General features: G+C 72.7%; 48 protein-coding genes (1 of these 48 only partly in view). 17 read left to right on the top strand and 31 right to left on the bottom strand.

Annotated elements, in window-relative coordinates; all coding sequences use genetic code 11:
- Positions 1-625: the 3' portion of a family 2 encapsulin nanocompartment cargo protein polyprenyl transferase gene (locus AB0D67_RS16600; RefSeq protein WP_362935390.1), read on the top strand. 413 nt of this gene lie to the left of the window's left edge; only the last 625 of its 1,038 coding nucleotides appear in the window; the start codon falls outside the window, past its left edge; the stop codon is at positions 623-625.
- A gap of 82 nt (positions 626-707) precedes the next feature.
- Here AB0D67_RS16600 and AB0D67_RS16595 read toward each other — a convergent pair whose 3' ends face one another.
- Positions 708-1,604: a TIGR03619 family F420-dependent LLM class oxidoreductase gene (locus AB0D67_RS16595; RefSeq protein ID WP_362935387.1), complete on the bottom strand. Its 897-nt coding sequence runs from the start codon at positions 1,602-1,604 to the stop codon at positions 708-710.
- On the bottom strand, positions 1,604-2,410 hold the full coding sequence (locus AB0D67_RS16590; protein WP_362935384.1) for an SAM-dependent methyltransferase: 807 nt from the start codon (positions 2,408-2,410) through the stop codon (positions 1,604-1,606). Before AB0D67_RS16590 ends, AB0D67_RS16595 begins: the two co-directional genes overlap by 1 nt.
- Before the next feature lie 229 nt (positions 2,411-2,639).
- On the opposite strand from AB0D67_RS16590, the gene AB0D67_RS16585 reads away from it, so the two are divergent.
- Complete coding sequence (locus AB0D67_RS16585; protein WP_362935381.1) at positions 2,640-4,304, top strand: ABC-F family ATP-binding cassette domain-containing protein; 1,665 nt, start codon at positions 2,640-2,642, stop codon at positions 4,302-4,304.
- On the opposite strand, the gene AB0D67_RS16580 is transcribed toward AB0D67_RS16585, so the two are convergent.
- A complete protein-coding gene (locus AB0D67_RS16580) occupies positions 4,289-4,807 on the bottom strand; it encodes a hypothetical protein (protein ID WP_362935378.1) in 519 nt (172 codons plus the stop codon). The genes AB0D67_RS16585 and AB0D67_RS16580 overlap by 16 nt on opposite strands.
- A 293-nt stretch (positions 4,808-5,100) precedes the next feature.
- Here AB0D67_RS16580 and ppgK point away from each other — a divergent pair, with 293 nt between their 5' ends.
- The 3 genes from ppgK (at position 5,101) to hrpA (ending at position 12,352) form a co-directional block, all read left to right on the top strand.
- Positions 5,101-5,835, top strand: a complete 735-nt coding sequence (ppgK, locus tag AB0D67_RS16575; RefSeq protein WP_362935375.1) for a polyphosphate--glucose phosphotransferase — start codon at positions 5,101-5,103, stop codon at positions 5,833-5,835.
- Between the two features lie 156 nt (positions 5,836-5,991).
- Positions 5,992-8,298: a glycoside hydrolase family 6 protein gene (locus tag AB0D67_RS16570; protein WP_362935372.1), complete on the top strand. Its 2,307-nt coding sequence runs from the start codon at positions 5,992-5,994 to the stop codon at positions 8,296-8,298.
- A gap of 184 nt (positions 8,299-8,482) precedes the next feature.
- Positions 8,483-12,352 carry an ATP-dependent RNA helicase HrpA gene (gene hrpA / locus AB0D67_RS16565; protein ID WP_362935369.1) on the top strand — a complete coding sequence of 1,290 codons (3,870 nt, stop codon included), beginning with the start codon at positions 8,483-8,485 and terminating at the stop codon, positions 12,350-12,352.
- A gap of 16 nt (positions 12,353-12,368) precedes the next feature.
- Here hrpA and AB0D67_RS16560 read toward each other — a convergent pair whose 3' ends face one another.
- From AB0D67_RS16560 to AB0D67_RS16550, 3 genes are all read right to left on the bottom strand, one after another.
- A complete protein-coding gene (locus AB0D67_RS16560) occupies positions 12,369-13,001 on the bottom strand; it encodes a Uma2 family endonuclease (protein WP_362935366.1) in 633 nt (210 codons plus the stop codon).
- Positions 13,002-13,295: 294 nt separating this feature from the next.
- On the bottom strand, positions 13,296-13,787 hold the full coding sequence (locus tag AB0D67_RS16555; protein WP_362935363.1) for an NUDIX hydrolase: 492 nt from the start codon (positions 13,785-13,787) through the stop codon (positions 13,296-13,298).
- A gap of 58 nt (positions 13,788-13,845) precedes the next feature.
- The gene (locus AB0D67_RS16550; RefSeq protein ID WP_362935360.1) at positions 13,846-14,418 is read right to left on the bottom strand and encodes a dihydrofolate reductase family protein; all 573 of its coding nucleotides are present in this window, start codon (positions 14,416-14,418) and stop codon (positions 13,846-13,848) included.
- 393 nt (positions 14,419-14,811) lie between these two features.
- On the opposite strand from AB0D67_RS16550, the gene AB0D67_RS16545 reads away from it, so the two are divergent.
- Positions 14,812-15,459, top strand: coding sequence for an HAD family hydrolase (locus AB0D67_RS16545; RefSeq protein ID WP_362935357.1), 648 nt, complete (start codon positions 14,812-14,814; stop codon positions 15,457-15,459).
- Between the two features lie 163 nt (positions 15,460-15,622).
- Here the strand turns inward: AB0D67_RS16545 and AB0D67_RS16540 are convergent, their stop codons facing one another.
- The 4 genes from AB0D67_RS16540 to AB0D67_RS16525 form a co-directional block, all read right to left on the bottom strand.
- Entirely contained in the window at positions 15,623-16,624 is a 1,002-nt protein-coding gene (locus AB0D67_RS16540; RefSeq protein WP_362935354.1) for a pectate lyase, read from the bottom strand.
- A gap of 152 nt (positions 16,625-16,776) precedes the next feature.
- Positions 16,777-17,826, bottom strand: a complete 1,050-nt coding sequence (locus tag AB0D67_RS16535) for a pectate lyase (protein ID WP_362935351.1) — start codon at positions 17,824-17,826, stop codon at positions 16,777-16,779.
- A gap of 10 nt (positions 17,827-17,836) precedes the next feature.
- Positions 17,837-18,928, bottom strand: coding sequence for a pectate lyase (locus tag AB0D67_RS16530; protein WP_362935348.1), 1,092 nt, complete (start codon positions 18,926-18,928; stop codon positions 17,837-17,839).
- Positions 18,929-19,388: 460 nt separating this feature from the next.
- Entirely contained in the window at positions 19,389-20,927 is a 1,539-nt protein-coding gene (locus tag AB0D67_RS16525; protein ID WP_362935345.1) for a gamma-glutamyltransferase, read from the bottom strand.
- Between the two features lie 345 nt (positions 20,928-21,272).
- On the opposite strand from AB0D67_RS16525, the gene AB0D67_RS16520 reads away from it, so the two are divergent.
- Complete coding sequence (locus tag AB0D67_RS16520) at positions 21,273-24,686, top strand: M28 family peptidase (protein WP_362935342.1); 3,414 nt, start codon at positions 21,273-21,275, stop codon at positions 24,684-24,686.
- A gap of 148 nt (positions 24,687-24,834) precedes the next feature.
- On the opposite strand, the gene AB0D67_RS16515 is transcribed toward AB0D67_RS16520, so the two are convergent.
- Positions 24,835-27,648, bottom strand: a complete 2,814-nt coding sequence (locus AB0D67_RS16515) for a LuxR family transcriptional regulator (RefSeq protein ID WP_179826794.1) — start codon at positions 27,646-27,648, stop codon at positions 24,835-24,837.
- 355 nt (positions 27,649-28,003) lie between these two features.
- Here AB0D67_RS16515 and AB0D67_RS16510 point away from each other — a divergent pair, with 355 nt between their 5' ends.
- Positions 28,004-29,791 (top strand): SpoIIE family protein phosphatase, encoded by a 1,788-nt coding sequence (locus AB0D67_RS16510; RefSeq protein WP_362935339.1) that lies wholly within the window; start codon positions 28,004-28,006, stop codon positions 29,789-29,791.
- Between the two features lie 91 nt (positions 29,792-29,882).
- On the opposite strand, the gene AB0D67_RS16505 is transcribed toward AB0D67_RS16510, so the two are convergent.
- Positions 29,883-30,347 (bottom strand): DUF4282 domain-containing protein, encoded by a 465-nt coding sequence (locus AB0D67_RS16505; RefSeq protein ID WP_362935336.1) that lies wholly within the window; start codon positions 30,345-30,347, stop codon positions 29,883-29,885.
- 176 nt (positions 30,348-30,523) lie between these two features.
- Between AB0D67_RS16505 and AB0D67_RS16500 the strand changes: the two genes are divergently transcribed.
- The 3 genes from AB0D67_RS16500 (at position 30,524) to AB0D67_RS16490 (ending at position 35,836) form a co-directional block, all read left to right on the top strand.
- A complete protein-coding gene (locus AB0D67_RS16500; protein WP_362935333.1) occupies positions 30,524-30,778 on the top strand; it encodes a hypothetical protein in 255 nt (84 codons plus the stop codon).
- A gap of 208 nt (positions 30,779-30,986) precedes the next feature.
- The gene (locus AB0D67_RS16495) at positions 30,987-33,128 is read left to right on the top strand and encodes a M6 family metalloprotease domain-containing protein (protein ID WP_362935330.1); all 2,142 of its coding nucleotides are present in this window, start codon (positions 30,987-30,989) and stop codon (positions 33,126-33,128) included.
- 65 nt (positions 33,129-33,193) lie between these two features.
- Positions 33,194-35,836, top strand: a complete 2,643-nt coding sequence (locus tag AB0D67_RS16490; protein WP_362935327.1) for a tetratricopeptide repeat protein — start codon at positions 33,194-33,196, stop codon at positions 35,834-35,836.
- A 179-nt stretch (positions 35,837-36,015) separates the two neighbouring features.
- On the opposite strand, the gene AB0D67_RS16485 is transcribed toward AB0D67_RS16490, so the two are convergent.
- A complete protein-coding gene (locus tag AB0D67_RS16485) occupies positions 36,016-36,411 on the bottom strand; it encodes a hypothetical protein (protein ID WP_362935324.1) in 396 nt (131 codons plus the stop codon).
- Positions 36,412-36,530: 119 nt separating this feature from the next.
- Here AB0D67_RS16485 and AB0D67_RS16480 point away from each other — a divergent pair, with 119 nt between their 5' ends.
- Positions 36,531-37,331 (top strand): tyrosine-protein phosphatase, encoded by an 801-nt coding sequence (locus AB0D67_RS16480; RefSeq protein WP_362935321.1) that lies wholly within the window; start codon positions 36,531-36,533, stop codon positions 37,329-37,331.
- Positions 37,332-37,345: 14 nt separating this feature from the next.
- Here the strand turns inward: AB0D67_RS16480 and AB0D67_RS16475 are convergent, their stop codons facing one another.
- Genes AB0D67_RS16475 through AB0D67_RS16465 form a run of 3 tightly spaced genes read right to left on the bottom strand, consistent with a single transcriptional unit; the run spans position 37,346 to position 39,415 of the window.
- Entirely contained in the window at positions 37,346-38,395 is a 1,050-nt protein-coding gene (locus AB0D67_RS16475) for a Gfo/Idh/MocA family oxidoreductase (protein WP_362935318.1), read from the bottom strand.
- A complete protein-coding gene (locus AB0D67_RS16470; RefSeq protein ID WP_362935315.1) occupies positions 38,392-38,514 on the bottom strand; it encodes a hypothetical protein in 123 nt (40 codons plus the stop codon). The genes AB0D67_RS16475 and AB0D67_RS16470 overlap by 4 nt, the downstream gene beginning before the upstream one ends.
- Complete coding sequence (locus AB0D67_RS16465) at positions 38,507-39,415, bottom strand: PAC2 family protein (RefSeq protein WP_362935312.1); 909 nt, start codon at positions 39,413-39,415, stop codon at positions 38,507-38,509. The genes AB0D67_RS16470 and AB0D67_RS16465 overlap by 8 nt, the downstream gene beginning before the upstream one ends.
- 101 nt (positions 39,416-39,516) lie before the next feature.
- Between AB0D67_RS16465 and AB0D67_RS16460 the strand changes: the two genes are divergently transcribed.
- Both AB0D67_RS16460 and AB0D67_RS16455 read left to right on the top strand, forming a co-directional pair.
- The gene (locus AB0D67_RS16460; protein WP_362935309.1) at positions 39,517-39,921 is read left to right on the top strand and encodes an ankyrin repeat domain-containing protein; all 405 of its coding nucleotides are present in this window, start codon (positions 39,517-39,519) and stop codon (positions 39,919-39,921) included.
- A 151-nt stretch (positions 39,922-40,072) separates the two neighbouring features.
- Positions 40,073-40,966, top strand: coding sequence for a 4-epi-cubebol synthase (locus tag AB0D67_RS16455; RefSeq protein ID WP_362935306.1), 894 nt, complete (start codon positions 40,073-40,075; stop codon positions 40,964-40,966).
- A 102-nt stretch (positions 40,967-41,068) separates the two neighbouring features.
- On the opposite strand, the gene AB0D67_RS16450 is transcribed toward AB0D67_RS16455, so the two are convergent.
- Positions 41,069-43,183 (bottom strand): AAA family ATPase, encoded by a 2,115-nt coding sequence (locus AB0D67_RS16450; protein WP_362935303.1) that lies wholly within the window; start codon positions 43,181-43,183, stop codon positions 41,069-41,071.
- 189 nt (positions 43,184-43,372) lie between these two features.
- On the opposite strand from AB0D67_RS16450, the gene AB0D67_RS16445 reads away from it, so the two are divergent.
- The gene (locus AB0D67_RS16445) at positions 43,373-43,540 is read left to right on the top strand and encodes a hypothetical protein (RefSeq protein WP_362935300.1); all 168 of its coding nucleotides are present in this window, start codon (positions 43,373-43,375) and stop codon (positions 43,538-43,540) included.
- 109 nt (positions 43,541-43,649) lie between these two features.
- Here the strand turns inward: AB0D67_RS16445 and AB0D67_RS16440 are convergent, their stop codons facing one another.
- The 13 genes from AB0D67_RS16440 to AB0D67_RS16380 all read right to left on the bottom strand — a co-directional run bounded on the left by AB0D67_RS16440 (position 43,650) and on the right by AB0D67_RS16380 (position 54,716).
- Positions 43,650-43,958: a gas vesicle protein K gene (locus tag AB0D67_RS16440; RefSeq protein ID WP_362935297.1), complete on the bottom strand. Its 309-nt coding sequence runs from the start codon at positions 43,956-43,958 to the stop codon at positions 43,650-43,652.
- Positions 43,945-44,199, bottom strand: coding sequence for a gas vesicle protein (locus tag AB0D67_RS16435; protein ID WP_362935294.1), 255 nt, complete (start codon positions 44,197-44,199; stop codon positions 43,945-43,947). The genes AB0D67_RS16440 and AB0D67_RS16435 overlap by 14 nt, the downstream gene beginning before the upstream one ends.
- Entirely contained in the window at positions 44,196-45,026 is an 831-nt protein-coding gene (locus tag AB0D67_RS16430) for a GvpL/GvpF family gas vesicle protein (RefSeq protein ID WP_362935291.1), read from the bottom strand. Before AB0D67_RS16430 ends, AB0D67_RS16435 begins: the two co-directional genes overlap by 4 nt.
- 92 nt (positions 45,027-45,118) lie before the next feature.
- Positions 45,119-45,520, bottom strand: a complete 402-nt coding sequence (locus tag AB0D67_RS16425) for a gas vesicle protein (protein WP_362935610.1) — start codon at positions 45,518-45,520, stop codon at positions 45,119-45,121.
- A 103-nt stretch (positions 45,521-45,623) separates the two neighbouring features.
- A complete protein-coding gene (locus AB0D67_RS16420) occupies positions 45,624-46,106 on the bottom strand; it encodes a gas vesicle protein (RefSeq protein ID WP_362935289.1) in 483 nt (160 codons plus the stop codon).
- Positions 46,107-46,111: 5 nt separating this feature from the next.
- On the bottom strand, positions 46,112-46,384 hold the full coding sequence (locus AB0D67_RS16415) for a gas vesicle protein GvpG (protein ID WP_362935286.1): 273 nt from the start codon (positions 46,382-46,384) through the stop codon (positions 46,112-46,114).
- 4 nt (positions 46,385-46,388) lie between these two features.
- Complete coding sequence (locus AB0D67_RS16410) at positions 46,389-47,339, bottom strand: GvpL/GvpF family gas vesicle protein (RefSeq protein ID WP_362935283.1); 951 nt, start codon at positions 47,337-47,339, stop codon at positions 46,389-46,391.
- Between the two features lies 1 nt (position 47,340).
- Positions 47,341-47,751: a gas vesicle protein GvpJ gene (gene gvpJ / locus AB0D67_RS16405; RefSeq protein ID WP_362935280.1), complete on the bottom strand. Its 411-nt coding sequence runs from the start codon at positions 47,749-47,751 to the stop codon at positions 47,341-47,343.
- A gap of 134 nt (positions 47,752-47,885) precedes the next feature.
- Positions 47,886-49,055, bottom strand: coding sequence for an SRPBCC family protein (locus AB0D67_RS16400; protein ID WP_362935277.1), 1,170 nt, complete (start codon positions 49,053-49,055; stop codon positions 47,886-47,888).
- A gap of 6 nt (positions 49,056-49,061) precedes the next feature.
- Entirely contained in the window at positions 49,062-49,769 is a 708-nt protein-coding gene (locus tag AB0D67_RS16395; RefSeq protein ID WP_362935274.1) for a hypothetical protein, read from the bottom strand.
- Between the two features lie 345 nt (positions 49,770-50,114).
- Complete coding sequence (locus AB0D67_RS16390) at positions 50,115-51,086, bottom strand: ABC transporter permease subunit (RefSeq protein ID WP_362935271.1); 972 nt, start codon at positions 51,084-51,086, stop codon at positions 50,115-50,117.
- Positions 51,083-53,845 carry a CocE/NonD family hydrolase gene (locus AB0D67_RS16385; protein ID WP_362935268.1) on the bottom strand — a complete coding sequence of 921 codons (2,763 nt, stop codon included), beginning with the start codon at positions 53,843-53,845 and terminating at the stop codon, positions 51,083-51,085. Before AB0D67_RS16385 ends, AB0D67_RS16390 begins: the two co-directional genes overlap by 4 nt.
- 127 nt (positions 53,846-53,972) lie before the next feature.
- Positions 53,973-54,716 (bottom strand): NAD(P)H-binding protein, encoded by a 744-nt coding sequence (locus AB0D67_RS16380; RefSeq protein ID WP_362935608.1) that lies wholly within the window; start codon positions 54,714-54,716, stop codon positions 53,973-53,975.
- A 102-nt stretch (positions 54,717-54,818) separates the two neighbouring features.
- Between AB0D67_RS16380 and AB0D67_RS16375 the strand changes: the two genes are divergently transcribed.
- Complete coding sequence (locus AB0D67_RS16375; RefSeq protein WP_362935265.1) at positions 54,819-55,292, top strand: Rrf2 family transcriptional regulator; 474 nt, start codon at positions 54,819-54,821, stop codon at positions 55,290-55,292.
- 114 nt (positions 55,293-55,406) lie between these two features.
- The gene (locus tag AB0D67_RS16370) at positions 55,407-56,528 is read left to right on the top strand and encodes a hypothetical protein (protein WP_362935262.1); all 1,122 of its coding nucleotides are present in this window, start codon (positions 55,407-55,409) and stop codon (positions 56,526-56,528) included.
- A 45-nt stretch (positions 56,529-56,573) separates the two neighbouring features.
- On the opposite strand, the gene AB0D67_RS16365 is transcribed toward AB0D67_RS16370, so the two are convergent.
- Positions 56,574-57,557, bottom strand: coding sequence for a CopD family protein (locus AB0D67_RS16365; RefSeq protein WP_362935606.1), 984 nt, complete (start codon positions 57,555-57,557; stop codon positions 56,574-56,576).
- Positions 57,558-57,671 lie beyond the last annotated feature (114 nt).

The following is a 57,671-nucleotide window of genomic DNA, read 5'->3' as shown; positions in this document are numbered from 1 at the left end:
CGGCGTGCTCGCGGCAGGGGGCCCGGCGGCTCCGGAGGCGGCCCGGATCTTCGGCGCCGCGGTCCAGGAGCTGCTGGAGGGCCAGCACTCCGACGTCGCCTTCGAAAGGCGCGGGCACGTCGAGCTGGACGAGTGCCTGGACATGGTGGCGGGCAAGACCGGCGCGCTGCTGGCCGCCGCGTGCGCGCTCGGCGCGCTGTTCGGCGGCGCGGACCCCGAGCGTGTCGAGGGCCTGCGGGCCTTCGGCGCGGATCTGGGGCTGGCGTTCCAGTTCGTGGACGATCTGCTGGGCATCTGGGGCGATCCCGCGGTGACCGGCAAGCCCGTCCATTCCGACCTGCGGAGCCGTAAGAAGTCGCTGCCGGTGGTGGCGGCGCTCACCTCCGGCACCGCGGCGGGGCGGGAGCTGGCCGGCCTCTACACCAGGGAGGAGCCCCTGACCGAGGCCGACCTGGGTCGCGCCGCGGGCCTCGTCGAGGCCACGGGCGCCCGCGCCTGGAGCCGGGAGCGGGCCGGCGAGCTGCTGGGCCGGGCCCTGGGCCATCTGGAGGGGGCGGGCTCGGTGCGGCGGCCCGTCGCCGAGCTGGCCACGCTCGCCCGCCTGGTCACCCGGCGCGACCGCTGACCGCCGTACGGCCGGGAGGGCGCCGCCGGGTGACCCGCCCCGGTGCGGGGAGCCCCGCCGGGCAGGCCGTCCCGGCGAAGGACTAGCGGAGGACGGTCTCGCGCAGGGTCTCGGCGAGGTCGAGCAGGTGGGCGGGGTCGCGCGCGGTGAGCTGGAGATCGACGAAGATCTCGTGCACGCCGGTCTCGGCGATGGCCCGCAGCCGCCCGCCGACCTCCTCCACGGTCGCGCCGGCCGTCCCCGTGACGACCGGGTTGGCCCGTACGACGACGCGTATCCCGTCCGGGTCACGTCCGGCCCGTTCGGCGGACCGCCGTATCGCGTCCCGCATGCCCGTAAGGAGCGGCACCGGCATGGCGGCCGCGAGCCAGCCGTCGGCACGGCGGCCGACGCGCTCCAGGGCGGCGGGGGAGAAACCCGCCAGCAGGAGGGGCGGGCGGGGGCGCTGGACGGGCTTCGGGTCGATGTGGCTCGGCGGGATGCTCCAGCCGGGCGCGGTGACGGCCACCGGGTCGTCGCGCCAGACCGCCTCCAGCGTGTCGATCGTGGCGTCGAGCCACGCGGCGCGTCCCTTCCAGGGCACTCCGGCCGCGGCGTACTCGTCCCTCGACCAGCCGAGGCCCAGCCCGGCGTCGAGGCGGCCGCCGCTGAGCACGTCGAGCGTGGTGAGCGAGCGGGCCAGCAGCACCGGGGGATACCAGTTGGCGTTCAGCGTGCTGGTCCCCAGACGGATCCGGGAGGTGACGGCCGCGGCGGTGGTGAGGACCGCGAGCGGGTCCAGGAACGTGCGGTGCTCCGGCGGGATGGTGCCGTCGCCGCCCGGGTAGCGGTCCCGGGGGGAGAGCGGGGTCAGCAGCCGGTCGCCCGCCCACAGGCCGTCGAAGCCCCGGGCCTCGGCCTCCCGGGCGACGGCGACCACCGCCTCGGGGCGGGCGAATCGGCCGTACTGCGGCACCGCCAGCCCGAAGCCGACCGCCATCAGGGCTTTCTCCCCACCCCGCAGAGGATCAGTGACCGTGAGGGGTCCTCGTGGAGCGCGGGGTCCTCCGGCCGCCACTCCGGCAGCCAGGCCACCCCCGGCTCCAGCAGGTCGAATCCGTCGAACAGCTCGGTGATCTCCTGGCGGGACCGCAGGACGAGGGGGGAGTTGGCCCGCTTGTAGACGCTGGTGCCCTTGTCCACGGCCTCGATCCGGGAGTCGCGGGTGCCGTGGGACAGCACCAGGTGGCTGCCGGAGGGCAGGGCGTCGCGCAGTGTGGCCACGATGCGGCGGGGATCGTCGGCCTCGGTGATGAAGTGCATGACCGCCACGAGTAGCACGGCCATGGGCTGGGAGAAGTCGAGATGGTCCTGGATCTCCGGAGATTTGAGGATGCTCTCGGGGGTCCGCAGGTCGCCGGGGGTGACGATGACCCGGCGCTGGTCCTCCTGCAGCAACGCCCTGGCGTGGGTGAGGACGATCGGGTCGTTGTCGATGTAGGCGACGCGGGAGTCCGGTGCGATCTGCCGGGCCACCTCGTGGACGTTGCCCTGCGTGGGCAGGCCGGTGCCGATGTCCAGGAACTGCCGGATTCCCTGGCCGGCGAGGAACCTGACCGCCCGGCCGAGGAAGGCGCGGTTCTCCCGCGCGGCCGTGCGCACCTCGGGGGCGACCGTGAGGATCTCCTCGGCCGCGGCGCGGTCGGAGGCGAAGTTGTCCTTGCCGCCCAGGTAGTAGTCGTACAGGCGGGCGACGCTGGGAGTGTTGACGTCGATTCCGCGGCGTGCCCACTCTTCATCTGCCATGCCCCGCCTCCGCCCGAAAGCCCCGAAAGATCCCGTGTGAAGATCTTTAGGCAGAGCGTAGTGCGCCATCTCCCGAAATCAGCGGAATTTACGAAATCTTCTAGGGAGTGTTCGGAGGGGCGGAAGGTCCCAAGCGGCGGGTTCTGCCGGGCGCGGAAGGGGTCCGGCGGCGCCGTACGGTCGGAAAACGTGGAGAGGTCCGGACGGCGTGGCCGATAGCGTTGCCGTCATGAGCGCCACCCTCGTCGCGAAGGACCTCGCCGCCGGCCACGGTGACCGCGCCCTGTTCTCCGGCCTGGACCTCGTCGTCGCCCCGGGCGACGTGGTCGGCCTGGTCGGGGTGAACGGGGCCGGCAAGTCCACCCTGATGCGGATCCTGGCCGGGCTGCTGCCGCCCGAGCACGGCACCGTACGGCTGAGCCCGCCCACCGCGTCCGTCGGCTACCTCCCCCAGGAGCGTGAGCGCCGGGCGGACGAGACGGTCGCCGCGTTCCTGGCCAGGCGGACCGGGGTGGCCGCCGCGCAGCGCGCCCTCGACACCGCGACCGAGGGCCTCGTCGAGGGGCGGCCCGGCGCCGACGACGAGTACGCCGTCGCCCTGGACAGGTGGCTGGCCCTGGGCGGGGCCGACCTGGAGGACCGGGCCGGGGAGGTCGCCGCCGAGCTCGGCCTGACGGTGGACCTCGGCCTGCCGATGGCGGCGCTCTCCGGCGGGCAGGCCGCCCGGGCCGGGATGGCGTCCCTGCTGCTCAGCCGCTACGACGTCTTCCTGCTGGACGAGCCCACCAACGACCTCGACCTCGACGGCCTGGAACGGCTCGAACGCTTCGTCGCCGGCCTGCGCGCCGGGACGGTCCTGGTCAGCCACGACCGCGAGTTCCTCGCCAGGACGGTCGACCGCGTCGTCGAGCTCGACCTCGCCCAGCGGCGGGTCCGCTCCTACGGCGGCGGCTACGACGGCTACCTCGCCGAGCGGGAGATCGCCCGGCAGCGCGCCCGCGACGCCTACGACGAGTACGAGGGCACCGTCACCGCCCTGCGGCAGCGGGCCCTGACGCAGCGCGCCTGGATGGAGAAGGGCGTCAAGAACGCGCGGCGCAAGGCTCCCGACAACGACAAGGTCGGCCGGAACTTCCGCACCGAGACGACCGAGAAGCAGGCCGCCAAGGCCCGCCAGACCGAGCGGATGATCGAGCGCCTGGAGGAGGTCGAGGAGCCCCGCAAGGAGTGGGAGCTGCGGATGGAGATCGCCGTGGCCCCCCGGTCCGGGGCGGTCGTCGCCACGCTGCGCGGCGCGGTGGTCCGGCGCGGCGGGTTCACCCTCGGGCCGGTGGACCTGCAGATCGGCTGGGCCGAGCGGGTGGCGATCACCGGCGCGAACGGCTCGGGCAAGACCACCCTGCTGGGCGCGCTCCTCGGGCGGCTCCCCCTCCAGGAGGGTCACGCCTCGCTCGGCCCCGGCGTGGTCGTCGGGGAGGTGGACCAGGCGCGGGGGCTGTTCCTGGGCGACGAGCCGCTGGTGGACGCCTTCGGCGCCGCCGTACCGGAGATGACGCCCGCGGACGTGCGGACGCTGCTGGCGAAGTTCGGGCTGCGTGCGGCGCACGTGCTGCGCCCGGCGGCCACGCTGTCGCCGGGGGAGCGGACCCGTGCCGCCCTGGCGCTGCTCCAGGGCCGGGGCGTCAACCTCCTGGTCCTCGACGAGCCGACCAACCACCTCGACCTGTCCGCGATCGAGCAGCTGGAGTCGGCGCTCGCCGCCTACCCCGGCACGCTTCTGCTCGTCACCCACGACCGGCGGATGCTGGAGGCGGTCCACACCGCCCGGCACATCCACGTCGAGGCGGGCCGGATCACGGAACGGCCGGGCGCGGGAGGTCAGCGCGACAGGTAGAGCACCTTCCAGGTGCCGGCGTAGAGGCAGTTGACCGACGGCTGGGCCGACCTGGCCTCGGAGCAGACCTTCAGCTCCACCTGGTAGACGTCGTGGTGGTCGAACGTGAACGACTTCGGCGTGCCGTACGAGCAGTCGCGGACGGTCCGGTGCGTGAAGGGCAGGTCCCCGCCGGGCGTCCGGTAGGTGATCCGGAAGACCGCCAGGCCGCAGGTCGAGCTCGCGCGGGTCAGGTCCTGGACGCGCCCGGAGATCCGGACGGTCTCGGCGGCGGGGGTGTCGGCGTGGTCCTCGCCGGTGGCGCGCAGGGAGCCGGAGGCCTTGGCCCCGCGCCCCGGGGAGTAACGGGGGCCCCAGGCGACGGCCGGGGCCGCGGCTCCGGTGGCGGCGGGGGCGGTGACCTGAGCGGCCTGGGCGGCCTGGGCGGCAGGGGGGAGCGAGACGGCCGAGAGCACGGCGGCGGCGGCGAGGGCGAGGCCGGTGAGGAGACGGGTGGCGGTCATCGGAGCGGTCCTTTCCTGAGGTGGTGCACGCAGTGTGTTATGACGTGCTTTCAGCGGGCTTGACCGCACCTGCAGGCGAGTATCAGCGGCCTTGACACCACCGGTGGCCGGTACAGGCACCGCTCCCGCGCTCGGGGACCGGGGGTCCCGCCGGTCCGGTGACCGACGCGGCCCGCGGCCCGCGGACCGCTCCCGCGCCCGGAGGCCGGCGACTGCGGTCACCCGGACGGGCGGCGGCGGGCGGGCATCACCCGCCCGCCGCGGGGAAGGGAGCCCGGCAGGGAGGTGACGCCATGGAGGCGCTGGGAATCGACATCGGAGGTTCGGGGATCAAGGGCGCCCCGGTGGACGTCGCGACGGGGCGGCTGACCCGGGACCGGCTGCGCGTCCCGACCCCGGACCCCGCCGCGCCGGAGGCGGTCGCCGAGGTGGTCGCGCAGATCACCGGGCACTTCGCGTGGACGGGGCCGGTCGGGATCACCTTTCCCGGGGTCGTGGTCGACGGGGTCACGATGTCGGCCGCCAACGTGGACCGGTCGTGGATCGGCCTGGACGCGCGGGCGCTGTTCGCCAAGGCCACGGGCCTGTCCGTGACGGTGCTCAACGACGCCGACGCGGCCGGGGTGGCCGAGATGACGCACGGCGCGGCCAGGGAGACGGCCGGGGTGGTGCTGATGCTGACGTTCGGCACCGGGATCGGCAGCGCGTTGTTCGCCGACGGCCGGTTGGTGCCCAACACCGAGCTCGGGCACCTGGAGCTCCACGGCAAGGAGGCCGAGAGGCGGGCCTCGGACCACGCACGCGAGGCGCACGACCTGAGCTGGGACAAGTGGGCCGAGCGGGTGGAGGAGTACCTGCGGCACGTGGAGATGCTGTTCTCCCCGGCGCTGATCGTGGTCGGCGGCGGGGTCAGCAAGAAGTCGGAGAAGTTTCTGCCCAAGGTACGGCTGCGCACCCCGGTCGTCCCGGCGGCCCTGCTGAACGAGGCGGGCATCGTGGGGGCCGCCATGGCGGCGGCGAAGGCGTAGACGTCTGAAACTTTCATCGGACTGGAAGGACGTTCGGTGAGGTCAGCAGCGGGGACGGCCCTGGAGGGCCGTCTCCGCCGCGCAACACCCTGTACACATTCCCGAAACCTCCGGACTATGGGAGCGCTCCCACCCACGTCCTGGAGATGATCGAGAATGAGTTCTCATCCGCGTCGCCGCGCCTGGTTGCACCGGGCGGCGACTTCGACGGCCCTGCTGGTGGCCGCCGCGGGCCTGGCCGCCGGCCCGGCCGCGACGGCGCACGCCGCCGTCTCGTGTGACGTCACCTACACCACCAACGAGTGGCAGGGCGGCTTCACCGCCAACATCAACCTGAAGAACCTCGGCGACCCGCTGAACGGCTGGACCCTCGGCTTCGCCTTCCCCGGCACCCAGAAGGTGCAGCAGGGCTGGTCGGCCACCTGGAGCCAGAGCGGCAACCAGGTCACCGCGAAGAACATCGACTGGAACGGCAACCTCGCCACCGGCGCGTCGACCAGCATCGGCTTCAACGGATCGTGGAGCGGGAGCAACCCCAAGCCCACCTCCTTCACGGTCAACGGCGTCACCTGCGGCGGGACCACCCCGACCAACCAGCCGCCCACGGTGAGCCTGACCAGCCCGGCCAGCGGCGCCTCCATCCCGGCGGGCTCGGCCGTGCCGCTCGCGGCGACGGCCAGTGACGACGGCGGGGTGAGCAAGGTCGAGTTCTACATCGACGACACCCTGGTCAACACCGACACCACCGCCCCGTACAGCTTCTCGGCGGCGAACGTGGGGGCCGGCAGCCACACCGCCAAGGCCAAGGCCTACGACAACGCCTCCCCGGCGCTGTCCAAGGAGACCGCCGCGGTGCCCTTCACCGTCGGCGGCGGGACCGGCACCCCGTCGATCGTCGCCACCTCGACCGCGGTCACCGTGCCCGAGGGCGGCTCCAAGACGGTCGGTTTCAAGCTCAGCGCGGCTCCCACCTCCAACGTCACGGTCAACCTGACCAAGACGGGTGACACCGACATCACGATCACGCCGTCCACGCTCACCTTCACGCCCTCCAACTGGAGCACGGCGCAGAACGTGACGGTCTCGGCGGCCCAGGACAGCGACCAGGTCAACGGCACCGCCACCATCGCCGCCGCGGCCACCGGCCACACCGGCGCCTCCGTCACCGCGACCGAGGACGACGACGACGTCACCACGCCGCCGCCCGGCGAGCACGTCGACAACCCGTACGCCGGCGCCACCGGCTACGTCAACCCCGACTGGTCGTCCAAGGCCGCCGCCGAACCGGGCGGCGCCGCCGTGGCCGACATCTCGACCGGCGTGTGGCTGGACCGCATCGCCGCCATCGAGGGAACCGCCTCGGCCAAGGGCCTGCGCGCCCACCTCGACGAGGCGGTCAAGCAGGACGCGGCCAACGGCAGCAAGCCGCTGACGGTCCAGTTCGTCATCTACAACCTGCCGAACCGCGACTGCTCGGCGCTGGCCTCCAACGGCGAACTGCGCATCTCCCAGAACGGCCTGACCCGGTACAAGACCGAGTACATCGACCCGATCGCCGCGATCATGAAGGACCCGAAGTACGCGGCCCTGCGGATCGTGTCGATCGTCGAGATCGACTCGCTGCCCAACCTGGTCACCAACCTCAACGTGCCTGACTGCCAGGAGGCCAAGACGAGCGGCGCCTACGTCGACGGCGTCCGCTACGCGCTGGACAAGCTCCACGCGATCAAGAACGTCTACACCTACGTCGACGCCGGCCACCACGGCTGGCTGGGCTGGGACACCAACTTCGGCCCCTCGGCCGACCTGTTCGCCAGCACCGTCTCCGGCACCGCCGCGGGCTTCGACAGCGTGGACGGCTTCATCACCAACACCGCCAACTACTCGGCGCTCAAGGAGCCCCACTTCACCATCAACACGACGGTGAACGGCCAGACCGTCCGCCAGTCGAAGTGGGTCGACTGGAACTTCTACGTCGACGAGCTCAGCTACGCCCAGGCCTTCCGGAACCTGCTCATCCAGAAGGGCTTCAAGTCCACCCTCGGCATGCTGATCGACACCTCCCGCAACGGCTGGGGCGGCTCGGCCCGTCCGGCGGCTCCCAGCACCTCCACCGACGTCAACACCTTCGTCGACCAGTCGCGGGTCGACCGGCGCATCCACGCCGGCAACTGGTGCAACCAGAAGGGCGCCGGCCTCGGTGAGCGCCCGCAGGCCAGCCCCGCCCCCGGCCTCGACGCCTACGTCTGGATCAAGCCTCCGGGCGAGTCCGACGGCTCCAGCTCCGCGATCCCCAACGACGAGGGCAAGGGCTTCGACCGGATGTGCGACCCGACCTACACCGGCAACGCGCGCAACGGCAACAGCCTGAGCGGTGCCCTGCCGAACGCGCCGATCTCCGGCCAGTGGTTCTCCGCCCAGTTCCAGGAGCTGCTCAAGAACGCCTACCCGGCGATCAACTAGCCTCCTCCTGATCCCTCTCACCGGGTCCCCGGCCGCCTTGGCGGCCGGGGACCCGCCCCTTTTCCCGGGCGTCTCCAGCCCGGGAGAAGGGGCGCCGGGATATTGGGATGCGGGCGCGGCGGGCGGTCGGGCACGATGGGCGGTCGGCTCCGGAACTTCGGGCTGAAAGTACTCTGGAAGCAGTATGGGAACGCCTCCTTTGACATCTCCGCTCGCTCAGCTCCACGCGCGCCTGCCCGAACTCACTCTGCGTGACCAGCGCCGTTTGCGGCGCCGGCTCGACGGCGCCCGCAAGGTCAGGAACCGCGCCGCGCAGCAGAAGATCGCCGCGGAGATCACCTCCGACATCGAGAAGGCCGAGCGCCGGGTCGCCGAGCGGCGCGCGGGCGTGCCCGCGATCACCTATCCGGAGAGCCTGCCGGTCAGCCGCCGCAGGGACGACATCCTGGAGGCGATCCGCGACCACCAGGTCGTGATCGTCGCCGGTGAGACCGGTTCCGGCAAGACCACCCAGCTGCCGAAGATCTGCCTGGAGCTGGGCCGGGGCGTCAAGGGCCTCATCGGGCACACCCAGCCGCGCCGGATCGCCGCCCGGACCGTCGCCGAACGCGTCGCCGAGGAGCTGGACACCCCGCTCGGCGAGGCCGTGGGCTACAAGGTGCGCTTCACCGACCAGGTGAGCGACGGCACGCTCGTCAAGGTGATGACCGACGGCATCCTGCTGGCGGAGCTGCAGGGCGACCGGGACCTCGCCCAGTACGACACGCTCATCATCGACGAGGCGCACGAGCGCAGCCTCAACATCGACTTCATTCTCGGCTACCTCAAGCAGCTCCTGCCCCGCCGGCCCGACCTGAAGATCGTCATCACCTCGGCCACGATCGACCCCGAGCGGTTCTCCCGGCACTTCGGCGACGCCCCCATCGTGGAGGTGTCCGGCCGTACGTACCCCGTCGAGGTCCGCTACCGGCCGGTGGAGGAGGACGACGACCAGATCCAGGCGATCAGCGACGCCGTGGACGAGCTGTGCGCCGAGGGACCGGGCGACATCCTCGTCTTCCTCAGCGGCGAGCGGGAGATCCGCGACACCGCCGACGCCCTGTCCAAACGCAAGGACGCCGAGGTGCTGCCGCTGTACGCCCGGCTGTCGGCCGCCGAGCAGCACCGGGTCTTCCAGCGCCACTCCGGCCGCCGCATCGTGCTGGCCACCAACGTCGCCGAGACCTCGCTGACCGTCCCCGGCATCAAGTACGTCGTGGACCCCGGCTTCGCCCGGATCTCCCGCTACAGCCACCGCACCAAGGTCCAGCGGCTGCCCATCGAGGCGATCTCCCAGGCGTCGGCCAACCAGCGCAAGGGCCGCTGCGGCCGCGTCTCAGAGGGCGTCTGCATCCGCCTCTACAGCGAGGAGGACTTCGTCTCCCGGCCGGAGTTCACCGACCCGGAGATCCTGCGCACCAACCTCGCCTCGGTCATCCTGCAGATGACCTCCATCGGCCTGGGCGACATCGGCGCCTTCCCCTTCGTCGAGCCGCCGGACCAGCGCCAGGTCAGGGACGGCTACGACCTGCTGCTGGAGCTGGGCGCGTTCGACAAGGTCCGGGAGATCACCCCGCTCGGCCGCAAACTGGCCGGCCTGCCGGTGGACCCCCGCCTGGCCCGCATGGTCATCGAGGCCGACCGCAACGGCTGCGTCCGCGAGGTCATGGTCATCGCCGCCGCGCTGTCCATCCAGGACCCACGCGAGCGTCCCGCCGACAAGCAGCAGGCCGCCGACGAGAAGCACCGCCGGTTCGCCGACAAGGAGTCGGACTTCGTCTCCTACCTGAACCTCTGGAACCACCTGCAGGAGCAGCAGAAGGAGCTGTCCTCCAGCGCGTTCCGGCGGCTCTGCAAGGCCGACTTCCTCAACTACCTGCGGGTCCGCGAGTGGCAGGACGTCTACGGCCAGCTCCGCCAGATGTCGAAGTCCCTCGGCGTCACCCTGAACGGCGTCCCCGGCGACGAGCAGAAGATCCACGTCTCCCTGCTGTCCGGCCTGCTGTCGCACGTCGGCGTCAAGGACATCGACAAGAAGGACACGAACGGCCCCCGCCGCCCGATGACCGAGTACATCGGCGCGCGGAACGCCCGCTTCGCGATCTTCCCCGGGTCGGCGCTGGCGAAGAAGCAGCCCCTGTGGGTGATGTCCGCCGAGCTGGTGGAGACCTCCCGCCTGTGGGCCCGGGTCAACGCCAAGATCGAGCCCGAGTGGGTCGAGCCGATGGCCCAGCACCTCGTCAAGCGCACCTACTCCGAGCCGCACTGGGAGAAGAACCAGGGCGCGGTGATGGCGTACGAGAAGGTCACCCTGTACGGCGTGCCCATCGTGGCGCAGCGCAAGGTCAACTACGGCCGCATCGACCCCGAGCTGAGCCGCGAGCTGTTCATCCGGCACGCCCTGGTCGAGGGCGACTGGGAGACCCACCACGCCTTCTTCAAGGAGAACCGCAAACTCCTGTCGGAGGTCGAGGAACTGGAGGAGCGGGCCCGCCGCCGCGACATCCTCGTGGACGACGAGACCCTGTTCGACTTCTACGAGCAGCGCATCCCGGCCGACGTCGTCTCCGGCCGACACTTCGACTCCTGGTGGAAGAAGGCCAGGAACGACCAGCCCGACCTGCTCAGCTTCGAGAAGTCGATGCTGATCAGCGACGCGGCGGGCGACGTCAGCCAGCGCGACTACCCCGACGTCTGGCGCCAGGGGAGCCTGCGCTTCCCGCTGACCTACCAGTTCGAGCCCGGAGCCGACGCCGACGGCGTCACCGCGCACATCCCGCTGGCCCTGCTCAACCAGGTCAACCCCGACGGCTTCGACTGGCAGATCCCCGGTCTGCGCGAGGAACTGCTCACCGCGCTCATCCGGTCCCTGCCCAAGGAGATCCGCCGCAACTTCGTGCCCGCCCCCAACTACGCCAAGCAGGTGCTCCAGCGGGCCGAGCCCACCCGGGAGCCGCTGCTGGCGGTGCTGGAGCGGGAACTGGCCGCCCTCACCGGCGTGTGGGTGCCTCGCGAGGCGTGGCGGCTCGACCAGGTCCCCGACCACCTGCGGATCACCTTCCGGGTCATCGGCGGCCGCAAGGAGAGGATCGCCGAGAGCAAGGACCTCGCCGACCTCAAGCGGCGGCTCGCCCCCCGGCTCCGCCAGACCCTCTCCCGGGCCGCCGACGGGCTGGAGAAGTCGGGCCTGACCACCTGGAGTCTGGGGGAGCTGCCGAAGACGTTCGAGCAGCGCCGGATGAAGGCGTACCCGGCGCTGGCCGACGAGGGCGCGACCGTGGCCGTGCGGATGTTCGAGACCGAGACCGAGCAGCGCCGCGCCATGTGGGAGGGCACCCGCAGGCTGCTGCTGCTGAACACACCCTCTCCGGCCAAGCAGGTGCTCGGCCGCCTGGACAACCAGGCCAAGCTCGCCCTCAGCCGCAGCCCGCACGCCGGCGCCGTCGCCCTCTTCGACGACTGCGTCGCCTGCGCCGCCGACCGGCTCATGAGCGAGTACGGCGGGCCGGTCTGGGACGGGCCGGCCTTCACCGCCCTGCACGACAAGGTCCGTGCCGAGCTGTTCGACACCACCGAGGAGGTGGTCTCACGGGTCCGGGACATCCTGGCCGTCTGGCACGCCGTCTCCAGTCGCCTGGCCGAGGCGCGCTCCACCCCCGCGGTCGAGGACGTCCGCGATCAGGTGGGCGACCTGGTCTACCCGGGGTTCGTCACCGCCACCGGCCACAAACGCCTGACCGACCTGCTGCGCTACCTCAGGGCGGCGGAGCGGCGGCTGGAGAAGATGGCCGACGACCCGTTCCGCGACGAGGAGCGGATGTACAAGATCCACGACCTCGAGGATGAGTATCACGACCTGGTGGAGAAGCTGCCCCCGGCCCGCCGCGCGGACGACGACGTCCGGGAGATCCGGTGGATGATCCAGGAACTGCGGGTCAGCTACTTCGCGCAGACCCTCGGCACGCCGTACCCGATCTCCGACAAGCGCATCCGCAAGGCCATGGAACGCCTCTGAGCGGAGTCCCGCCTTCTCAGGCGGGAAGGAAGATCGAGGTGTCCAGGTCGAAGTCGACGGGGGCGGGGATGCGGACCGGCTTGCCCAGTTCGGCGTGCACGGTGGTCCGGTAGGCGTCGTCCTCGGGGTCGCTGAGGACGGTGACCGCGGGCGGGGAGGCGACCGGGTCGATGATCATCATGATCGGAATGCCGCAGCCGGCGTAGACGCCGGGCTTGACGAGGTGGTCCGTGTGAGCGCTTCCCGGTGAGACGACCTCGGCCACCATGATCACCCCAGAGGAGAGGATCTCCCGGTCGCCCCACAGGGGGGCGTTCAGCGGCACGATGCAGTAGTCGGGGGCCATGGCGTCGCGGGGCCCTTCGATGCAGATGTAGACGTTTCCGGCGAAGCTCTCCCAGCCGTTGGCGTCCTCGACGGGGATCAGCGCTCGGCTGAGGATTCCGGCGATGCGGGCGTGCCGGGGGGTTCCGAGAGGGCTCACGATCAGGTTTCCGTCGATGATCTCTATGCGCAGGGGGATCTCGGGGGAGAGGGATTCGAAGAATTCCCGAAGCGCGCGGCCGGAAGCCCTAACGATCAGGTTTCCGTCGACGATCTCCATCCGCGTGGAGAGCCCGGCGGGAAGCGCGTCGCGGAACTCCCTCACCGTGCGAGGGGACCGCGTGCCCCGGAGGGCGTAGGAGAAAAGATCGCCGCGTGCTGTCACCACCACGACCCATGTCCCTTCGTAGTCGAACGCACACTCTGACTATTCCATGGGGTCGTCCAGGGAACGCGAGGTATGCGCGATGGTCATCCGCCTCGCCGCCATGTCCCCGGAAGTCCCGGACCTGGTCTCCGGGCAGACGGTCAAGCCGACCGTCCGGACCGGTGGGGGCATCCGTTGGCCGGGCCGGCGGGACGGCTCATCGGCCGGCTCGGGCCGGGCCGGTGGGACGGCTCATCCGTCCGCGGGGGCGCCGCCGGGGAGGTAGACGGCGCGCCGCTCGCGGCGGGCCAGGCGGGCGGCGGGCAGGCGCGGCGCGCTGACCTCCGGCAGCAGTGTGACGGCGGTGTCCCAGGCCAGGAACGCCGCGTCGTCCAGCTCGTCGGCCTGCAGCCGGATGCGCGACGGGTCGTCCAGCACGCCGCCGTCGAACAGGAAGTTCACCATGGAGCGGGGACGGTCCCCGGCCGGTGGCGACCAGTGCACCACGAGCAGCCCGCCCACCTCGACCGGCACGCCCAGCTCCTCCATCGCCTCGCGCGCGGCGCAGTCGTGCGGCGCCTCGCCGTTCTCGACGATCCCGCCGGGAAGGCTCCAGCCCGGCCGGTAGTTCGGCTTGACCAGTAGGACCCGGTCGTCGGCGTCGGTGACCAGCACGGCGGCCGAGGTGAACACGCTGGGCAGTGTGGCGTACCACTCGGACGGCTCCAGGAAGACCTTGCTCACCCCGTCACGCTAACAGGACACCCCGGCCCGCCCGTCGCGCCGCCGACGCGCGTCCCTGTCAGGCGGGGGGCGCGGCGGGCTCATAGCGGAGCAGGACGGCCCGGGAGTCGAGGATCCGCGACTCGATGAGCCGCAGACCGAGGCGGTCCTTCGTCTCGGGGAACAACCGCCTGCCACCGCCGAGGACGACCGGGTGGACGATGACCTGGTACTCGTCGATCAGGCCGAGCCCGCCGAGGGCGGCCCCGAGGCTCGCGCCGCCGTTGAGCAGCATGTCCCGGCCGGGCTGCCGCTTCAGCGCGGTGACCTCCCCGGCGAGGTCGCCGCCGATGACCCGGGCGTCCCAGTCGGCCGCTTCGAGGGTCGTGGAGAAGACGATCTTCGGGGTCCTCCGCCAGATGGGGGCGAACGCCAGGTCGTGCGGATCGTCCGACATCGATTCCGCGTGCGGCCAGAAGCCCGACATCATCTCCCACACCGGGCGCCCGTAGAGGAAGGTGTCCACCCGCTCGCTGAGTGCCATGGAGTGGGCGGACAGCTCCGGTCCCATGGCGGCCCAGTCGAACTCGCCGTTCGGCCCCTCGATGTGGCCGTCGAGCGACGCGTGGACCCAGTAGATGATCTTGCGCATGCCGTGCTCCTCTGTCGTGTGCGGAGAGCGCCCCGGTGGGCACTCCCGCCGGTAGGTCGGAGCCGCTGACGCGTTCTTGACATTCCGCGGGAGATCATTCCGGGCGGGTCGCGGAACTCCTCCGCAGTGCGGGGGGAGCGCCCTCCGGAAGGAGTGCCGGGGCGGGAGTCGCACGCGCTCGTCACCGGTCCGCCGCCGTGAGACCCGGCGCGCGGTGAAGGCGCGGTACGGCCGGCGGTGACGGTACGGTCGGCGGTGACGGGGCGACCGGCAGCGAGGAGGCGACCGGCGGCGGGGCGATCGGCGATGATGGGGCGACCGCCGTTCTCCCAGGCGAACGACCCGATGCCCGCTCGTCTAGGATCGGTCCGGCCTGCCGAAAGGGGATATGTCATGGTTCGGGCGGTGGTGTTCGACGTCGGGGAGACGTTGATCGACGAGACGCGGATCTGGTCACGCTGGGCCGACCGGCTCGGAGTCACCCGGTTCACGCTGCTCGGCATGCTGGGCGGCATGGCCGCCCTCGACCGGCCGCACTCCGACGTCTTCGAGCTGCTGCGGCCAGGCTTCGACCTGGAGGCCGAGCAGGAGGCGTGGAAGCGCGACGACCCCGACGGGCTCCGGGTGAACTTCGACGCCGACGACCTCTACCCCGACGTACGGCCCGGCCTGGCCGCGCTCCGCGACCTCGGGTACGAGCTGATCATCGCGGGCAACCAGCCTCCGCAGGCGTACGACGCGCTGGCCGCGATGGACCTGCCGGTCCATGCGATCCACACCTCCGACGGCTGGGGCGTGGCCAAGCCGGCCCCGGAGTTCTTCGCCAAGGTCGTCGCGGTGTCGGGCCGCGAGCCGGAGGAGATCCTCTACGTGGGCGACCGGCTCGACAACGACGTCCGCCCGGCCGGCGCGGCGGGCATGCGGACCGCGCTGATCCGCCGCGGCCCGTGGGGTCACCTGCACGCCGCCCGGCCCGAGGCGGCCGAGGCCGACCACGTCGTCGACGACCTGCACGCCCTGGCCGCGCTCCTCCGGCGCTGACCGCGCACCGGGCCGGTGCCGGGGCGTCCGGAAGCACGGCCCGGCACCGGTCCGGCAGGGGAGCCGTCGGCGGGTCTCCGGCGTCCCGGCAGGTCCGCCCGCCGAAGAAGCGTCAGACGGCTCCCCGGCGTCCCGGGCGCCGGCCCGCCCGATCCGGGAACCGTCAGGCGGGGGGTCCCCACTGCGCGCCGACGCCGGCGCCGGCCCGCACCGCCACCGGGACGCCGGACGCGGCGTCGAGGGTGTAGGCGTAGTAGGTGCGCGGCTCGACGACGGTGCCGCCGGTCTCCGGGGGCCCGGAGTTCACGTAGACGTTGTCGCGCTGCATCGCCCTGCCCGGCCCGCTGTCGGCGTACCCGCCGGTCGAGTGGAGCGGGTGGGGCACGTCCTGGAAGTAGTTGCCCTCCACGAGCACGCCCGCGTTCTCGGTCGAGGCCACGCCGTACAGGGCGTTGCCGAGGAAGTAGTTGTTGAAGACGTGGACCGGTTCGCCGAAGCGGACGCGCGGGTGGCGCTGCCGGCTGTTGTCGAAGAAGTTGTGGTGGACGGTCACCTTCAGGTGGCCGATGTCGGTTGAGGCGGCGCCGTCGGAGTTGCCGATCAGCATGGTCTTGTCAGTGTGGTCGAAGTGGTTCCACGACACGGTGACGTAGTCGGCGCCGCGCACCACGTCGACCGAGCCGTCGGCCGCGCCGGAGAAGGTGTTGTGGTCGATCCAGATGTGGTGTGACTCCCGCCCGATGTTGACCGCGTCGTCGTCGGCGTCGGTGAACCGGATGTTGCGGACGATCACGTTGTAGGAGCGGTAGAAGTCCAGGCCGCCACCGGTGATGTGGCCGGAGGCGCCCACGCCGATGATGGTCTTGTTCGGCCGCACCCCCTGCTTGCTGCTGATCGGGATGGTGCCCGCCACCCGGATGACGAGCGTCTCCTTGCTGTCGATGTAGCCGAGGAACTCGGCGGCGTTGGTCGCGGTGACCGTCCGCCCGCCGGCGCCGCCGGTGGTGCCGTTCTGGCCGAGGGCGTTGACGGAGGCGAAGCCGATCGGGGCGTCGGCCGCGGCCTCCGCGGTGTCCGCGGTCGCCGGGACGGCGAGGACGGCCGCCAGGGCGGCGGCGGTGGAGGCGCGGAGGAGGGTCCGCCGCCTGAACGTGTGGTCGGTCATGGTGATGGTGCCTGCCTTCCGGCGAGGTGTGCGGGATAGAGGGGATCGCACGGGGCGCGGGAGGGGTCCGCGGGCCCGGGTCGCGGGGGCTGTCTCACGGACGTCCGTCGCTGCGGGGACCGCGGCGGACGGGAGGATCCATGGACCAGGCGCTAACAGTCGATTCTGCCGACGCCCGCGCCGGCCGGCACGGTCGCCGGGACGGTCGCCGGGTCGTCGACGGTGTACGGGTAGTACGTGCGCGGCTCGACGACAGTCCCGGCCGTCTGCGGCGTGCCCGAGCCGACGTAGCGGTTGTTCCGCTCGACCACCCGGCCGGGGCCGCTCTTGTCGTAGCCGACGTAGATGGGGTGGGCGACGTTCTCGAAGTAGTTGCCCTCCACGAGTACGCCCGCGTTCTCGGTCGAGGCCACGCCGTACAGGGCGTTGCCGCGGTAGTAGTTGTTGAGGACGTGGACCGGCTCGGCGAAGCGGACGCGCGGGTGCCGCTGGTCGGTGCCGTCGAAGAAGTTGTGGTCGTAGGTGACCCGCAGCTTCCCGATGTCGGCGGTGTAGTTGTCGGAGTGACCGAGCAGCATCGCCTTGCTGTGGTGGTGCAGGTGGTTCCAGGAGACGGTGACGTAGTCCGACTCCCGCTTGATGTCGATGAGGCCGTCGTAGCCGCCCGACAGGTCGTTGTGGTCGATCCAGACGTGGTGCGCCTTGTTGGTCACGCTGATCGAGTCGTCGGACGCTCCGGTGAACCGGATGTTCCGGATGATCACGTTGTTGCCCGGCCGGGTGGTGGACCCCAGCTGCAGGCCGCCGCCGGTGATCTCGGCGGTCGAGCCCACGCCCAGAACGCTCTTGTCGGCGATGACGGTGATCATGCCGGAGAACTGGATCCGGCCGGAGACCAGGATGACGTACGGGCCGGGACGCCCGGCGTAGTCCTTCAGGGCCGCGGCCGTGGTGACGGTGACGACGGGTCCTCCGGCGCCGCCGGTGGTGCCGTTCCGGCCGAGCGCGTCAACCGTGGCGAAGCCGATCGGTGAGCCGGAGCAGGAGGGCGCGTAGGCCGCGGCCGTCCCGGCCCCGGTGCGGGAGCCGGAGGCGGCGGTCGCCGCGGGTGAGGCGCCGGTGAGCGCGGCGGCGGCGAGTACGGCGGCGAGCGCGGTGACGGTGGCCGGGCGGCCGGGGCGGGGAAGGGGACGGATGCTCATCATGGCCCTCTCAGATCTTCCCGACGCCGGCGCCGGCGGGGACGACGGCCGGCACGGAGGCGGCCGGGTCCGCGGTGTACGGGTAGAAGGTGCGCGGCTCGGTCACGGTGCCGCGCGTCTCGATGGCGTGGTTGCAGTCGACCAGGATGTTGTCGCGCGCGACCATGCGCCCGAGGTCGCCGCTGAAGTCCACCCGGCCGGGGTTGTTGACGCTGTAGAAGTAGTTGCCCTCGGCCAGGACCCCGGCGTCGTACGTGGAGGCGATGCCGTAGCTGTTGTCGCGGTAGTAGTTGTTGTAGACGTGCACGACGTCGGCGAACCGCACCCGCGGGTTGCGCTGGTCGGAGCCGTCGAAGTAGTTGTGGTGGTAGGTGACGTGCAGCCGGCCGATGTCCTGCGGGCCGGCCGTCTCGTCGTGGCCGAGCAACAGCGTCTTGTCGTGGTCGTGGAAGCGGTTCCACGAGACCGTGACGAAGTCCGAGCCGCGCTTGATGTCCACCGCGCCGTCGTCGCCGTTGGACAGGTCGTTGTGGTCGATCCAGATGTGGTGGCTGAACATCTGCACGTTGATCAGGTCGTCGGTGGCACCGGTGATCGTGAGGTTGCGGATGATGACGTTGTGCACCGCGTTCGCCGGCGGCGAGGTGACGGTGTCGCTGACCGGTAGGCCGATCTTCAGCCCGCCGCCGATCAGTGCCGCGTCCGGACCGAGCCCGATGATCGTCTTGTCCGACGTGACACTGTGCATGCCGTCGGTGGTGCCGGTGGGCAGGGTGATCCGGCCCTTCACCTGGATGACGTACGGCCCCGGGCGGGAGATGTGGTCGAGGAACTGCGCCGTCGTGGTGACGGTGACGACGGGTCCTCCGGCGCCGCCGGTGGTGCCGTTCTGACCGAGCGCGTCGACCGTGGCGAAGCCGACCATGCGGTCGATCGGGTCGGCCCGCCGGGCGGCGGCCCCGGCCGGTGCGACGGCGCCGTTCAGGCAGAGGGCGACGCCCAGTACGGCGCTCAGCAGGACGCCCAGGGCGGCGCGCGGGACGGTGCGCGGTGGGAGCGCCGCGTGGGGACGCGGGCACGGTGGAACAGAGGTGGGGGGCATGGTTCTTTCGCTCTCTGCACGGCGCCGCGGAGACGCGGACGGCCGTACGGTCAGGCGGCAGCGTGCTGCCGGGAGAGAGACGGGGTGCCCGCGGCGGGTCGGCTCGCGGGCGGCCCGGGTCCGGTCGCCGCGCGGCCGTGCGGAAGGGGCGCGGAGGAGGACGCGGGTGAGGGGCCGGAGAGGGCGCTCCGGTCGTGTCGCCGCCCGTCGCCGCGGACCTGCCGGTCCCGCGGGAGGGAAAGGTGCGGCGTGTCATGGAGGGGTGCGTGGGCGGAGTGGCCGCCGCACTCGGTGGAGGGGGCCCTGTACGGGCGTCTGGTCGCGGCACCACCGCCTCTCCGGCGGAGGGAAAGCTCTGGAAAGCGCTTTCCTAGCAACTCCGAGTTTACGTTCACGACATTTCCCTGTCAACGGCGGGTGACCTCCCGGAGGACGGCCGGGCCCGCCGGGAGAGCCCGGGTCAGATGCCCGCGGCGGCCCCGATGATCGAGCGCGGGTCCGCCGCGCCGGCGAGGATGCCCGAGGGCAGCACGTCGATCAGGTGGGCGTGGCCGAACGACGATCCGTACGGCGCGGAGCGGACGGGATGGCCGCGCTCGCCCAGGCCCCCGCCCCACGGGGCGCCCTCCTCCACCTCGACCGTCGCGTGGTCGGGGGCGAGCCAGGTGTCGAAGCCGGTGCCGCCGGAGGCCAGCCGCCAGCGGGCGGCGGCGACGGCCTGCCCGGGGGCCTGGTCGTGGGCCAGCAGGCGGGTGATGATCTGCAGCAGGATCTGCGGCTGGGCGTCGCCGCCCATGGTGCCCACCACCGAGCGCAGCGACCCGTCGGTCCGGGTGATCAGCGCGGGGACGAGGGTGTGCGGCGGACGGCGGCCGGGACCGTACTCGGCGGGGTGGCCGGGCTCCAGGGAGAAGCCGATGCCGCGGTTCTGCAGGTTGATGCCGGTGCTCGGCTCGAAGACGAGACTGCCGAAGCCGGAGGCGTTGGACTGGATCAGCGAGACGCCCATGCCCTCGCGGTCCACCGCGCACAGGTAGGTGGTGTCGCCGGAGGAGGTGAGGTCACGTACCACGACCCTCCTGTTCCGGTCGATCATCTTCCGGCGTTCGGCGGCCGAGGCGAGCGCCGCCTCGACGGAGCAGCCCTCGAACAACACGTCGGGCCGGTCGTGCCCGGCCACCCGCGCGGCCTCCACCAGCAGGTGCGCCCAGACGGGGTCGGCCGGGTCGGCGGGCAGGTCGAGCTCCTCGGCGACGGCCAGCGCGAGCAGCAGCAGGTAGCCCTGGGAGTTCGGCGGCGCGGTCCACATGTCGTGGCCCAGCGCGCGGACCCTGAGCGGCTCGACCCAGTCGGCGTTGTCCCTGGCCAGGTCGTCCTCGGTGTACTCGCCCTCGCCGAGGGCGATCAGTCCCTCACCGAACTCGCCGAGGTAGAACCCCTCGCGCCCCTCGGCGAGGGCCTCCATCGCCCGCGCCACGCCGGGCCGCCTGATCAGGTCCCCGGTACGGCGGGCGGTGGCGAAGTCGTGGTGCAGGGGGCCGACGGTCTCCAGGGACGGCACCATCAGCGGGGAGGCGGGGAATCCGGCGAGGGCGTGCTCGATCGCGGGCGCCAGCACCTCGGTCATGGTCAGCCTGCCGTACCGCTCGTGCAGGGCCAGCCAGCCGTCGGCGCAGCCGGGCACCGGGACGGAGCGGATGTCCCCGCGGTGCGGCATCTGCTCGTGCCCCTCGGCGCGCAACCGGTCCGGGTCGGCGCCGGAACCCGCCCGGCCTGAGGCGTTGAGCGCCGCCGGGGCCCCGGGGCCGTCGTGGACGAGCGCGAACAGGTCGCCGCCCAGCCCGCACAGGTGAGGCGCGGTCACCGCCAGTACGGCGTTGGCCGCGATCGCCGCGTCGGCCGCCGAGCCGCCCCGCTCCAGCATCGCCAGTCCCGCCCCCGAGGCGAGGTGATCGACCGTGCAGACCATTCCAGAGCGCGCGTAGCGGGTGTTCAGCATGACGAGAGCGTACGGCTTCGGCCCCCGGGACCGCATCGCCGGTACGGCCTCGCCCCGGTCCGGAGGCCCCGGCTCCGGGTCTCCGGGCTTCGCCCGCAGCCGCGCTCCCGCCCGCTTTTCGGTAGGCATACGGATGCCACTACGGATGTCCGGTACCTGCTGGCGGATCTAATGTCACGGAACGGGGCAGCGCACCCCGTCGCCTCGCCTCACTCCCTTCGCCTCCCTCACCCCCCGCCTTCCGCCGTGCCCGCCGCCGGGTGATGCCCGCCTGCGGAGCCGCCGCTGTCCCCCTGCCTGCGCGCGGGCGGACGCGGTGCGGAAGACCGTTCGAAAGGAACACGCGTGAGACGCAGAGCCGTACTCGCGGCCACCCTCGGCCTGGCCGTGGTGGCCGCGGTGGCACCCTCCTCACCGGCGGCCGCCAAACCCTCCCCGGGACCGGCCGACCATGCCCGCTCCCTCCATGTCCGTTCCTTCGCCGACCCGCCCCAGCTCGCCGTGGCCGCCGCCGACCAGGCCGTCGCGAGCGGTCTGGACGACCTGCGCAAGGGGCCCGACGAGATCTACCGGCGCACCACCGTGGTGCCGGGCTCCGAAGGCATGTACTCCGTCGTCTACGAGCGCACCTACAAGGGGCTGCCCGTGGTGGGCGGCGACGCGGTCGTGATCACCGACTCCGCGGGGAGGGTGCGTGACACCGCGGCGGCCTCCGGCGCCACCCCGAAGGTGACGACCTCGCCGAAGGTGACCGCCGAGGACGCCCGCACCAAGGCGAAGAGCCGGCTGACCCGGGTCGACGACAGCGCCGAACCGCGCCTGGTGGTCCTGGCCTGGGGCGCCAAGCCTCGCCTCGCCTGGGAGGCCCTGGTCTCCGGCGTCGCCGGCGGCAAGCCGAGCAGGCAGCACGTGTTCGTCGACGCGCGCACCGGCGAGATCGCCGACGCCTACGACGAGGTGCGGGCGGGCACCGGAAACGGCTACTACTACGGCCAGGTCACCCTCTCCACGAGCGGCTCCGGCAGCTCGTACTCGATGACCGACCCGACCCGCAGCGGCATCCGCTGCGGCGGGCAGAACGGCTCGGCCTACACCGGCACCGACGACGCCTGGGGCAACGGCTCCGGGACGAACCTGGAGACCGCGTGTGTGGACGCGCTCTACTCGGTGCAGAAGGAATGGGACATGCTGCGCGACTGGCTCGGTCGCAACGGCATCAACGGCAGCGGCGGCGGCTTCCCGACCAAGGTCGGGCTCAGCGACGTCAACGCCTACTGGGACGGCAGCACCACCAACTTCGGCCACACGCAGGACAACCAGCGCCAGGCCACGTCGATCGACGTGGTGGCCCACGAGTTCGGCCACGCCGTCTTCCAGAACACCCCCGGCGGCACCGGCTCCGGCAACGAGAACGGTGGCCTCAACGAGGCCGTCGGCGACGTCTTCGGCGCGCTCACCGAGGCCTACGCCGCCAACCCGAACGATCCGCCGGACTACGAGGTCGGCGAGAAGGTGAACCTCGTCGGGGACGGCCCGATCCGGTACATGTACGACCCGTCCAAGGTGGGCGACCCCAACTGCTGGTCCTCCTCGATCCCGAGCACCGAGGTGCACGCCGCGGCCGGCCCGTTCAACCACTGGTTCTACCTGCTGGCCGAGGGCTCCGCGCCGGGCGGCGGCAAGCCGAACAGCCCGATATGCTCCGGCGGGCCCTCCTCGGTCACCGGCATCGGCATCCAGAAGGCCGGAAAGATCTTCATGGGCGCGCTGATGCGCAAGACCTCGACCTGGAAGTACACCAACGCCAGGCTGGCGTCGCTGTCGGCGGCGGTCGAGCTGTACGGCGACGGCAGCCCCGAGTGCGCCGCCACCAAGGCGGCCTGGAACGCGGTCAGCGTGCCGGTGCAGACCGGTGAGCCGACCTGCGCCGCGACGGGCAACGACTTCTCCCTGACGCTGAGCCCCGCCGCGGGCACGGCGCAGCCCGGCCAGCAGGTCACCTCGACCGTCGGCACGCAGACCACCTCGGGCAGCGCGCAGGCGGTCGCCCTCACCGCCTCCGGCCTGCCGGCGGGCGCCACCGCGAGCTTCAGCCCGGCGTCGGTGACCTCGGGCGGCACCTCCACCATGACCATCGGCACCGCCGGGTCGACGCCGGCCGGGACGTACACCGTCACGGTCACCGGCTCCGCCGCGTCGGGCACGCACACGGCGTCCTACACCCTGACGGTCGGCAACGGGGGGCCCGCCCCGACCGACCCGCCGGACATCAGCCTCGCCAACGTCAAGACCCACCTGCAGCAGCTCCAGAGCATCGCCACCGCCAACGGCGGTACCCGCAGGTCCACGGGCGCCGGCTACACCGCGTCGGTGTCCTACATCGAGCAGAAGCTCACCGCCGCCGGCTACACCGTGGTGCGGCAGTCCTGCACCTCCGTCTGCACCTCCGGGGCCGGGCCGAACCTGATCGCCGACTGGCCCGGCGGCGACGCGAACCAGGTCGTCATGGCAGGAGCGCATCTGGACAGCGTCTCGGCCGGTCCGGGCATCAACGACAACGGCTCGGGCTCGTCGGCGCTGCTGGAGGTCGCGCTGACGCTGGCGGCGAAGAACCCGACGATGGCCAAGCACGTGCGGTTCGGCTGGTGGACCGACGAGGAGCAGGGCCTCAACGGCGCCCAGTTCTACGTCAACTCGCTCAGCTCCACCGAGCGCAGCAAGATCAAGGTCTACCACAACTACGACATGGTGGCCTCGACCAACGGCGGCTACTTCATCAACAACATCAACACCGAGGCGGCCCAGTATCTCAAGGCCTTCTACGACGGCCTGAACCTCCAGCCCGAGGAGAACACCGAGGGCGCCAACCGGTCCGACGACGCGCCGTTCCGGAACGCGGGGATCGCCACCTCCGGCGTGGCGGCCGGCGCCAGCGCCACCAAGACCTCGGCCCAGGCCGCCAAGTGGGGCGGTACGGCGGGCCAGGCGTACGACCCCTGCTACCACCAGTCGTGCGACACCACGAGCAACATCAACGACACCGTCCTGGACCGGGCCGCCGACGCCTCGGCGTACGCGATCTGGAAGCTCGCGACGGGCACCACCACGAGCCGTGACTTCTCGATCTCCATGAACCCGTCCTCGGGGACGGTCCAGGCGGGCCAGGCGGCCACCGCCACGGTCTCCACCGCCACCACGGCGGGCACCGCGCAGACGGTCAGCCTGTCCGCGTCGGGTCTGCCCACCGGCGCCACGGCCGGCTTCAACCCGGCGTCGGTGACCTCGGGCGGCTCGTCCACCCTCACCATCGCCACCACGGCCGCGACGCCCTCCGGCACCTACCAGGTTACGGTGACCGGCACCGGTGAGGCCGCCACCCGCACCTCGACGTACACGCTGACCGTGCAGGGCACCTCGGGTGGCCGCACGTTCCGCAACGACACCGACTACACCGTCTACGACTACGGCACCGTCCTGAGCCCGATCACCTCCACCGCGACCGGCTCGGCGGCGTCGCCCGTCAAGGTGACCGTCACGATGAACCACCCCTGCGCCGAGGACCTCCAACTGTGGCTCCGCGGCCCGAACGGGCTGTGGTATCCGCTCCAGGCCAGCGGCGGCTACATCTGCACCCCGTACGGCACACGGACCTACACGGTCCCGGTCGCTCAGCGGGCGGCCGGACAGTGGGTCCTGGAGGTCGACGACCTGTATCCGGGAGACACCGGCAAACTCGACTGGTGGAGCATCACCGTCTGAGTGCCCGGCCCACGAACGGAAGACGCCCCCGGGACCGAGCGATCGGCCCCGGGGGCCCCGTCGTCTCCGGTCCGTCGTCTCCGGGCCGGAGACGACGGACGGGTGCCGTCCCCGGAGGCGGACGGGGCGACGCGCGGGCCGGGCGCGTTCAGACGGGCGGGGCGACCTCGGTGCGCGACCGCAGGCCGAGCTTGCGCAGCACGGTGGCGACATGGGTCTCGACCGTGCGCGTCGACAGGAACAGAACGTCGGCGATCTCCCGGTTGGTCCGGCCGAGCGCGACCAGCCGGGCCACCTCCTTCTCCCGCTGCGACAGCGCGCCGGCGTTGCCCTTGCGGCCCCGCGGCAGCGGGGACTCCACACCGAGGTCGCGCAGCGCGCGCCGGCAGCGCGCGGCGTCGTGGGTGGCGCCGAGCTCGCCGAACCGCTCCGCCGTCTCGGCGAGGGCCGCGGCGGCGGAGCGGTCGCCGAGGGCGAGCCTGGCGCGCGCCTCGCTCTCGCCTACCCGCGCCGCGGTGTAGGGCTGGGGCAGGGCCGCGTACGCCTCCCGGGCGCGGGCGAAGAAGTCCGCGGCCTCGTCCGGCCGCCGGTCGGCGGCCAGCGCGCCCCGGGCGTGGTCGAGTGCGGCGTGCGCGGCGGGGGCGAGACGGCCGGTGATCCCGTCGGCGAACTCGGTCACCAGCTCGGCCCCTTCCTGGACACGCCCGGCCTGGGCGAGCGCGGTGACGGCGGAGGGGATCAGGCCGGCGCCCCAGGCCCACACCCCCTTGCGGCGCATCCGGGCGGCCGCCTGCACGGCCTCGGTGACCGCGTCCTTCAGCGCGCCGCGGGCGAGGTGCAGCTCCACCAGGCCGCCCGCGGCGGCCACCGCGATCGGCAGGAAGCGTGCGTCCGGCGCGTCCATGCCGGCGCTGTACAGGCACTTGCGGGCCTCCTCCCACTCACCGGTGGCCAGGGCGAGCAGCCCCAGCACCAGCCAGGCGTCCACCGCGATCAGCGGGGCCTCCGTGGCCAGCTCCACCAGGGCGATCGCCTGGTCACGGAGCCCCTCCCACCGGCCGGTCAGCCAACGCCTGCGGACCGTCGCGACATCGACGGTGTAGGCGGGGAACAGCACCCCCGTCTCCGCGGCCAGCCGCCGCCCCTGCCTGCCGAACTCCTCCGCCGCGGTGTAGTGGCCCAGCGTGGTCGCCGAGTCGTGAAGGTTGCAGTAACCGCGGGCGACCTGTCGCCGGACCGCCACGGACGGGTCGGAGACGGGCAGCGTGGCGGCGATGGCGAACGCGTCCCGGGAGCCGATCGACATCTCGAACGAGGCGCGGTTGGCCAGGACCGCGGCCGCCAGCTCCGGGTCGTCGGTGATCGCGACGAGCGCCTCGGCGCGGGCCATCCACTCCGCGTGCGTCGCCAGCGACTCGGTCCCCCATTCCGGCAGCGCGAGGCTGGCCCAGCCGCGGGCGGCCAGCGTCGGCCGGTCGTGCAGCTCGGCGACGGCGGCCAGGACCTCGGGGCGTCCGGCGGGGATGTCGCCCGCCTGGTTGGACAGCATCAGTCCGAGGTTGAGACGTGCCTCGCCGCGCACCTCGCGGGCGAGGAAGTCGTCCCGCAGCAGGCGGCGCAGCAGCCGCACCACCCGCTGGTACGACAGCCCGGTCGCCGCCAGGCGGCTCAGCGCCAGCGAGAGGGGGCCGCGCTCGGGCGCGGGCAGGTCGGGATCGGCGAGCATGCCGTCGAGCACCTCGACCGCCAGGGCGGTGTCGCCGAGCGCGGCCGCCCGGTCGGCGGCCGCTCTGCCGTGGCGCAGCCACGCGCCGATGTCCCCGGCTTGCCGGGAGTGGAAGGCCAGCTGGACCAATGGCGGAGGGGTCACCGCCGCGAGCGCGGCCATCGCGCGCTCATGCGCCAGGCGGCGGTCCGGACCCGGGATCGCGTCGTAAACGGCCTGTTGGGCGAGGGCGTGGCGGAAGCCGTAGCGGCCGCCGGGATGCTCACGGAGCACGCCGGCGCGCAGCGCCTGGCCCAGCCCGGAGGGGGCCCCACTGACCGCGGCGATCAGCCGCTCGTCCACGGGGAGCCGCAGCACCGCCGCCGCCTGCGCGGCGCTCACCGCCGCCGCGGGCAGACCGGCCATCTGCTCGGCCATCGCCTCACGCAGCAGCAGTGGCACCCCGGCGCGATCCAGCGCTTCGGGCCCCTCCGCGTCGGGCAGGGAGCGGACGACCTCCTCCACCACGAACGGTATGCCCGCCGTGTGCTCGTGCAGCCGCGCGACGAAGGCGGGCGGCAGTGCGGAGCGGTCCAGCAGCGCGCAGGCCAGGCTGTTCACCTCCGGGGCGTCCAGCGGCCGCAGCGGTATCACCAGGCTCGTCGTGCCCGGAGGGCGCCGGTAGGCGCGGCCGAGCGGCAGGCCCGGCGTGTTCAGGTCCTCCCGCCGGTAGGTCGCCACCACCGTCAGTCCCTCGGGCGGCTGGTCGGCGAGGAACCGCAGCAGGTCCCGCGTCCCGTCGTCGGCCCAGTGCAGGTCCTCGATCACGAGCAGGGCCGGTCCGACGGCCGCCAGCAGGGCGCGCATCGCGCGGAACAGCCGGTGCCGTTCGGCCCGCGGATCATTCAGCGGCGGCGGTGGCGGCGGGAGCGCGTGCGACAGTTCGGGCAGGTAGTCGCGGAGCACGCCGGTGACCGGGTTGAGGACCTCGGCCGCCGGCAGCCGGCCCGCGACCTCGCGGAGCGCCTCCACCACGGGACCGTACGGGAAGGGCTCGCGGATCTGGTGGCAGTAGCCGAGGAGGACGGGCCGGTCGCCGGACACGAGACGGTCCAGTGCGGCGTGGACGAGCCGGGTCTTCCCGATGCCCGCCTCTCCCTCCACCAGCACCACGGCCGGCGGGCGGGCCATCGCCTCGATCAGAACCCGCAGCTCAGAGGTGCGTCCAACGAGTACGGGAGAGGCCAGGTTGTTCATTGGCGGCTCCGGGTGAGACGGGTCGGGACCCTCAGGGAGGGTCCCGCATATCACCATTCAAGGTCAACCTCTGGACATAACGGACTTGTTGCGGGTGCGTGTCAAGGTTCATGTGCGCGGCCGCTCCCGGAGCGGCGGGAGCGGCCGCGCCGACCGCCTGTGATCTGCGTATCGGACGTTCGGCGCGACGGGGGCGCGGAAGCCGTGGATGATCGCGGCCGGGCATGTCGGAGTTCTCCTCCCGGTAAAGGGACACCATTTAGCGCTGGGAGTTATTAAGGGGATATCTGTAAGTTCGTCCAACCTCCTTATGACCATCCTGGCGACAGGCTGGGAATCGGACCCGGGAGGTGGAATGGCGATTCCCGACCAGGGGGACGGTGAACGCCGGGCCGCCGCTCAGGCGCTGGTGCGCGACAGGATCGAGCTGATCAGGCGGCGCATGCGCCGGGCGGCGGTCCTCGACCAGGTGACGTCCCGCCTCGCCGTACGGATGAACGTGCGGCCGGAGGAGGCCGCGGCCCACCTGGCCCGGCTGTCGCACGAGAGCGGGGTGGACCTGCTGGAGGTGGCCCGGTCCGTGGACGAACGGACCGGGACGCCGCCGGAGCCGCCGGAGGTGACCGCGCCGGAATGGGTGACCCCCGTCATGGAGGCGATGCCGCTGTGCGCCATGTACCTGAGCCCGGTCACCGACGAGACGGGCCGGGTGGTGGACTTCCTCATCGTCGCGACCACCGAGGGCGTCGAAGGGGTGACCGGTCGCTCCCTTCCGTCCTCCCGGGGGCGCCGGCTCCTGGAGTACGCCCCGGGGGTGATGCGCGCCGGGCTGCTGGAGGAGTACATCCGGGTCCTGGAGACGGGGGAGCCGTTCCAGCGGGGACCGTTCGAGTACGTCGGGGTCAGGGACGACCGGCTGTGGCCGCGCTCGATCAGCGTCCGGGTGAGCCGGATCGCCGACGGGGTGCTGTTCACCTGGCAGGAGCTGAACGAGGAGGAGCGCCTCATCACCGGCTGGGAACGCGCCCAGCGGATCGCCGGTCTGGGCTGGGCCGAGTGGAACCTGGCCAGCGGCCGGACCATCTGGACCCTCCCGATGTACGAGATGTTCGGCCGGGAGGTGCCGGAGGGGCCCCTGCCGTTCGACCAGCTCCCCGAAACGGTCGTGGAGGAGGACCTGGGCGCCGTGGAGGAGGTGGTGCGCGTCCTGCTGGAGCACCGGGAGTCGGTCGAGCAGGAGTTCCGCGTCCAGCACCGGCACGGCATCCGGCACCTGCGCCTGGTCGCCGAGCCGGTTCTCGACGGGTCCGGCTTCCCGTTCGCCGTCCGCGCCATGGCCCAGGACGTCACCGCCGACCGCCGCCGGGAACGGGCACTGGCCGAGGCCCGCGACCAGGCTCTCCAGGCCGGGCGCCGGGCCGACGAGGAGCGCCGGGTGGCGCTCGCCCTCCAGGACACGATCATGCCCACCCACCGCGGCGTGTTCGACCTGCCCGGCCTGCGCATGGGCGTGAGGTACTCGCCCAGCGGCGAGCTCGAAAGCCTCGGCGGCGACTGGTTCAAGGCCCGCCGGCTGCCCGACGGCCGGGTGCTGCTGGCCATCGGCGACGCCATGGGTCACGGCCTGAGCGCCGTCAGCCTCATGGCCCAGATGCGCAGCGGCCTCGCCGGCCTCGCCTACACCGGGGCCCCGGCCGACCAGCTCGCCAGATGGCTCAACGAGCTCGCCTTCCACGCCAACCGGAACATCACCGTCACCGGCACCGCCGTCATCGGCCACTTCGACCCGGCCGCCCGCACCCTGGAGTGGGTCTCGGCGGGCCACCTGCCGCCCGTCCTCGTCCGCGACGGCAAGGCCGTCTTCCTGGAGACCAGCAACGGCACCATGCTCGGCGCGTTCGAGAACATGGAGTACACCCTGACCACGACGCAGCTCGCCCGGGGCGACCTGCTCCTGCTGTACACCGACGGCGTCGTGGAGCACCGCGGTCACAGCCTGGACATCGGCCTGAACGCGATCCTCGAAGCCGCCGGGCGCTGCACCGAGACCGACCCGGAGAAGAACCTCGTCTGCGTCCTGCGGCAGCTCGGCGGGGAGCGCGCCACCGACGACATCTGCCTGCTGGCACTGCGGGTGCTCTGACCTGGGCGTACCGTCCCCGGGGCCTCCGTGGCGGCCTGGACGGCCGCGCGGTGGGGATCCCCGGGGTCCTTTCCGGCGGTGAGGGCCCTTTCTAAAGGCCGCCGCGTTCGCGGATGGCGCCCAGATCCTCCTTGATCTTGAAAATGACCACCAGCAGCTCCATCCACACGCGGGTCAGCAGGACGGCGATGAACAGCCCGATCGGCGTGAGGATGAGGGCGATCACACCGCTCTCCGGGCCCGTGTCGAACGCGAGGGCCAGCGTGGAGAGCGCCCAGAGGACCTCGACCACCACGAGGATGATGAAGATCACCTTGATGATGCTCGTCGTCACGTAGCGGTCGAAACTCAGGTCGAAGAGGCGGGCGAGGAACCCCTTCGGCGTGTCCTGGTGGTCCGGCTGCGGGTAGGGGGACCGCGCGTACCGGCCGGGGGCGTGGGGGCCCTGGTCTTGGGCGTGGCCGCCCTGGCCGTACCGCTGCCCGGCCTGGTAGGGGTCGTGGGCGTAGGGGCCGTGACCGGACTGCGGGTCCTGGCTCTGGTGGGGATCGGTCATCTCTCCTCCTTGCCGGGGGGTGGTCGTCGCCACTTCGCTGGAAACCTCCCATGGGATCACGGCGGTCCGCGATACGCGAGGGGCGGAGACGCGGCGATGACCTTCCCTGTCGTTTGTGTAATCGATAGAATGCACAGAGTAACTTACCTGCACTTGTCCCGGTTGGGGGTTTCTCCGTGGAGAGTTCGGACGGTCGGGTCCTGATCCTCGTCCTGATCGCGACGGTCGTGTTCTTCGTCGGCCGCCGCTTCCAGCGGACGGTGGACGCCTGGCTCGGATGGGGCAAGGCGGTGAGCGCGGCGGCCGAGGCCGCCGCGAAGATCGCGGACGCGAAGTCGGCGGCGTGGTCGGCGGTCCGCGGCATGACGCTGGTCGGGGCGGTCACGCTGGTCTTCCTGGCCGTGATCGTGAACGCGGTCCGGTCCGGGTGACCGCGCTGAGACGTCGCACCCTCCTGGGAACCGAGGGCGCGGCGGCGGCCCGCCGTCCTCCCTCCGGGACGGCGGGCCGCTCACGTACGGGAGGTGCGAGGCGGCAGTCCGTTCGCGCGGGGGCGCGGGGACGGTGAACCGTTCGCGTACGGGGGAGTGCGGGGCGGACCGTTGATCTACGGCGGGGCGGTCTATAGCGTCGTCTGTCGTGACTCACCCCCCACGGTTGTTCAAAGCGCTCGTGGCGGCGGCGGTGCTGATCCCGGTCGGCCTCGCCTCGGCCCCGGCATCCGCCGACCCCGCCGACCGGGCCGCCGCCCACGTCACCTCCGCCGCCGACCCCGCGACCCCCTGGCGCCTGGACCAATGGCCCCGGACCCAGCCCTGGCAGCGGGACACCCCCGCCGGCTCCGGCGACTCCACCACCGCGCTGCGCGCCAAGCCCGGCCTCCCCGCCCCGATCGACCCGCAGAACTGGAAGAACCCGGACCACATGACGTGGGCCGACTACACTCGGCCCCCCGGCGCCGACTGGGCCGATCCCGCGGTCAAGGGGTCCAATCGGACCTTCCGCGGCGCGCTGGTCCTGCTCGACTACCCCGACCAGCCGTTCGTGGTCACCCGGCCCCAGGGCTCGACCGTGTTCAAGAACCCCAGCGCCGAGGCGCACGACATTCCGCGTGACAAGGTCGCCCGGTTCTACAAGGACTTCCTCAACACCCCCGGCCCGCTCAACCGCGGCCACACCATCCACGAGTACTGGATGGAGGACTCCGGCGGCCGCTACGGCGTCGACCTCACGGCCTTCGGCCCCTACTTGATGCCCGGCAAGTCGCACGAGTACGGCATGGAGTTCCAGGGCGGCGGCGCCTGCCCGGCCGGCGACACCTGCGACCGGAACATCCGGACCGACGGCAGGGCGGCCTGGGCCGCCGCCGAGGGCGCCGAGGTGCCCGCCGGATTCGACTTCGTCTTCTTCCTGAGCGCCGGTCAGGACGAGTCGTCCACCTGGCAGGAGTTCGGCCAGATGAAGTTCCCGGCCAAGGAGGCGGTGACCGACGACTTCGGCCCGCCCGACCCGAACCTGCCCAACTGGGCCGACACCCGCTACGTCGACTGGACCTCCTGGGCGTCGGCCGCCTCCATCTGGCCCAACGCCGGGGGCGGCTCGTCCACCCAGGCGGAGAGCTCCGGCCAGGGCGTCTACGCCCACGAGCTCAGCCACATCCTGGGCATCGGCGACAACTACAACAACCCCTTCGGCGTGCCGCCGCGGCGCTCCTACACCGGCATCTGGGAGATGCTCAGCCGCGGCAGCTTCAACGGCCCCGGCGGGCCGCACACCCGCTGGCTGATCCCGGCCACCGGGGGCGGCTCCATGGGCGCCCAGCACATGCTCCGCAACAAGATCAAGCTGGAGATGGTGGACGAGGGCAACGTGCTGCGCCTGTCGCGCGGCGCGCTCGCCGGATCGGGCATGGTCATCGCCGAGGTGACCGCCCGGGTGGCGCAGCCGGGGCCGAAGGGCCTGTCCGGGATCAACATCGCCTTCGGCGACGGCGACCGTGCTCCGGCCTGCGACGCCGCCAAGGACCCGATGTGCGACGGCGGCGGCTACGACAACTACACCGTCGAGGTCGTCGACCGGATGGGCGCCGACTCCTTCACCCCCGACTCGGGCGTGCTGCTGGCCAAGACCAAGAACGTCGACCGCGCGCCGTTCGAGTGGGTCGTCGACGCCAACCCGCAGGACATCGGCATGACCGACTACGTCCTGCCCGACGGCACCGCCGTGCCCATCACGATCGGCGACTACCGCCAGCTGTCGGACGCGCTGTTCCACGCGGGCACCGGTTCCGGTTCGGAGTTCGAGTACGTGGACGAGGCCAACCGGCTCCACTTCTACGTCCTCGACCTGCGCCGCGACGCGGCGGGCGTCCTGTCCTACAAGGTCGCGGTCCGCTCCCTGGACGGCGCGGGACCGCAGCGGCGCGGCGTGCGACTGCTCCCGGCCGCCGGCGTCCCGGCGGGCAAGGGCCTGTCGAGCTGCCGGTTCCCGCTGTTCAACACCGGCCGGGCCGCCGGGACCGGCGCCGGGCACCCCGAGGACGTGCGCGCGTACCTCGGCGGCGACGTCTACCGGCTGTCGGCCACCGTCCAGGGCCGCGGCTGGACGGCCTCGCTGCCCAACTCGCTCGCGACCGCGGACTTCGGCCGCGGGACCTCGGTGACCGTCGACGCGGTGCGGGCCGACGGCGGCAGCCGCCTGGCGAAGGTCACCCTGACCGCCGTCTCCGAGAGCGACCCGGCCAGGACCGCCACGGCCACCTGCCACGTGGCCGGCCTGTAGCCCCCGCGGCGGCGGGACGGCAGGACCCGCCGCCGCGCCGCAGCCCCCTTCCCCCGGAGGTACGGATGCCCGGGCCGGCAGACGCGCCCGACCACCACCCCGATGACCGCACGCCCCGGCCGCGCCGGCGGCGGGCCCCGCTGGCGGCGCCCGCCGCCGCCGGGACCGTCGCCGCGACGGCCAGCTTCCTGGCGACCTCGCTGGACGTCTGGACGCTGCCGGTCGGCGTGGAGATCGGCGTCACCGCCCTGGCGGGCCTCCTGGTGGGGCTGCTCACCTGGGCGACGGCCGGCCCGCGGGAGCGGGAGACCGCCGGCGACGAGGGCCCGTCCTGGCGTCCGCCCGACCAGTGGCCGCCGGTCCCGGCGCACTTCACCGGGCGGCGCGAGTCGCTGACGGAACTGCGCGGGGTGTTCGCCGCCCGCAGGCGGTCCCGCGACCCGGGGGAGGACGCCGCGCCGCTGGTCGTGTCGGTGTACGGCAGAGCCGGGGTCGGCAGAGCCGGGGTCGGCAGAGCCGGGGTCGGCAAGTCCACGCTCATCGCCAGGTTCGGGCACGAGGTCGCCGGGCGGTTCCCCGACGGGCGCCTCCACGCCGACCTGCGCGGCACGGTCGAGGCGCCGGTCGGGCCCGAGGAGGTGCTGATCGGGTTCCTGCGGGCGCTGGGGGTACGGCTCACCACCGACCCCGGCGGCCTCACCGAGCTGCGCAGGCTCTGGCTGACCTGGACCAAGGGCAGACGCATCCTGATCGGCCTGGACAACGCCCATGACGGCGAGCAGGTCAGGGACCTCATCCCGGCCGAGCCGGGCTGCGCGGTCCTGGTCACCTCGCGGCAGCCGCTGTTCCTGCTCAACGCCCACGACAAGCGGCTCTCGGAGTTCAGCGAGGCGCAGGGCGTGGAGCTGCTCGCCCGGCTGGCGGGAGACGACCGGGTCGCCGCCGACCTGGAGTCGGCCCAGGAGATCGTCCACATGTGCGATCGCCTGCCGCTGGCCATCGGCATCTGCGGCGGACGCCTGGCGACCCGGGAGAACTGGACGCTGCGCGAGCTGGCCGGCCGGCTGCGGGACGAGCGCCGCCGCCTGGGCCAGCTCGAACTCCCCGGAAGGCCGCTGGACCGCAGCGTCCGCGCCTCCCTGCAGCTCAGCTATGACGACTGCACCGGTCTGCAGCGGCGGCTGCTGCGGACGCTCAGCCTGCTCACCGCCCCCGACGTGCCCGGCTGGGTCGCGGGAGAACTGCTCGCCACCTCCGAGCCGGACGGGGCCGACCAGCTGGAGGCGCTCGTCGACGCCCAGCTCGCGGAGTGCTCCGGCGTCGACTTCTCCGGGGTGATGCGCTACCGCCTGCACGACCTGGTCCGGATCTTCGCCCGTGAGATCGCGGTCTCCGGTGACGACGAGGCGTACCGCCGGGCGGCCGTGGAGCGGGTCCTGTCCGGTTACCTCCGTCGCGCGGAGGCGGCGGCCGTGGCCCGCTGGCCGCAGGACTGGGGCCGCGGCGGCAGGAACACCGGAGCGGCGGCGGCGAAGGAGGCCCAGGCGTCGGCGGCCGACTGGCTCAACGCCGAGCGGCTCACCCTGGTGGCGCTGATCCACCAGGCCAGGGGTCTGGAGCTGTGGGAGCTCGCCTGGAGACTGGGCCGCGCCTTCTGCTCGCTGTGCCACTCGCTGCGGGCCTACTGGTCCGACTGGCGGGCGGTCGCCGAGATCGTGTGCGAGGCGGCGGACCACATGGGGGACCGGCGGGCGTCGGGCATCGCGCTGCTGGACCGGGCGGCGGTGACGAGCGGACAGGGCGGTCACCGGGCGGCCGGGGCGGACGCCGGGCGGGCGCTGGAGATCTTCCGGGAGCTGGGGGAGCCGTGGTGGGCCGCCCGGGCGATGCGCACGGTCGGCATGACCCTGTTCAACGAGGGCGACCTCGATCGGGGGCAGAGCCATCTGATCGAGGCGGTCGCCGCGTTCAAGGCGGAGGACGACCGCTGGTGGTCGGCCAGGACCCAGCGGAACCTCGCCGAGCTCCGGCTGGTACAGCGTCGCCCGGAGGAGGCGGGGGCGCTGCTGGAGGAGGCGCTGGCGGTCTTCAAGCACGACGGCAACCGCTACTCCGAGGTCCAGACGTTGCGGGTCTACGGCGAGGTGCTCGGTGCGACCGCGCGGGCGCTGCACGCCCGCGGGGAGGTCCGGGCCGCCGAGAAGGACTTCGCGCGGGCCGGTTTCAGCCTGGAGCGGGCGGCGGAGATCTTCCGGCTGAGGGACGAGCTGTGGGAGGAGGCCAGGTGTCTGCGCGCGGCCGGCGAGGTGGGCAACCCGGCCGACGGCCTGCGCGAGCTGACCTTCGTACGGCGGGCCACGGACATGCTGGCCGCGCTCGGCGACTCCTGGGGCGTGGCGCGGTCGGAGCTGTCGGCCGGCCGGGCGCTGGGCCGGCTGGGCCGTACCGGGGAGGCGCAGGAGGCGTTCCGGCGGGCGATCCACGACTTCGAGGAGCTGGACGACCGCTGGTGGCTGGCCAGGAGCCTGCGCTACCTCGGCGAGGCGCACCTGGAGGCGGGGGACCGTCCGGAGGCGACCGCCCGGCTCCGCCGCGCCCTGGACGTCTACCGCGGCCTCGGCAACCGGTCGGGGACGGCGCGCACCCTCGAACTGCTGCGCCGCGCGGAGGAGCCCGAAGGGGAAGGTGAGAAGGCGGAGGAGGGGTGAGGCGGGCCGTCACGTCCGGGTGCGTCAGGTCCGGGCGCTTCCCGTCCGTCACCGCGCGGGAGGCGGGCCGGCCCTCCGTTACCCCGAGGGGCCGGATCCCGTGATGCCGGAGGGCCGGTCCCGGTGGCGCAGAAGGGCCGGCCCCGATGGCGCGTGGGGGCGGGATGCTCCTATGGATGTCAGCCCAGCAGCACGCCGAGGAACAGCGCGGCCAGCGCGGACAGGCCGCTGAGCGCCCCGAAGGCGGCCATCGCGCCCCGGCCGCGGGCGCGGGCGTGCAGGAACGCCGTCACACCGGAGATCACCACGACCGCCAGCTTCACGTGCAGGGTGGTCTTGTAGGCCGGGTCGCCGCCGTCGACGGCGAGCATGTTCCAGACGCCGGTCGCGACCAGGACGGCGAACGCCGGCCAGGCGACCCTGTTGAACGCGCGGGCCGCGGTTCCGGTGACCCCCTCGCCCGCCGTGCGGAGCGAGGGGACGAGGAAGGCGAGGGTGAGCTGCCCGCCGACCCAGACGGTGGCGGCCAGTACATGAAGGAAGACACGGACGGTGTCGAGGGATACGGAAAGCACCCGATCAACATATTGGCCGTGCCCTTCGGTCTGGACTCCGGGGATACGGTCCGACATTTACGACAAGAGGCACTGGTTGTTCCCTGCGCGGACATATTCCGCCGTATAGGCTCCCAATGATGAACGAACTGACGCGATGGATCGATCTTGAAGGTGCCGTCAACGTTCGCGACCTCGGCGGGCTCGCGACGGTGGACGGCGGGACCACACGATTCGGCCGGGTCTACCGGTCCGACAACCTGCAGGGACTGACCGGGCGCGACGTCGAGCTGCTGGTCGGCGAGCTGAAGCTACGCCACGTCGTGGACCTGCGCTCGGTCGCCGAGGTGTCGCTGGAGGGACCCGGGCCGCTCACGGCCGTCCCCGAGGTGAACATCCACCACCACACGCTGTTCGCCGAGAGCGGCGGGAACACCGACGTCGACGCCGACACGGCGATCGACGGCGCGCGGGTGCTGCCCTGGCAGGAGCGCGGGGAGGAGGACCTCGCCGAGCTGCGGGTGACCGGCTTCTACTACGGCTACCTGCGCGACCGGCCCGACGCCGTGGTGGCCGCCCTGCGGGCCATGGCCCACGACGACGGCGCCGCCGTCGTGCACTGCGCGGCGGGCAAGGACCGCACCGGCGTCGTCTGCGCCCTGGCGCTGGAGGTCGCTGGGGCGACCCGGGAGGCGATCGTCGCCGACTACGTCGCCACCGGTGACCGCCTGGAGGGCATCATGGCCCGCCTGCGCTCCAGCGCCACCTACCGCGACGACCTCGACTCCCGCCCGGCCGACGACCACCGCCCCCGGCCGGAGTATCTCCGGCAGTTCCTGCACGTCCTGGACGACCGCTTCGGCGGCCCGATGGCGTGGCTGGAGTCCAAGGGATGGACCGGCCGCGACTCCGAGACCCTGCGCTCGCGCCTGCGCGACTGACCTCTCCGCAGGGCTCAGAGCGGGACGACGCGGTGCTCGGCCGCCGACCGCCGGGCGGCCTCCAGAACGGCGAGCACCCCGGCCACCTCCTCCGGTTCCACCGGGGGAGGGGCGCCCTCGCGCAGGCACGCCACCACGCCCCGGTAGAAGTCGAGGTAGGCGCCCGGCTCGGTGCGGACCGGGCGGTGGCCGGCGTCGGCGCCCAGGACGCCCCAGCGCTCCTCCGGCTCCTCGCCGAAGCCGGGGGAGCCCGGATCCGCGCCCGCCCGCAGGCGTTCCTCCTGCACGTCCAGGCCGTGCTTGACGTATCCCGCCCGGGAGCCCAGGACACGGAAACGGGGGCCGGGCATCGGCGCGACCGAGCTGACCCACAGGTGGGAGCGGACGCCACCCGCGTGGGTGAGGGCGACGAAGGTGTCGTCGTCGGAGGCGACGCCCGGACGGCGCACCTCGGACTCGGCGTAGACCTCGACGGCCGGGCCGAGGAGCCGCAGGGCCTGGTCCACCAGGTGGCTGCCCAGGTCGTACAGCAGGCCGCCGAGCTCCTCGGCGCCGCCGGCCTCGCGCCAGCCGCCCTTGGGGACGGGACGCCAGCGCTCGAACCGGGACTCCAGCCGGGTGACCTCACCGAGTTCCCCGGAGGAGAACAGTCGCTCGACGGTCAGGAAGTCGCCGTCCCAGCGGCGGTTCTGGAAGACCGTCAGCATCAGGCCGCGCTCGCGCGCCAGCCGCGCCAGGTCGCGGGCCTCCGCCGCGGTCCCGGCCAGCGGCTTGTCCACCACCACCGGCAGGCCCGCCTCCAGCGCGGCCCGCGCCAGCGGCACGTGGGTGCGGTTGGGGGAGGCGACCACCACCAGGTCGCTCTCCTCCCACAGCTCCGCGGCGTCGCCCACCGCCCGCGCGCCGTACCTGCGGCGCACCTCGGCGGCCCGCTCCGGGTTCCCGGTCACCACCGCGGACAGGCGCAGACCCGGCGTCGCGGCGATCAGGGGGGCGTGGAAGAACGCCCCGGCCACGCCGTAGCCGACCAGCCCGACGCGCAGGCCGGCCGTCGCGCCGGTCACCGGCCCGTCTCCGGGTCGGCCGCCGAGCCGGTCGCCGTGGCGGTCGTGGTGCCGGCCGTCGCGGTGGCCGTCGTGGCGGTCGCCGCGTCAGTCGCCGCGTCAGTCACCGCGTCAGTCACCGTGCCGCTCGTCCCGCTCGGCGAGGAACGCCTCGAACTGGGCGGCGAGCTCGTCGCCGGTGGGCATCTCGGACGGCTCGGCGATCAGGTTGCCGCGTTCGGAACCGGCGGCGAAGGCGTCGTACTGCTGCTCCAGGCCGCTGATGGCGGTGGACAGCTCCGTGGACGCCTCGATCTGCTCGGCGATCTCGACGTCGGTCTTGGCCGCGGCCTCGCGCAGGCCCTCCAGCGGGAACACCAGGCCGGTGCTGCCGGTGATCGCCTCCAGGGCGGTCACCGCGGACGCGGGGTACTCCGCCTGGGCGAGGTAGTGCGGGACGTGCACCGCGTGTCCCAGGGCGTCGTGCCCCTCGGCGCCCAGCCGGAACTCGATCAGCGCGGCGACGCTGCCCGGCACCCGCACCTCGCCGAAGACGCTGGTCCGGCCGGAGACCAGCTCGGGGCGGGTGGCGTGGCTCGTCACGCCCAGCGGGCGGGTGTGCGGCGCCGCCATCGGGATGCCGTGCGCGGTCACCAGCGTGCCCACGCCCAGCCGGGTGACCAGCGTCCCGACGGCCGCGACGAACAGCTCCCACTGGAAGTCGGGCTCGGGGCCGGTCAGCAGCAGGAACGGCGTGCCGGTGGTGTCATGGACCAGTCGCAGGACGAGCTCGGAGCTCTCCACGTCGGACCACCGGTCGGTGTCGAACGTCATCACCGGCCGCCGGGAGCGGTAGTCGAGCAGGCGGTCCACATCGAACGTCGCGATGACCCGGTGCTCCAGCTCGGCGAGCAGGTGGCCGACGGCGAGGCGCCCCGCGGCGCCGGCGTCCACGAAACCGTCGAAGTGGTAGAGCAGCACCGGATCGGTCAGCTCAGGGATGTCATCGCTGAGCCGGTAGAGATCCGTCGGGTCTGACACCGTGTTCCAGCCTTTCGTCAGTCGTCTCTTGAGGTGAACCCGTGAGGCGTCCGGTGAATTCCGCCGGTCACGGTGATCAGTGGGCACCCTACCGGGGCGGAATGGAGCGCATGCAGCCTGACCCGGAGCCGGAGGAGTTCGCCACCCGCCTGTTCGGCCTGGCCAGAGCGGGGGAGACCGACCTGCTCCGGGCCTATGTCGAGGCCGGGGTGCCGGTCGATCTGACCAACGACAGGGGCGACACCCTGCTGATGCTCGCCGCCTACCACGGCCACGCCGCGACCGTCCGGGCGCCGGCCGAGCTGGGGGCCGATCCCGGCAGGCCCAACGACCGCGGGCAGACGCCGCTGGCCGGGGCCGTCTTCAAGAAGGAGTCCGAGGTGGTGCGGGCGCTCCTCGCGGCCGGCGCCGACCCGTACGCGGGCACCCCGCCGGCGGCGGACACGGCGCGGATGTTCGGAGGCGACGAATATATGAAATGGTTTCAGAACCAACCGAAAACCTGAAGTTGGTATTTACGGATGTATGGGAAAACGTTCGGTGTTCGTCCATTCTTGACGGGTGGAGACTACGACGGCCCGACGGGCATTCCGGACGCTTCGCATCCCCCCACTTCCCTGCCCCTTCCCCGGCCAGGTCAGCCCGCACGCTGATCAGGTGGACAAGGAGACCCTGGAGTGGCTCGCAGACTCCGGGATGCTCGACGACGAGATGATGGAACGTTACCGGCAGGCCGGATACGGCTGGCTCTGCGCCCGCACCTACCCCTACGCCGGCCATGACGCGCTTCGCCTGGTGACCGACTGGTGCGTGTGGCTCTTCGCCTTCGACGACGTCTTCTGCGAGTCGGACCGGCGGGCCGCGGAGATCGCCCGCGCGCTGCCCCGCTTTCTCGCGGTCCTCGACGAGCCGGAGACGGCCGGCCGGCCCGGCGACGCGTTCGCCAGGTCGCTGCTGGAGATCAGGGAGAGGATCGCCGCCTCGGGCGACGCCGACCAGCTGGACCGCTGGTGCGCGGCCACGAGGGACTACCTGTCCGCGCAGGTGTGGGAGGCCGCCAACCGCGAGGACCGGGTGGTGCCCTCCTTCGACGACTACGTCTTCATGCGGCGGCGGACCGGGGCGATGCTCACCGTATTCGCGCTCATCGACATCGCCAGCGGCCGCCGCCTCGCCCCCGGCGAATGGCGCCACCCCCTCGTGCGCGCGGTCACCGGACACGCCAACGACGTCGTCGTCTGGGACAACGACCTCATCTCCTACGCCAAGGAGAACGAGGGCGTCAACGCCCGCAACAACCTGGTGACCGTGCTCGCCCGGCGCCGCCGCTGCTCCCGGCAGCGGGCGATGGACCTGATCGGCGGGATGCGGGACCGGGCCATCGCCGCCATGGTGGCCGCCCGCCCGGGGATGGAGGCACTCGGCTCCGAGGCGGTGCTCGCCTACCTGAGCGGCCTGGAGTTCTGGGTCAGCGGGAGCATCGACTACTCGCTGACCAGCTCCCGCTACACCGGCGCCTGGGAACGGGCGGCCGGCCGCGCCTCCGGCTGACCGCCGCGGATCGTCACGGCCGGCCGGGCCGCGCCTCCGGCCGGTCGCCGCGGGTCGCCCCCGGGCGGCCGGGCCGCGTCCTGCGCCGGCCGCCGCGGGTCGTCACCGCTGGGCGACGGGGTCGTCGGAGTCGCCGCCGAGGGCCAGCTCGATCAGCTCGTCCAGGTTGAGCTTCCTGCCCTGGGCGAAGGCCTCCTCGAACTCCTCCTCGCCGAGGACCCGCTTGCACTCCTTGACGCACCGGTCGTGCTCGGAGTTGAAGAACGGCGAGCTCATCCGCGGCATGCCGAAGGTGCGCCAGTTGGCCTGCCCGCCGCCCATCAGCAGCGCCGACAGCCCCGGCTGCCCGGCGTCCAGGGCCTGCCTGGCGACCACCTCGATCGCCAGGCCGATGCCCAGCACGTCGTGGAAGTAGCGCTTGAGCCGCAGCGCCTCGCGGGCGCTGTCCATGGCCTCGGACAGGCGGCCCATCCCCTGGCAGACGCTGGCCAGGGCGTAGATCGCGTAGGAGCGCAGCCACAGCTCGCCGCGCTGGGTGCAGACCGCGATGCAGTCGCGCAGCAGCGTCTCGGCCTCCACCGGGTCGTTCTGCATGAGCAGCACCATCGACAGCTCGACGATCGAGGGCAGCAGGCCCGGATTGAGCTCCCGGCCGCTCTTGTGGAACTCGATCGCCACGCCCAGCAGCGCGCTGGCCTTCTGCAGGTCGCCCTGGAGGAAGGCCGCGGTGCCGAGCATCTTGGTGGCGAGGATGACGGCTCCGGAGTCGCCCACCCGGACCGCGTCGGAGCTGCACTTCTCGGCCGCCTCCACGGCCCCCGTGCTGTTGCCCTGCGCGCTGTTGATGTAGGACAGCACCCACAGGGCCTTGCACCGCTCCGGGGTCGGCTGCGGCGCCAGCTCCAGGGTCTTCTCCAGGTAGAGGCGGCCCTCGCGGGCCAGGCCGCAGGCCACCCACATGAACCACAGGGACGACAGCAGCTTCAGCCCCTCCTGGACCTCCGCGGGGTCGCGCAGGCAGTAGTCCAGGGCGACCCTGATGTTGTCGTGCTCGTGGCGCATCCGGACGTACCAGTACACCTGGCGGGCGCCGGACCAGGCGTCCTCGCTCCGCCTGGCGAGCTGGAGGTAGTAGTCGCGGTGTTTCCTGCGGACGTGGTCGGTCTCGCCCAGCTTCTCCAGCCACTCCTCGCCGTACTGGCGCAGCGTGTCGATCAGCCGGTAGCGGTGCCCCGACGGGGTGCCGTCGCTCAGCAGGATCGACTTCTCCACCAGGCTGGAGATGAGGTCCATGACGTCCTCGGCGGGCAGGTTCTCGCCGGAGCAGACGTAGCGGGCGGCGTCGAGCTCGAAGTCGCCGGCGAAGACCGACAGCCTGGCCCACAGCAGCCGCTCGGCGGGCTCGCACAGCTCGTGGCTCCAGCCGATCGCGGCGCGCAGCGTCTGGTGCCGGGGCAGCGCCGTACGGCTGGCCCCGGCGAGCAGGCTGAACCGGTCGGCCAGCAGGCCGAGGATCTGCTCCACCGACAGCGCCCGCATCCGGACCGCGGCCAGCTCGATGGCGAGCGGGATGCCGTCGAGGCGGCGGCACAGCTCGGCGACCGGGCCGATGTTGTGCTCGTCGAGCACGAAGTTGGGCACCACGGCGCTCGCCCGGGCGGCGAACAGCTGCACGGCCTCGTTGGTGAAGATGTCCTCACCGGGCGTGTCACCGGGTACGGCCAGCGGCGGGATGGCGATCGTGTGCTCGCCCCGGGCGTTCAGCGACTGGCGGCTGGTCGCCAGGATGGTCAGGCCCCCGGCGTTGCTCAGCAGATCCTCGAACAGCTCGGCGCAGGCGTCGACCAGGTGCTCGCAGGTGTCGATGATCAGCAGGATCTCGCGGTCGCCGAGCCACTCGATCAGGGTCTCGTCGGCGGAGCGGGACGACTGGTCGGCGATCCCGAGGGCCGCGGTGATCGTGTGCCGGACCATCCCGGAGTCCTGCAGCCGGGCCAGGTCGGCGAACCAGACGCCGTCCTTGAACTGGCTGCGCATCAGGTGCGCGATGCGCAGCGCCGTGCGCGACTTGCCGACGCCGCCGATGCCCGTCACGGTGACCAGGCGGTGCCGGCCGAGGCGCTGCCGAAGCGTGGCCAGCAGCCTCGTGCGCCCCACGAAGCTGGTCAGCTCGTTGGGAAGATTGCCGTCTCGCCGCCATTCAGATGGCGTTGCCATGGCCGCCTCACGGGGGTAGTGCCAGGGGGAGATCACACCTGCCCTGGCATCGTACCCGCCGGGACCTCGGGCTGTCCTCGCTCGCGGATCATCCGGCGGCCGTCCCGCCGGTGCTCCCGCCGCCGCGCGCCGGCGGCTCACCCCGGAGGTTCACGCCGAAACGGGGCCGTTCCTGACTAGCATGGACGGGTGAGCACGCACGAGCCCGACGACCTGCGGCCCGTCGACCTGTCCGATGACGGCCCGCCCATCCTGCCCGACCAGACCTCCGACGACACGGACGTCGGCTGGGGCGACTGGCGGCGATCCGACGACGACGCCCGCCTGCTGGAGGAGCGCCCGCCCCACTGGGGCTGACGGCGGCCACGGGCCGACCGTGCCGACTGTGGCCCGGCCGTGCCGACTGTGGCCCGGTGGGTCCGGCCCGGTGGACGTATCCATCCCGGCCGGTCCTCCCCGCGGCCCGTCAGTCGCGGGGGAGCAGGGTGCCCAGCGGCCCGAGGTCGAGGTTGAGGTCCGACCGCTCCAGGCCGAAGCGGTCGCACAGGTCGTCCATCGCCTCGTCCAGCCGCATCAGCGTCAGCCCGAGCGCCTCGACCTGCTCGCCGGTCAGGTCGCCGTGGTCCATCCGCCGCACGCACTGCCGTTCCACGAGCTGGCGCACCAGCTCGACGACGGTGAGCACCAGGCAGCTCAGGTCACGCTCGACGTGCTCGGGGTCGGTCCTGATGCGACGGGGGGCCGAGTGCTCCCCGGACGGCTCACGGCGGTCCACGCCAGACCTCCCGTCCGTGCCGGGCCCCCTGCTCCGCCGGCCCCGACTCGCGGACGGACATGATCAGCAGGCGCAGGGAGATCTGCACCAGGTCGATGTCGGCGATGGACAGCACGACGTCGCCGTTGACGGTGACGCCACCCGCCAGCAGCCGGTCCAGCAGGTCCACGAGCGCCACACGCTCCGGGGGCAGACGCCCCTCGGTGGCCAGCGCCGCGCCCCGGGGCCCCTCGTGGGTCATCGCACGCCTCCGGCGTCCGCCGTGCCGAGGTCGAGGGCGGTGAACGAGTAGGGAGCCCAGGGGCCGGTCAGCTCGATGTCGGCCCCCTGCCCCCGCAGCGAGTCGACGACGGCGGCGAACTCGCCGCCGCGGTCGTCGTCGACGAGGTAGGCGCCGTTGAGCACCATCGCCTCCTCGCGGCCGGACAGGCTCGGGTCCTGGGCCCGGTGCCGCCGGCTCGCGACGGAGACGGCCGCCAGTGCGGCGTGGACGTGCTCGGCCTGGTCTGCCGCGGTCCGCCACGCGTCCTCCCGGCCGCGCAGGCTCGCCCGGCGGCGCTTCAGGTAGGCGGTCCCCGGGCTGTCGGTCCCGGAGGCCCCGGAGGTCCCGTCTGAGCCGGCGGCCTCCTCTCCGGAAGGCGGGGCGGCCTCGCGCCGCGCGTACGCCTTCACCCCCCACTCGCTGCGTCCGGCGACCTGCGACAGCAGCGCGACGAAGTCCTCCCGCCGCTCGCGCAGCAGCTCGCGGACCTGCTCGTCGCCGCCGTAGACCGTCACGAGCCTGACCGGCGCCGTCGGGGCCGTCCCGGCCACCGCCTCCACGACGTGGTGGTGGGCGCGGGCCGTCTCGCCCACCCAGTCGAGGTCCTCCAGGGAGCGGCGCAGCGGCTCCTCACCGAACCGGTTCAGCGGTACGGTGCTCACATACGCGACCAGGCCGGCGTCCGCCACCGTCCGCACGGGCGTTCCGGCCACGCCGGTCAGGTCGCTCAGACCGTTCGGGCCCGCGGGACCGGGGGCGTCCGCGTCCCGGACGATCGCATAGACATACGTGCCGGTGTCCGGCATGTCTCACTCCTTCGGTTCGCTCCCCGGCCGCCCCGTGCCCGGCCGCCCCGTGCCCGGCCGCCCCGTGCCCGCCTCCGCCGGGTCCGGCTTCCTCACTTCCCCGCCTCGCGGGGGCGCCCGCCGCCGGACCGGCCCCGGGCCTGGAGGGGACGGCGCTCCTCCTGCTCGCCGCCCAGCTCCTGCCGGCTCCGGTGCTCCTCGAACTCCTCCCGGCGCTCGCGGCCCTCGCGGAGGTCGCGCGGGTAGTCCCTGTACTCGGAGTCGTTCTCCGCCTCGGCGAGCCGCCTGCGCAGGCGGCGGTTCTCCTCGGCCAGGTCGTGGTCGGGCCTGCTGAGCCACGGGTCGTGCTCCCACCAGTCGATGCCCAGCTCCCTGGCGGTGTCCACCGAGGCGATCAGCAGCCGCAGCTTGACCGTCAGCAGCTCTATGTCCAGCAGGTTCACCCGGATGTCACCGACGATCACCACGCCCCGGTCGAGCACCCGCTCCAGGATGTCGCCGAGGTTGGTGGTGGACTCGCGCCGGGCGGGCGGTCTGCCCCCGTAGCCCGGGGAGGCGGAGCCGTACCGCGTCGGATCGCTCACTTCGCCACCCCCGCTACTCGTCGCCCTTGCCGCGCTTGTAGCGCCGCGTCCTGCGGTAGGAGAGGAGGTCGCCGTCGGCGTCGAGCTGGATCTCGTAGAGCGCCAGAATGTCGCCGGAGGAGGGGACGCGACGGTCCTCGACGACCTCGATCCCGACCTTCCAGCCGTCCTGGTCCGGCTGCACGAACGTGACGCCCTCCGCCTCCCGTCCGGTCAGGTCGCCGATCTGCTCCAGCCCGGTACGGCCGGCGCCGGCCGCGGTCAGGCCGCGCGGGCGCCGCCGGGCGCGCCGGGACCCGCCGGCCGGCTCGTCCCGTTCCTCCTCGAAACCCTGCTCCTCGTCGAACTCCTCGTCGTCGAACCCCTCCTCGTCCTCGGGCAGGTCGTCCTCGACGGCGCCGCCCCGGCCACGCCCCTTCTTCAGCGGCTCGTCCTCGTAGCCACCTGAGGCACCGGCCCCGTCGTCCCCGGTGCGGGCCTTCCGCCTGGCGGGCACGCCGATCACTCCTCTTCCCCGCCGCCGTACGGCGCGGCGCGAGGCAGGTCGGGCTGGGTCACCATCCGCTCAAGGATCTCCGTCATGGCCTCTCTCTCCTCCTCCTCGGAGATCTCCCCAGAGCGCCTGGCCTCCTCCAGCTCCTCCAGTTGCCGCCGGACCGCGGCCGGATGGTGCAGCTCCATCTCGGCCTGGTCCTGGATCACTTCGGCGATCTTGACGAGCGCGCGGAGCGGCAGCAGCGGCAGGCCGACGGTCAGATCGAACAGCAGGTCCACAACGTCACCCCTCCGGTTGCGGCGCCGCCACGAAGTCGTACGGCGCCAGCGGGCCGAGCAGCCGCAGGCCGATCCGGCCGGCCCAGCGGTCGCCGAGGTCGTCCAGCGCCTCGTCGAACTCGTCCTGCCGCTCCTCGTCCACCAGGACGGCCACGTACGCGGCGTCCTGCTCATGGGTCGGCTCCCGCACCGAGACCGCGACGCACAGCGGCGCGACGGCGTCGACGAGCTCCTGGGTGTCGGCGTCGCGTTTGGCCGCCACCGCCTCGCCGATCATCTGCCCGAGCCGGATCCGCGCGTCCCAGGTCGCCTCCTCGGGCTGCCCGCGAACCTCCTCGCGCAGCCGTTCGGCCTCGGGGTTCTCGTCGAGGACCTCTCTGATGATCACCGGTTCGACGTAGCGGCCCTTGATGACGTACTCGGCGCGCCCTTCGAGCTCCTCCAGCGCGGCGAGGAACTCGTCGTGGTGCGGGGCCAGCAGCTCCTCCACCACCTCCTTGGGCCCGGTCATCACCGCCCCGAAGCGGAACGGCAGCACGGGCACCTCGGAGGCGGTCGCGTCCAGCAGCTGCTCGTGGGCCAGCAGGTCGTCGGGCCTGCCGAGTGGGCGGTCCAGGACGATGTCGCTCACCAGGGCGGCGATCTCGCCGTGCCGTACCAGCGTGACCTCCCCGTCGTCCACGCCGAGCGTGCCGGGCTCGGTCTCGACGTCCGCCGGGACGACGCCGTAGACGTAGGCGTAGCCGGTGCGCCCGCGCCGGGTGGTTCCGCCCGACCGGGAGGGCGCGGCCTTGCCGGTCGTCTTCCCCGCCGTCCTGCCGGTCGTCTTGCGGGCCGGTTTCGTGGTCGTCTTCCCGTCGGCCTCGCCCGCCGTCCTGCCGGTCGTCCTCCGCGCGGGTTTCCGCGCGGCCTGCTCCGATCCGGTGGTCGCCGTCTTTCCGGTGCTGCCCGGCATGTCAGTACTCCTCCCTCCGGCGGCGGGACGCCGGCCGACGCTCGGACTCGGACTCGGAGACGAAGTCGCGTAGCTTCTCCCCGGCGGCCTCGATGGCTCCCTGGGCGATCCCCTTGGTCTTCGACTTGCTGATGCCCTGCGTGGTGCCCTCCAGGACCTCCGGCAGCCCCTTGCCGCCGGTCTGCGACAGGTCCAGCCGGTTGGTGGCCTCCGCGAAGCGGAGGTAGGTGTCGACGCTGGCGATGACGATGCGCGCGTCGATCGTGAGGATCTCGATGCCGACGAGCGAGACCCTGACGAAGGCGTCGATCACGAGGCCCTTGTCGAGGATCGTGTCGATGACGTCGGCCAGGCCCGACGAGGACCCTCCGCGGCCACCCCCTCCACCCGACGAAGGCTGCACGATGGTCATTTGGTCTTCCCCCGATTCCGTGTTCGCTCTCCGTCTCCCGGGGCACGTGTCCCGGGGCCTTGCCGGTCACGCGTTCCGGGAACCTCCGGTCTTGCGTCGCGGGCCTTCGGGCCAGGTGCTCCGGCCCTCCCCGATCAGGCGTTCCGGGCGGCGGCCCTGCGGCGGGGCCGGCGGGCGGGAGGCTCCTCTTCCTCCTCCTCGTCCTCCTCCGGCTCCGGTTCGGCCCGGCGGCCCCGCGCGGCCGGCTCGCGGCGCGGCGCGGCACGCCGCCGTCCGCGTGCGGTCCGCGGCTCCTCCTCTTCCTCTTCCTCCTCTTCGGGCTCCTCCTCCTCTTCCTCCTCTTCCTCCTCGCCCTCTTCCTCGCCTTCCTCCTCGCCCTCTTCCTCTTCGGGCTCCTCCTCGGCGCCCTCGCGCTCCTCGGGCTCCTCCTCGCCGGCGGCCTCGGCGCGCTCGCGCTCCTCTTCCTCCTCGCGCAGCGCGGTCTCCTGGTCCTTGACGACCTCGCCGTCGCGGATCTCGCCGCGCCAGCCCTCCAGCTCGTCGGGCTTGAGGACGGTCTGCATCATGACGTGCCGTCTGAAGTGCTTGAACTCCAGGCGTACCCGCCGGCCCTGGGCCCGCCAGAGGTTGCCCGTGTACTCGAAGAGACCCTTGGGGTTGTACTCCAGGACGAGCAGGACCCGGGTCATGTCGGGGGTGATCGCGTGGAAGGTCACGCAGCCGTCGACGTAGCCCTTCGCGCCCTCGGAGCGCCAGACGATCCGCTGGTCCGGCACCTGGTCGATGATGGTCGACTTCCAGGTGCGGTGGGAGAGGAAGATCTGCGCCTTCCACTGGGTCTTGTTGTCCTCCTCCTGGTTGACGTTCTCGACCTTCTTCATGAAGGTGGGGAAATCCCCGAACTGGGTCCACTGGTCGTAGACGAGCCGGCGCGGGGCGCCGATGTCGATGGACTCGACGATGTTGGTGACCTTGAGTTTCTTGCCCTTGCCACCGCCACCCTTGCCGCCGGTGATCTTCTTGAGCAGACCGCCTCCCGCCATCTTGGCGACCCCTTTCAGCCCGGAAGCAATCGGATGCTTGGAACCGATGACGGAACCAGCGAGCCCGAGCAGGCCGGAGTCGCTGTTCTGCATGTAGTCGGTCAGCCGCCCTGTCAGGTCGTCGACCTTGTCGCTGACCATGGAGAGGAGCCGGTCGCCGAGGGCTTCGGCGAGGTTGCGGAGCTCGTCGGTGAGTTCATCGACGGGCAGCGCCCGCTCGACCTCGCGGATCAGCCCGCCGCCCTTGGAGGTCTCGGCCATGGGGCGTCACCCCCGTGCCCTGCGGACCGGCCGCTCACGCGCCGGCGTCGTCTCGCGCTGGACGGCGCGGCGCCTGCCCGCCCTGGCTCGCGGCGGTTCCTCCTCCTCTTCCTCTTCTTCCTCCTCCTCGGGCTCCTCCCGGGCGGAGCGTGTCCTGGCGGCCTGCCTGCCCTTGCCGGTGGCGCGGCGCCGAGGGGGCTCCTCCTCCTCTTCCTCCTCCTCGGGTTCCTCTTCCTCCTCGTAGTCCTCTTCCTCGGTCTCGGGTTCCTCCCGGGCGGTCCTGCCCTTGCCGCGGGCCGCGCGGCGCCTGGGGCGCTCCTCCTCTTCCTCTTCTTCCTCGGGCTCCTCCTCGGCTCCCTGCGCCCTGGTCCGCAGCGACTCGGCGCGATCGTGGAGCTTCGAGGTCAGGGTGTCGATCTGCCTGCTGGCCGCCGCCCTGGCCGCGGCCTTGCCCACCTCGAGCAGCTCGCCGCGGACGGCATTCGTGATCTTCTCCAGCTCGGGGGAGGAACCGAGCAGCTTCAGGCCCTGCTGGAGCAGGTCGCCGCCGGGGCCTTCCTTGCCGCCCAGCTTCCCTAGCTTTCCTGTCGCGCCCGCCGCCGCCAGTGCGAGCGCGGCGCGCAACTTGTGATGCCGTCCGAGAAAGTAACCCGCGGCGACACCGAGGGCCACCTGCAGTCCGCACTTCACGATCGCCACTCCCCAGTCGATCACTCCGTCATGGGATCCGACCGTCCGGAAGACTCCGCCGGACGGGAGGGAAGACGCCGCCGGAAGCGGTCGCCTGCCGCGTTGAATGTGCCGGAAGCCTCCGGCTCCCGAATTAGCGTTTGCATACCCGTAAAAGCGATAAAGAAACATATACGGGTAAAAAGCGGACATAAATGGCGATAGGAAAAGCGATGGCCGGGGCCGTGTTCCGGCCCCGGCCACCGAGGGCACCGGGCGAATGCGTCGGACGTCATGAAATGACAGGGAAACGCGGGGGTCTACTCCGTGGATCTCCGCCGCGGACGGAAACCCCCGGGTGGTCGCGGCGGGCGCGACGATCCGCAGGGCCTAGGAGACCACGTCCTTGCGGCGGAACCTGCGGAAGGCGAAGGCGACCAGGACCAACGAGTAGGAGACCGAGACGGCCACCCCCTTGACCATGCCGCCGTAGTCGGGCTGCGGGGCCAGGGCGTCCATCCACGCCGTGCTCCAGAACGTCGGCAGGAACTCCCGGAGCGCCCCGAGCGCCTCCACCGCCTGCAGGATGGTGCTCACGATCACCAGGCCGACGGCCCCGCCGACCGCGCCGAGCGGCGAGTCCGTCGAGACCGACAGCAGGAAGGCCAGCGCCGCCACCACGAGCTGGCTGACCAGCACGTAGCCGACCACGACCCCGAACCGGGGCAGCACGTCCGCCGCCGCGACGGTCTCGCCGGTGCCGGGCACCCGTACGTCGTGCCAGCCGAAGGCGAGGGTCCCGGCCAGCAGCGCCATCGCCGGCAGGCAGACCACCGCCGCCGTCGAGTAACCCATCGCCACGATCAGCTTCTGCCGCAGCAACCGGTCACGCGGGACGGGGGCGGCCAGCAGGTAACGAAGCGAGGACCAGTTCGCCTCCCCGGCCACGGTGTCACCGCAGAACAGCGCCACCGCGACGGCCAGCAGGAAGCTCGCCGACACCGACAGGGCGAACGCCGCGAAGTTCAGTCCGCCCTCGGTCGCGAGGTCGGAGACGCGCGTCGCCGCTCCCCGCCGCCCGGACCCCGCGCCGAGCTCGAACGCCACCACCAGCACCCACGGCAGCGCGAGCAGCAGACCGAACATGACCATCGTGCGGCGCCGCCTGAGCTGGCGGACGGCCTCCACCGCCAGCGGCAGCGTGCGCCGGGCCGCGTACCCGCGGGCGGAGCCGTCCGCGGCCGGCGGCCCGGCGGTGGAGCCGCCCAAGCCGCCCAAGCCGCCCACGCCGTCCGCGCCGCCCACGCCGTCCGGGCCCGCCGGAGCGGGCGCGGAGCCGTTCACGGTCTCTCCCCGGGTCATGCCTTCTCTCCGATCAGGTCCAGGAACACGTCCTCCAGCCGGGCGCCCGCGCCGCCGGCCGGAGCGCGACCGGCCAGCAGGTCGCCGACCGTCCCTGCCGTGACGAGCCGCCCGCGCCGCATGACCACCACGTGACTGCAGGTCTGCTCCACCTCGGCCAGCAGGTGGCTGGAGACGATGACCGTACGGCCCCGCGCGGCGTAGGCGATCAGGACCTCGCGCATCTCACGGATCTGGGGCGGGTCGAGGCCGTTGGTGGGCTCGTCCAGGACCAGCAGGTCGGGCAGGCCGAGCATGGCCTGGGCGATGGCCAGGCGCTGCCGCATGCCCTGGGAGTAGGTGCGCACCGCCCGGTCCAGCGCGCCGCCGAGCCCGGCGATCTCCAGGGCCTCGGTGAGGTGCGCGTCCCCGGCGGGTCGTCCGGTGGCCCGCCAGTACAGCTCCAGGTTGGCCCGGCCGGTCAGGTGCGGCAGGAACCCCGGGCCCTCGACGAAGGAACCCAGCCGGGACAGCACCGGCGCGCCGGGCGACACCCGGTGGCCGAAGATCCGGATCTCGCCGCCGTCCGGGCGGATCAGGCCCATCAGCATCCGCAGGGTGGTGGTCTTGCCCGCGCCGTTCGGACCGAGCAGGCCGAGCACCTGGCCCTGCCCGACGGTGAAGGACAGGTCGTCCACGACCCGCTCGCCGTCGCCGTACGCCTTGGTCAGGCCGCTGATCCGCAGCGGGACGTCGCTCAGGTCCGGGTCGTGGCCGGCGGCTCCGCGGCGCCGTCCGGTGAGGACCAGGACCGCCGCGACGACGAGGGAGGCCAGCGGCAGCGCCCAGGTCCACCAGGCGGGGCCCGTCGCGGGGGCCCGCAGGGCCGTGGCGACGGGCACCGTCACCGACTGCGAGACCAGGCCGACGACGTGCACGGACGGCGCGGCCGGGGTGCTGTAACCGAGGTCGGTGGTGGTGAACGCGACGCGCAGCCGGTGGCCGGCGTCGAAGCGGTGGTCGACGGCCGGCAGGCGCACCGTGGCCTCCCCGGCGCCGCCCGCCGGAACGGTGATCCGGACGGGGGCGGCGAGCCCCGCGGGCAGCGCCGGCGCCTGCCCGTCCGCGACGTCGTACAGCTTGGCGAACAGCGTCACCTCGTCGCCGGCCGCCTTGTCGCCGGCCGCCTTGTCCCTGGTCGCCTCGTCCCCGGCCGCCGGGGACGAGGTCCTCCCACCTTCCGCGCCGGACGCCGGACGGACCCGTACCCTCACGGTGGCCGAGCCGGTGACCTGGAGCGGGGCGGTGAGCGGCGCGGAGTCGAAGACGGCGCTCTGACCGGGCATGTCGGCGGACACGCCCAGCCCCGCCGCGCCGCCCGCGAGCCCGGCGAGCCCGCCGAACCCGGGGATGGTGGAGATCGAGGCGGGGGAACCGCCCGGCGGGTTGGCCACGGGCTGCTCCGCGCCGCGCAACGGCACCGCGGTGTTCCCGGAGCCGGACAGGCCGGGGTAGCGGGTGGCGGTGGCGTGCGACTGCACCGGGCGGCGGGTGCCCGGATCGCGGCCGCCGTCGCGGGTGACGGTGAACGCGGCGCCCGGCTCGCCCGCACCGGGCGTCCGCTTCAGATGGCGGTCGAACCAGCCGAGGGTCCGCTCGTGCAGCCAGTCGGCCTCGCCGTCGCCGCCGTCGTGGCCGCCGTCGAACCAGGCGACGCCGACCGGCGCGCCCGTGGCGGCGATGGCCCTGGCGTTGGCGTCGGCCTGGCCGAGCGGGAACAGCGAGTCGCTCAGTCCCTGGAGCAGCAGCGTCGGGACCCTGATCCTCCCGGGGACGGAGACCGGGCTGGAGCGGCGCAGGATGCCGACCGCCTCCGGCGTCGCCCGGCCGGTCTCGGCGACCCGCTGGTACATGTCACAGATCTCCGGCAGGAACCGGCCACACCGGACGTCCTGCGCGGTGGGCGGGACGGCGGGGGCCGCCCCGGCGGGGTCGCCGGAACCGCCCGGGTCGCCGGACCCCTCGGAACCGCCCGGATCCCCGGTGCCGTCCGCGGAGTCCGCGCCGTCCGTGGAGCCGGGGCCGTCCGGGGAGTCCGCGCCGTTCCCGCCGCGCTGGGGGCCGAGGGCGCCCGAGCCGGACAGCGGCTCCGGGCCGCTCCGGCTGAAGAACAGCCCGGCCCACATCCGCTTGAACACGCCGTTCTCCGGCCCGCCGCCGCCCGCGTCCGGGAACAGCGCGTCGGCCAGGTCGTACCAGGTGATCTGCGGGACGATCGCGTCGATCCGGGGGTCGTGGGCGGCGGACATCAGGGCGATCGCCCCGCCGTAGGACCCGCCCGCGACGCCGACGCGCGGGTCGCCCGCGGCGTCGAGCAGGACCTGCGGCTGCCGCGCCAGCCAGTCGACGAGCTGGCGGACGTCCTTGACCTCGTAGTCGGGGGAGTTGAGCGCGATCTGCCCGCCGGAGCGGCCGAAGCCGCGGGCCGACCAGGTCAGTACGGCGTAGCCCTCCCCGGCCAGCCGTTCGGCCTCCTCCCGGACGCTCTGCTTGCTGCCGCCGAAGCCGTGGGCCAGCAGCACCGCGGGTGCCCGCCCGCCGCCCGCGGGCGGGAAGAAAGCGGTGTCGAGCCTGACGCGCTGGTCGTCCCGGGGGCCGTCGGTCACCGTGATCCACCGGTCCTGGGCCCGTATCGGCGGCGCGGACGGCCACAGCAGCCAGGCGGTGCTGATGACCAGTACGACCGCCACCGCGATCCAGGTGACCGTCCTTCGTTGCATTCCGTGAGCTTACCGATGCCTGCTGAGAGCCCGCTGAGACGCCGTCCGGGGAGCCCCGCCGGAGGCCGTGGCGGTCCCATCCGCGGCGGTCCGGGTGAAGAGCGGCGGAGGGCGGCGGGGGCGGCGGCTAACGCTGCTTCGCGAGCCACTCGTCGAAGGTGGTGGGCGCGATGCGGGCGCCCTCGCGGGGCAGCAGCACGTCGCCCGCCATCTCCGGGCCGAACAGCGACGACCACGTCGGCACGAGCCTGACCGTGCGGCCGCGCGCGTCGTTGGTGCGCCGGGCCATGTCCACCAGGTCCTGCGGGTCGGGACCGGCGACGTCGGGGTGACGTCCCTGCGGCGTGCCCGTGGCGATCTCGGCGAGGACGTCGGCCACGTCCTCGGGTGCGATCGGCTGGATGAGCAGCGGCGCGACGGTGGCGACGCCGTCATGCTCGGTCCAGCTCGTCACCATCGCGGCGAAGTCGTGGAACTGGGTGGCCGGAACGATCGTCCACGGCACCCGGCCCTCGGCCACGAGGCGCTCCTGCTCGCGCTTGCCGGCGTAGTGCGCGTTGCCTTCGACGCGGTCGAGCCCGGCTATCGAGAGCAGCACGTGGTGGCGGACGCCGGCCCGCTCCTCGACGGCGAGCAGGTTCCGGGTGGCGGCGCCGAAGTACGCCACCGCCTCGTCCCGGTCGGCCGAGGTGCAGTTCGTGGCGTCCACGACGGCCTCGACGCCGGCCAGGGCGGCGTCGAGGCCCTCGCCGGTGGTCAGGTCCACGCCGAGTGAGCGGCTGACGCGCACGACGTGGTGCCCGTCCCGTTCCAGTGCGGCGGCGGTGAGGGCCCCGATGTTCCCGGTGGCTCCGGCGACGGCGACGCGCATGGTCGGCATGATGGTCTCTCCTCTTGTCCCGTCTGTCTCTTCGCTACCGCGAACGGTATCTCGGACTAAATGGATCTGCAATGTCTCCGATAGGATCGGGGCATGAAGCTGCCCGGGAGCACGGAATGGCTGTTGCACTGCGCCGCGTCGCTGGCCCAGCTCAAGGCGGGTGACACCGCGTCGGCGGCGCAGCTCGCCCAGTACTTCGACCTGCCCGCGGCCTATCTCGCCAAGCAGCTGCAGGCGCTGGTCAAGGCCGGCGTGCTGGCCGCGACGACCGGCCCGCGCGGCGGGTTCCGGCTGGCCAGGCCCGCTTCCGAGATCACGCTCCTGCATGTCGTCGAGGCGGTCGACGGCGCGTCCTCGCCGTACGAGTGCCGGGAGATCCGCCGACAGGGACGGGGGGCGCTGCCCGCCGAGGACTGCCGGACCCCCTGCGTCCTCGCCGTGAAGATGGCCGAAGCCCACCGGGCCTGGCGGGACAGCCTCGCCGCTACCTCGCTCGCCGACATCGTCGCCACGCTGCCCCCGTCGGCTCCGTCCCGCACCCGCCTGCGCCTGACCGGAACGCCATAGCGGACCCGACGACGAGAATGTGGGCCATGTCACAGCCCGGTTGGGTTTCGTGGGGGTGACTAAGGGATGTCCCCGATTGCGGAGCCATGCCGGGCACGGGCATCATTTCGACGCGTGAAGTCAGTCGAGAGCCTCAGAAGAAAGGCCACTCCGCTCCTGGAGTGGGCGCTGCCCCTGTGGACCCGGGGGCCGGCGGGTCGCGAGACCCCGGACGACCTTTTCAGGGTTCTGTACACCGGGTGGCTGGTGGCCTTCTCCTTCAAGGTCCTCGGTGCTTCCTGGGACGTCTCCTGGCACTTCAAGTGGCTCCGGGACGACCTGGCGCCGCCGCACCTGCTCAACAGCGTCGGCACGGCCATCGCCCTCGCGCTGACGGTCGTCCACCTCTACACCGGCTACGGCGTGGACCGCCCGGCCCAGCGCCTCATCGGCTGGGGCACCGGCGTCTTCCTCCTCGCGGTGCCGCTGGACCTGATCAACCACCGCGTCAACGGGCTCGACATCACCTCGTGGAGCCCGTCGCACATGCTGCTCTACGTCGGCACGCTCTTCATGATCTGCGGTGTGATCCGCGGCTGGGCCATGGGCGCGCCCGCCGGACGGGCCAGGACGGCCGTCCTCGGCGCGCTGTTCGTCTTCCTCTTCGAGAACGTCTGGTTTCCGGCACAGCACCAGGAGTACGGCGTGTTCGGCCTGGCCGCCTGGGACCGCGGCAGCCCCGAGGCCGAGCCCATCCTGCTGCAGTTCGCCGCCGACCAGATGGGCCGCCCCGTGGACCGGGAGATGATGGTCCACTTCACGCTGCCCGTGCCCGACGCGGTGTACCCGCTCTACGCGGCGGTCGCCGCCATGATCGTGCTCGTGCTCGCCCGCGCGATGATCGGCCGGATGTTCGCCGCGACCTCGGTGGCCGCCGCCTACGTCGCCTACCGCACCCTGATCTGGCCGCTGCTGGCGATCGCCGACTTCCCCCGCTCGGCGGTGCCGGTCTTCCTGATCGCCGGGGCGGTCGCCGTCGATCTGGCGTTCCTCATCCGCGTCCCCGTGGTCCGGGCGGTGGTCGGCGCGTTCGGCGTCACCGTCGTGGTCGACCAGGCGCTGCGGGTGCAGAACGCGCTGTTCACCTCCCCGCCCCTGGTGCCCCCGATGAGCATGCTGGCCGGCGGCGTCCTGCTCGCCGCCCTGTGGCTGAGCATCGAGTGGTTCGCCCGGAAACGCCGGCCGCAGGTCGTCTAGCCATTCTGCGGATCCTCGCCACGGCGAGGATCCGCAGGACGGAACCTAGGACATGGAGGCCGTGGTCAGCGCCACCGCGGCGCCGTAGGCCAGGCCCATCACGGTGATCTCGGCCACCGTCCAGGCGACGACCGCCGTCCGCTGCCGCGCGGCGATCCGCGGCAGCAGGCGGAACCTGATGTGGGCGGCGAACGGGATCAGCAACGCCACGCACGCCGTCTTGGCCACCACCAGCAGGCCGTAGTGGCTGGTGAGGATCGCGTCCGGCAGCTCGACGCCGCGGGTCAGCGCCATCGAGGCCAGGCCGTTCACCAGCCCGGAGACGGTCACCAGCGCCAGGGCCACGGTCGCCAGCCGGGAGAACTTCGGCAGCGTCCGGGCCAGCAGCTCGCGGTCGGCGGCGACCAGCGCGACGATGACGGCCAGCCCGCCGGTCCACGCGGCCGCCCCCATCACGTGCAGCTCCATCGAGATCATGATGGGGTCGTGCCAGACCGAGTCGACGGCGTGACCGGTGACCGGGATCGGCAGCAGCCCGAAGAAGGCGATCACGATCCGCAGCTCGGCGGGGACCTTCTCGCCGAACCGGACCGCCAGCAGCCCGATCCCGGCGTAGGCGAGCGCGCAGGCGGCGCTGAACAGCATCCCCTGACCCGCGCCGACCTCCCCGACGTACTCGGCGATCATCTGCGGGGTGGGTACGGTCCCCGGGTTGAGCTGGGCGGTCTGGAAGACGATGACGACCAGCGCCAGCACCGCCCACGCCCAGGCGAACGTCACCGCGGCCGGACGGGCGCGGCGCAGCACCGGCTCGGTCCGCTCCTCGTCGTCGAAGCCGAGCAGCCGGGGCAGCACGCTCAGCCCGACCACCGCCACCGCCGCGAGGTCCAGCAGCGCCCGCAGCACCGGCAGGCCGTACTCCACCACCGGTCCGGGCAGCGGGATGCCCGGTACGGCCTCCTCGGCGGTCAGCGCCGTCGCGGCCAGCACGGCGAGCACGGCTCCCGACACGAGCCCGCCGGTGACCAGCCGCAGGGCCGTACGCGCCCGCGGGTCGCGCTCCCCGGCGCCGGAGGCCGCCGAGGTCCCCGAGGTCCCCGAGGTCCCCGAGGTCCCCGAGGTCCCCGAGGTCCCCGAGGTCCC

Origin of the sequence: Streptosporangium sp. NPDC048047 (genome assembly GCF_040653115.1) — a bacterium.
GTDB lineage: Bacteria > Actinomycetota > Actinomycetes > Streptosporangiales > Streptosporangiaceae > Streptosporangium.
Note: the sequence above shows the minus strand (reverse complement) of the source record. Positions and strands in the feature narration are given on the sequence as shown.

Coding starts and splice junctions, on each gene's coding strand:
- AB0D67_RS16595 (WP_362935387.1), bottom strand. CDS start 1,604: ATGGCGGTCGGCTTCGGGCTGGCGGTGCCGCAGTACGGCCGATTCGCC.
- AB0D67_RS16590 (WP_362935384.1), bottom strand. CDS start 2,410: ATGGCAGATGAAGAGTGGGCACGCCGCGGAATCGACGTCAACACTCCC.
- AB0D67_RS16585 (WP_362935381.1), top strand. CDS start 2,640: ATGAGCGCCACCCTCGTCGCGAAGGACCTCGCCGCCGGCCACGGTGAC.
- AB0D67_RS16580 (WP_362935378.1), bottom strand. CDS start 4,807: ATGACCGCCACCCGTCTCCTCACCGGCCTCGCCCTCGCCGCCGCCGCC.
- ppgK (WP_362935375.1), top strand. CDS start 5,101: ATGGAGGCGCTGGGAATCGACATCGGAGGTTCGGGGATCAAGGGCGCC.
- AB0D67_RS16570 (WP_362935372.1), top strand. CDS start 5,992: ATGAGTTCTCATCCGCGTCGCCGCGCCTGGTTGCACCGGGCGGCGACT.
- hrpA (WP_362935369.1), top strand. CDS start 8,483: ATGGGAACGCCTCCTTTGACATCTCCGCTCGCTCAGCTCCACGCGCGC.
- AB0D67_RS16550 (WP_362935360.1), bottom strand. CDS start 14,418: ATGCGCAAGATCATCTACTGGGTCCACGCGTCGCTCGACGGCCACATC.
- AB0D67_RS16545 (WP_362935357.1), top strand. CDS start 14,812: ATGGTTCGGGCGGTGGTGTTCGACGTCGGGGAGACGTTGATCGACGAG.
- AB0D67_RS16540 (WP_362935354.1), bottom strand. CDS start 16,624: ATGACCGACCACACGTTCAGGCGGCGGACCCTCCTCCGCGCCTCCACC.
- AB0D67_RS16535 (WP_362935351.1), bottom strand. CDS start 17,826: ATGAGCATCCGTCCCCTTCCCCGCCCCGGCCGCCCGGCCACCGTCACC.
- AB0D67_RS16530 (WP_362935348.1), bottom strand. CDS start 18,928: ATGCCCCCCACCTCTGTTCCACCGTGCCCGCGTCCCCACGCGGCGCTC.
- AB0D67_RS16525 (WP_362935345.1), bottom strand. CDS start 20,927: ATGCTGAACACCCGCTACGCGCGCTCTGGAATGGTCTGCACGGTCGAT.
- AB0D67_RS16515 (WP_179826794.1), bottom strand. CDS start 27,648: ATGAACAACCTGGCCTCTCCCGTACTCGTTGGACGCACCTCTGAGCTG.
- AB0D67_RS16510 (WP_362935339.1), top strand. CDS start 28,004: ATGGCGATTCCCGACCAGGGGGACGGTGAACGCCGGGCCGCCGCTCAG.
- AB0D67_RS16505 (WP_362935336.1), bottom strand. CDS start 30,347: ATGACCGATCCCCACCAGAGCCAGGACCCGCAGTCCGGTCACGGCCCC.
- AB0D67_RS16490 (WP_362935327.1), top strand. CDS start 33,194: ATGCCCGGGCCGGCAGACGCGCCCGACCACCACCCCGATGACCGCACG.
- AB0D67_RS16480 (WP_362935321.1), top strand. CDS start 36,531: ATGAACGAACTGACGCGATGGATCGATCTTGAAGGTGCCGTCAACGTT.
- AB0D67_RS16460 (WP_362935309.1), top strand. CDS start 39,517: ATGGAGCGCATGCAGCCTGACCCGGAGCCGGAGGAGTTCGCCACCCGC.
- AB0D67_RS16450 (WP_362935303.1), bottom strand. CDS start 43,183: ATGGCAACGCCATCTGAATGGCGGCGAGACGGCAATCTTCCCAACGAG.
- AB0D67_RS16435 (WP_362935294.1), bottom strand. CDS start 44,199: ATGACCCACGAGGGGCCCCGGGGCGCGGCGCTGGCCACCGAGGGGCGT.
- AB0D67_RS16430 (WP_362935291.1), bottom strand. CDS start 45,026: ATGCCGGACACCGGCACGTATGTCTATGCGATCGTCCGGGACGCGGAC.
- AB0D67_RS16410 (WP_362935283.1), bottom strand. CDS start 47,339: ATGCCGGGCAGCACCGGAAAGACGGCGACCACCGGATCGGAGCAGGCC.
- gvpJ (WP_362935280.1), bottom strand. CDS start 47,751: ATGACCATCGTGCAGCCTTCGTCGGGTGGAGGGGGTGGCCGCGGAGGG.
- AB0D67_RS16400 (WP_362935277.1), bottom strand. CDS start 49,055: ATGGCCGAGACCTCCAAGGGCGGCGGGCTGATCCGCGAGGTCGAGCGG.
- AB0D67_RS16390 (WP_362935271.1), bottom strand. CDS start 51,086: ATGACCCGGGGAGAGACCGTGAACGGCTCCGCGCCCGCTCCGGCGGGC.
- AB0D67_RS16385 (WP_362935268.1), bottom strand. CDS start 53,845: ATGCAACGAAGGACGGTCACCTGGATCGCGGTGGCGGTCGTACTGGTC.
- AB0D67_RS16380 (WP_362935608.1), bottom strand. CDS start 54,716: ATGCGCGTCGCCGTCGCCGGAGCCACCGGGAACATCGGGGCCCTCACC.
- AB0D67_RS16375 (WP_362935265.1), top strand. CDS start 54,819: ATGAAGCTGCCCGGGAGCACGGAATGGCTGTTGCACTGCGCCGCGTCG.